47 protein-coding genes and 1 tRNA gene are annotated in these 50,525 nt (G+C 73.0%); 29 read left to right on the top strand and 19 right to left on the bottom strand.

The genetic code is table 11. From position 1 onward, the window contains the following. Nucleotides 1-228, bottom strand: a 228-nt coding sequence (locus ACE3Q3_RS05605; protein ID WP_374443201.1) for a hypothetical protein, incomplete at its 3' end; no start/stop codon positions are given. 88 nt (nt 229-316) lie between these two features. On the opposite strand from ACE3Q3_RS05605, the gene ACE3Q3_RS05600 reads away from it, so the two are divergent. From ACE3Q3_RS05600 to ACE3Q3_RS05590, 3 genes are all read left to right on the top strand, one after another. After that, nucleotides 317-1,138, top strand: coding sequence for an NAD-dependent epimerase/dehydratase family protein (locus ACE3Q3_RS05600; protein ID WP_374443198.1), 822 nt, complete (start codon nt 317-319; stop codon nt 1,136-1,138). A gap of 8 nt (nt 1,139-1,146) precedes the next feature. Next, nucleotides 1,147-1,968, top strand: a complete 822-nt coding sequence (locus ACE3Q3_RS05595; RefSeq protein WP_374443193.1) for a 23S rRNA (adenine(2030)-N(6))-methyltransferase RlmJ — start codon at nt 1,147-1,149, stop codon at nt 1,966-1,968. Between the two features lie 122 nt (nt 1,969-2,090). Then, nucleotides 2,091-3,158, top strand: coding sequence for an alkene reductase (locus tag ACE3Q3_RS05590; RefSeq protein WP_374443190.1), 1,068 nt, complete (start codon nt 2,091-2,093; stop codon nt 3,156-3,158). 19 nt (nt 3,159-3,177) lie between these two features. Here ACE3Q3_RS05590 and ACE3Q3_RS05585 read toward each other — a convergent pair whose 3' ends face one another. After that, a complete protein-coding gene (locus tag ACE3Q3_RS05585) occupies nt 3,178-3,579 on the bottom strand; it encodes a GNAT family N-acetyltransferase (RefSeq protein ID WP_374443187.1) in 402 nt (133 codons plus the stop codon). 187 nt (nt 3,580-3,766) lie between these two features. Here ACE3Q3_RS05585 and ACE3Q3_RS05580 point away from each other — a divergent pair, with 187 nt between their 5' ends. The 5 genes from ACE3Q3_RS05580 to ACE3Q3_RS05560 all read left to right on the top strand — a co-directional run bounded on the left by ACE3Q3_RS05580 (nt 3,767) and on the right by ACE3Q3_RS05560 (nt 8,409). Further along, the gene (locus ACE3Q3_RS05580) at nt 3,767-4,927 is read left to right on the top strand and encodes an ABC transporter substrate-binding protein (protein WP_374443184.1); all 1,161 of its coding nucleotides are present in this window, start codon (nt 3,767-3,769) and stop codon (nt 4,925-4,927) included. An 80-nt stretch (nt 4,928-5,007) separates the two neighbouring features. Further along, complete coding sequence (locus ACE3Q3_RS05575; RefSeq protein WP_374443181.1) at nt 5,008-5,793, top strand: ABC transporter ATP-binding protein; 786 nt, start codon at nt 5,008-5,010, stop codon at nt 5,791-5,793. Continuing rightward, nucleotides 5,768-6,490, top strand: coding sequence for an ABC transporter ATP-binding protein (locus tag ACE3Q3_RS05570; protein WP_374443177.1), 723 nt, complete (start codon nt 5,768-5,770; stop codon nt 6,488-6,490). The genes ACE3Q3_RS05575 and ACE3Q3_RS05570 overlap by 26 nt, the downstream gene beginning before the upstream one ends. A 9-nt stretch (nt 6,491-6,499) precedes the next feature. Then, nucleotides 6,500-7,375: a branched-chain amino acid ABC transporter permease gene (locus ACE3Q3_RS05565; protein ID WP_374443174.1), complete on the top strand. Its 876-nt coding sequence runs from the start codon at nt 6,500-6,502 to the stop codon at nt 7,373-7,375. A gap of 5 nt (nt 7,376-7,380) precedes the next feature. Beyond that, nucleotides 7,381-8,409 (top strand): branched-chain amino acid ABC transporter permease, encoded by a 1,029-nt coding sequence (locus ACE3Q3_RS05560; RefSeq protein WP_374443171.1) that lies wholly within the window; start codon nt 7,381-7,383, stop codon nt 8,407-8,409. Nucleotides 8,410-8,413: 4 nt separating this feature from the next. Here the strand turns inward: ACE3Q3_RS05560 and ACE3Q3_RS05555 are convergent, their stop codons facing one another. Together ACE3Q3_RS05555 and ACE3Q3_RS05550 are read right to left on the bottom strand one after the other, a co-directional pair. After that, the gene (locus ACE3Q3_RS05555) at nt 8,414-9,691 is read right to left on the bottom strand and encodes a lipopolysaccharide biosynthesis protein (protein ID WP_374443168.1); all 1,278 of its coding nucleotides are present in this window, start codon (nt 9,689-9,691) and stop codon (nt 8,414-8,416) included. A gap of 23 nt (nt 9,692-9,714) precedes the next feature. Then, nucleotides 9,715-11,280: an alkaline phosphatase family protein gene (locus ACE3Q3_RS05550; RefSeq protein WP_374443165.1), complete on the bottom strand. Its 1,566-nt coding sequence runs from the start codon at nt 11,278-11,280 to the stop codon at nt 9,715-9,717. A gap of 167 nt (nt 11,281-11,447) precedes the next feature. Between ACE3Q3_RS05550 and ACE3Q3_RS05545 the strand changes: the two genes are divergently transcribed. Beyond that, a complete protein-coding gene (locus ACE3Q3_RS05545; protein WP_374443162.1) occupies nt 11,448-12,185 on the top strand; it encodes a sulfite exporter TauE/SafE family protein in 738 nt (245 codons plus the stop codon). A 21-nt stretch (nt 12,186-12,206) separates the two neighbouring features. Here the strand turns inward: ACE3Q3_RS05545 and ACE3Q3_RS05540 are convergent, their stop codons facing one another. Next, nucleotides 12,207-12,980, bottom strand: coding sequence for a DUF2189 domain-containing protein (locus ACE3Q3_RS05540; RefSeq protein WP_374443159.1), 774 nt, complete (start codon nt 12,978-12,980; stop codon nt 12,207-12,209). A 178-nt stretch (nt 12,981-13,158) separates the two neighbouring features. On the opposite strand from ACE3Q3_RS05540, the gene ccoN reads away from it, so the two are divergent. The 10 genes from ccoN (at nt 13,159) to ACE3Q3_RS05490 (ending at nt 22,342) form a co-directional block, all read left to right on the top strand. Further along, the gene (ccoN, locus tag ACE3Q3_RS05535) at nt 13,159-14,613 is read left to right on the top strand and encodes a cytochrome-c oxidase, cbb3-type subunit I (protein ID WP_374443208.1); all 1,455 of its coding nucleotides are present in this window, start codon (nt 13,159-13,161) and stop codon (nt 14,611-14,613) included. A gap of 14 nt (nt 14,614-14,627) precedes the next feature. Beyond that, nucleotides 14,628-15,353 carry a cytochrome-c oxidase, cbb3-type subunit II gene (gene ccoO, locus ACE3Q3_RS05530; protein ID WP_374443156.1) on the top strand — a complete coding sequence of 242 codons (726 nt, stop codon included), beginning with the start codon at nt 14,628-14,630 and terminating at the stop codon, nt 15,351-15,353. Nucleotides 15,354-15,362: 9 nt separating this feature from the next. Next, on the top strand, nt 15,363-15,515 hold the full coding sequence (locus ACE3Q3_RS05525; RefSeq protein ID WP_374443153.1) for a cbb3-type cytochrome oxidase subunit 3: 153 nt from the start codon (nt 15,363-15,365) through the stop codon (nt 15,513-15,515). A 28-nt stretch (nt 15,516-15,543) separates the two neighbouring features. Beyond that, nucleotides 15,544-16,404, top strand: a complete 861-nt coding sequence (ccoP, locus tag ACE3Q3_RS05520) for a cytochrome-c oxidase, cbb3-type subunit III (protein WP_374443149.1) — start codon at nt 15,544-15,546, stop codon at nt 16,402-16,404. A gap of 15 nt (nt 16,405-16,419) precedes the next feature. Beyond that, nucleotides 16,420-17,919, top strand: a complete 1,500-nt coding sequence (gene ccoG, locus ACE3Q3_RS05515) for a cytochrome c oxidase accessory protein CcoG (protein ID WP_374443146.1) — start codon at nt 16,420-16,422, stop codon at nt 17,917-17,919. Between the two features lie 18 nt (nt 17,920-17,937). Then, entirely contained in the window at nt 17,938-18,429 is a 492-nt protein-coding gene (locus tag ACE3Q3_RS05510; protein WP_374443139.1) for a FixH family protein, read from the top strand. Continuing rightward, nucleotides 18,426-20,819 carry a heavy metal translocating P-type ATPase metal-binding domain-containing protein gene (locus ACE3Q3_RS05505; protein WP_374443136.1) on the top strand — a complete coding sequence of 798 codons (2,394 nt, stop codon included), beginning with the start codon at nt 18,426-18,428 and terminating at the stop codon, nt 20,817-20,819. The genes ACE3Q3_RS05510 and ACE3Q3_RS05505 overlap by 4 nt, the downstream gene beginning before the upstream one ends. Continuing rightward, nucleotides 20,816-21,055: a cbb3-type cytochrome oxidase assembly protein CcoS gene (gene ccoS / locus ACE3Q3_RS05500; RefSeq protein ID WP_374443131.1), complete on the top strand. Its 240-nt coding sequence runs from the start codon at nt 20,816-20,818 to the stop codon at nt 21,053-21,055. Before ACE3Q3_RS05505 ends, ccoS begins: the two co-directional genes overlap by 4 nt. After that, nucleotides 21,019-21,204, top strand: a complete 186-nt coding sequence (locus ACE3Q3_RS05495) for a hypothetical protein (RefSeq protein ID WP_374443128.1) — start codon at nt 21,019-21,021, stop codon at nt 21,202-21,204. Before ccoS ends, ACE3Q3_RS05495 begins: the two co-directional genes overlap by 37 nt. A 70-nt stretch (nt 21,205-21,274) precedes the next feature. Further along, the gene (locus ACE3Q3_RS05490; protein WP_374443126.1) at nt 21,275-22,342 is read left to right on the top strand and encodes a low specificity L-threonine aldolase; all 1,068 of its coding nucleotides are present in this window, start codon (nt 21,275-21,277) and stop codon (nt 22,340-22,342) included. Between the two features lie 16 nt (nt 22,343-22,358). Here ACE3Q3_RS05490 and ACE3Q3_RS05485 read toward each other — a convergent pair. From ACE3Q3_RS05485 to ACE3Q3_RS05475, 3 genes are all read right to left on the bottom strand, one after another. After that, nucleotides 22,359-22,430: transfer RNA gene (locus ACE3Q3_RS05485), tRNA-Thr, on the bottom strand. Between the two features lie 15 nt (nt 22,431-22,445). Further along, complete coding sequence (locus ACE3Q3_RS05480) at nt 22,446-23,324, bottom strand: prenyltransferase/squalene oxidase repeat-containing protein (RefSeq protein WP_374443123.1); 879 nt, start codon at nt 23,322-23,324, stop codon at nt 22,446-22,448. Next, on the bottom strand, nt 23,321-25,525 hold the full coding sequence (locus ACE3Q3_RS05475) for a cytochrome P450 (RefSeq protein WP_374443119.1): 2,205 nt from the start codon (nt 25,523-25,525) through the stop codon (nt 23,321-23,323). The genes ACE3Q3_RS05480 and ACE3Q3_RS05475 overlap by 4 nt, the downstream gene beginning before the upstream one ends. A gap of 155 nt (nt 25,526-25,680) precedes the next feature. Between ACE3Q3_RS05475 and ACE3Q3_RS05470 the strand changes: the two genes are divergently transcribed. The 5 genes from ACE3Q3_RS05470 (at nt 25,681) to ACE3Q3_RS05450 (ending at nt 34,074) form a co-directional block, all read left to right on the top strand. Next, nucleotides 25,681-26,841, top strand: coding sequence for a phosphoserine transaminase (locus ACE3Q3_RS05470; protein WP_374443116.1), 1,161 nt, complete (start codon nt 25,681-25,683; stop codon nt 26,839-26,841). Nucleotides 26,842-26,924: 83 nt separating this feature from the next. Beyond that, nucleotides 26,925-28,502, top strand: coding sequence for a phosphoglycerate dehydrogenase (gene serA, locus ACE3Q3_RS05465; RefSeq protein WP_374443113.1), 1,578 nt, complete (start codon nt 26,925-26,927; stop codon nt 28,500-28,502). A gap of 75 nt (nt 28,503-28,577) precedes the next feature. Further along, nucleotides 28,578-30,416: an acetate--CoA ligase family protein gene (locus ACE3Q3_RS05460; RefSeq protein ID WP_374443110.1), complete on the top strand. Its 1,839-nt coding sequence runs from the start codon at nt 28,578-28,580 to the stop codon at nt 30,414-30,416. After that, on the top strand, nt 30,413-32,236 hold the full coding sequence (locus ACE3Q3_RS05455) for a hypothetical protein (protein ID WP_374443107.1): 1,824 nt from the start codon (nt 30,413-30,415) through the stop codon (nt 32,234-32,236). The genes ACE3Q3_RS05460 and ACE3Q3_RS05455 overlap by 4 nt, the downstream gene beginning before the upstream one ends. Continuing rightward, nucleotides 32,233-34,074, top strand: coding sequence for an acetate--CoA ligase family protein (locus ACE3Q3_RS05450; RefSeq protein ID WP_374443104.1), 1,842 nt, complete (start codon nt 32,233-32,235; stop codon nt 34,072-34,074). Before ACE3Q3_RS05455 ends, ACE3Q3_RS05450 begins: the two co-directional genes overlap by 4 nt. Nucleotides 34,075-34,080: 6 nt before the next feature. On the opposite strand, the gene pheT is transcribed toward ACE3Q3_RS05450, so the two are convergent. From pheT to ACE3Q3_RS05415, 7 genes are all read right to left on the bottom strand, one after another. Next, on the bottom strand, nt 34,081-36,483 hold the full coding sequence (pheT, locus tag ACE3Q3_RS05445; RefSeq protein WP_374443101.1) for a phenylalanine--tRNA ligase subunit beta: 2,403 nt from the start codon (nt 36,481-36,483) through the stop codon (nt 34,081-34,083). Further along, complete coding sequence (gene pheS, locus ACE3Q3_RS05440) at nt 36,480-37,556, bottom strand: phenylalanine--tRNA ligase subunit alpha (protein WP_374443099.1); 1,077 nt, start codon at nt 37,554-37,556, stop codon at nt 36,480-36,482. Before pheS ends, pheT begins: the two co-directional genes overlap by 4 nt. A 205-nt stretch (nt 37,557-37,761) precedes the next feature. Beyond that, the gene (gene rplT / locus ACE3Q3_RS05435) at nt 37,762-38,127 is read right to left on the bottom strand and encodes a 50S ribosomal protein L20 (RefSeq protein WP_374443097.1); all 366 of its coding nucleotides are present in this window, start codon (nt 38,125-38,127) and stop codon (nt 37,762-37,764) included. A gap of 6 nt (nt 38,128-38,133) precedes the next feature. After that, a complete protein-coding gene (rpmI, locus tag ACE3Q3_RS05430) occupies nt 38,134-38,337 on the bottom strand; it encodes a 50S ribosomal protein L35 (RefSeq protein ID WP_374443094.1) in 204 nt (67 codons plus the stop codon). A gap of 163 nt (nt 38,338-38,500) precedes the next feature. Continuing rightward, nucleotides 38,501-39,037: a translation initiation factor IF-3 gene (infC, locus tag ACE3Q3_RS05425; protein ID WP_374443204.1), complete on the bottom strand. Its 537-nt coding sequence runs from the start codon at nt 39,035-39,037 to the stop codon at nt 38,501-38,503. A 97-nt stretch (nt 39,038-39,134) separates the two neighbouring features. Next, entirely contained in the window at nt 39,135-40,088 is a 954-nt protein-coding gene (locus tag ACE3Q3_RS05420; RefSeq protein WP_374443091.1) for a glycosyltransferase family 9 protein, read from the bottom strand. Between the two features lies 1 nt (nt 40,089). Beyond that, a complete protein-coding gene (locus ACE3Q3_RS05415; RefSeq protein ID WP_374443088.1) occupies nt 40,090-41,289 on the bottom strand; it encodes a glycosyltransferase family 4 protein in 1,200 nt (399 codons plus the stop codon). 48 nt (nt 41,290-41,337) lie between these two features. Between ACE3Q3_RS05415 and ACE3Q3_RS05410 the strand changes: the two genes are divergently transcribed. Then, complete coding sequence (locus tag ACE3Q3_RS05410) at nt 41,338-42,114, top strand: alpha/beta fold hydrolase (RefSeq protein ID WP_374443085.1); 777 nt, start codon at nt 41,338-41,340, stop codon at nt 42,112-42,114. Here ACE3Q3_RS05410 and ACE3Q3_RS05405 read toward each other — a convergent pair. After that, nucleotides 42,078-42,944 carry an SDR family oxidoreductase gene (locus ACE3Q3_RS05405; RefSeq protein ID WP_374443082.1) on the bottom strand — a complete coding sequence of 289 codons (867 nt, stop codon included), beginning with the start codon at nt 42,942-42,944 and terminating at the stop codon, nt 42,078-42,080. The two genes, ACE3Q3_RS05410 and ACE3Q3_RS05405, sit on opposite strands and share 37 nt — an antisense overlap. 114 nt (nt 42,945-43,058) lie before the next feature. On the opposite strand from ACE3Q3_RS05405, the gene ACE3Q3_RS05400 reads away from it, so the two are divergent. After that, nucleotides 43,059-44,135 (top strand): NAD(P)-dependent alcohol dehydrogenase, encoded by a 1,077-nt coding sequence (locus tag ACE3Q3_RS05400; protein ID WP_374443080.1) that lies wholly within the window; start codon nt 43,059-43,061, stop codon nt 44,133-44,135. A 40-nt stretch (nt 44,136-44,175) separates the two neighbouring features. Further along, nucleotides 44,176-44,949 carry a tetratricopeptide repeat protein gene (locus ACE3Q3_RS05395; protein ID WP_374443076.1) on the top strand — a complete coding sequence of 258 codons (774 nt, stop codon included), beginning with the start codon at nt 44,176-44,178 and terminating at the stop codon, nt 44,947-44,949. A 14-nt stretch (nt 44,950-44,963) separates the two neighbouring features. Here ACE3Q3_RS05395 and ACE3Q3_RS05390 read toward each other — a convergent pair whose 3' ends face one another. Next, nucleotides 44,964-45,632, bottom strand: a complete 669-nt coding sequence (locus tag ACE3Q3_RS05390; RefSeq protein WP_374443073.1) for a glutathione S-transferase family protein — start codon at nt 45,630-45,632, stop codon at nt 44,964-44,966. 113 nt (nt 45,633-45,745) lie between these two features. On the opposite strand from ACE3Q3_RS05390, the gene ACE3Q3_RS05385 reads away from it, so the two are divergent. Beyond that, nucleotides 45,746-47,176, top strand: a complete 1,431-nt coding sequence (locus tag ACE3Q3_RS05385; protein ID WP_374443071.1) for an amidase — start codon at nt 45,746-45,748, stop codon at nt 47,174-47,176. Between the two features lie 21 nt (nt 47,177-47,197). Here ACE3Q3_RS05385 and ACE3Q3_RS05380 read toward each other — a convergent pair whose 3' ends face one another. Further along, nucleotides 47,198-48,310 (bottom strand): aspartate-semialdehyde dehydrogenase, encoded by a 1,113-nt coding sequence (locus ACE3Q3_RS05380; protein ID WP_374443068.1) that lies wholly within the window; start codon nt 48,308-48,310, stop codon nt 47,198-47,200. A 308-nt stretch (nt 48,311-48,618) separates the two neighbouring features. Here ACE3Q3_RS05380 and ACE3Q3_RS05375 point away from each other — a divergent pair, with 308 nt between their 5' ends. Next, nucleotides 48,619-48,810 carry a hypothetical protein gene (locus ACE3Q3_RS05375; RefSeq protein WP_374443063.1) on the top strand — a complete coding sequence of 64 codons (192 nt, stop codon included), beginning with the start codon at nt 48,619-48,621 and terminating at the stop codon, nt 48,808-48,810. A 24-nt stretch (nt 48,811-48,834) separates the two neighbouring features. Here the strand turns inward: ACE3Q3_RS05375 and ACE3Q3_RS05370 are convergent. After that, nucleotides 48,835-50,525: glutamate synthase-related protein (locus tag ACE3Q3_RS05370; protein WP_374443060.1), on the bottom strand; the 1,691-nt coding region annotated here is incomplete at its 5' end.

Raw genomic sequence — 50,525 nt, 5'->3', positions numbered from 1 at the left:
GCCGACGAGGTTGCCGCCGGCGACGTCGAGCAGGACGAAGATGAACTCCTTGGTCCGGAGATCGAGCGCGGCGCCCTCGTGGCGGTCGCGCATGACGAAGGCGCGCATGGTGGTGTAGCCGGCGAAGGCGTCGGGCGCGTGCTCCAGCATCACCCGGAAGGTGTCGGGCACCCGCCCGAACGTCTTGGTCAGATTGTCGATGCCGCGCTGGATCGCTTCGTCGGTCATGGAGGACTCCGCTTGCACCTTCCTGGAAGGGACCCGGACTATCGCATAGTGTGGCCGGCCTTCGAGACCTGCCCGGAAGGAACCTGCGATGCCCCACCCCAACGCGACCCTCCGCGTTCTCGTCACCGGCGCCGCCGGGCGCATCGGCCGCACGCTGCGCGACGGGCTGGCGGGGCGCTATGCGGTGCTGCGGCTGGCGGACATCGCCGCCCAGGACGAGGTGGACCGCGGCGAGGAGGTGGTGGTCTGCGACGTCGCCGACATGGCGTCGGTCGAGCGCGCCGTCGCCGGGATCGACGTCATCGTCCATCTCGCCGCCGTGCCGGACGAGGACGCATGGGACCGCCTGCTGCCCGCCAACATCTCCGGCACCTACAACGTCTTCGAGGCGGCGCGGCGCGCCGGCGTCCGCCGGGTGATCTTCGCCAGTTCGAACCACGCCGTCGGCTTCCATCGCCGCGCCCGCCCGCTCGACGAGCACGACGTGCCGCGGCCCGACAGCCGCTACGGCGTGACCAAGGTCTTCGGCGAGGCGGTCGGCCGGCTCTATGCCGACAAGCACGGGATGCAGGTGGCGAGCCTGCGCATCGGTTCCTTCCAGGAACGCCCGCGCGACCGCCGCCAGCTGATGACCTGGATCTCGCCGGGCGACATGGTGCGGCTGGTCGCGGCCGCGATCGAGGCCCCCGACTTCCACTACATCACCCTCTACGGGGTCTCCGCCAACACCCGGGCGACCTGGTGGACGCACGCCGCCGACCTCGTCGGCTACCGGCCGGAGGACGACGCCGAGGCCTGGGCCGACGACCTGATGACCAACGCCCCGCCCGAGCATCCCGTGGCGCTCCTCTTCCACGGCGGGCCGACCTGCGTCGTCGAGTTCGACGGCGATCCCGGCCGCATCGACTGACGGCCCGCATGAACTATCGCCACGCCTACCACGCCGGGAACCATATCGACGTCTTCAAGCACGCCGCGCTGGTCCTGCTGCTGGAGCACCTGCGCCGCAAGGCCAAGCCCTTCTTCGTCCTCGACACCCATGGCGGCACCGGCCTCTACGATCTGGCCGCGCCGGAGGCGGAACGGACCGGCGAGGCCGCCGACGGGATCGGGCGGGTGCTGGCGGCGGCGCCCGAGCCGGACCTGGCACCCTATCTCGACCGGGTGCGGCCGCTTGTCGACAGCGGCCGCTACCCTGGCTCGCCGGCGATCGCAGCCGGGCTGCTGCGCGACGGCGACCGGCTCGCCGTCTGCGAACTGCACCCGGAGGACGCCGGCGCCCTCGCCGCCAACTTCCGCCGCGACGGCCGCGTCGCCGTTCACCGCCGCGACGGCTACGAGGCGCTGCCGGCCCTGGTGCCGCCGCCCGAGCGGCGCGGGCTGGTGCTGGTCGACCCGCCCTACGAGGAGCGCGACGAGGCCGATCGCGTCGGCCGCGCCGTCGCCGCCGGCTGGCGCAAGTGGGCGACCGGCATCTATGCCGTCTGGTATCCGGTCAAGGCGGACGGCACCGGCCGCGCGATCCTGCACCATCTCCAGGCGGCCGGGATCGACGACTGCCTCCAGGCCGAGTTCCTGCGCCATCCGCCGGACGGGCTGCGGCTGGCCGGCGGCGGCCTCCTCGTCGTCAACCCGCCCTGGCAGTTCGACCAGGAGATCGGCCGCGTCGGCGCCGCCCTCGCCCGCATCTTCGGCCCGCCCGCCTCCTGCGCCGTCCGCCGGCCGCCGCCTCCGGCCTGACGGCCCTTTCGGGCCAGCGTCCCGCGCGACGCATGGCAGCCATGCCGTCCGGCTCCGCTTGCTGCACCGCAGCAGCGGCCCCAGGTCACCGCGGAACCTTCCCTTTCCGCAGGGTCCGATCCATGCCGCATCTCCTCGATCCGATCACGGTCGGCGACCTCCGCCTCGCCAACCGCGTCGTCATGGCGCCGCTCACCCGCACCCGGGCGAGCGAACCCGGCCGGGTGCCGAACGACCTGATGCGCGACTACTACGTCCAGCGCGCGTCCGCCGGGATGATCCTGAGCGAGGCGACCTCGGTGACGCCGATGGGCGTAGGCTATCCGCGCACCCCCGGCATCTGGTCCGACGCCCAGGTCGCGGGCTGGCGCCGGATCACCGACGCCGTCCATGCCGCCGGCGGCACCATGCTGCTGCAGCTCTGGCATGTCGGGCGCATCTCCGACCCGAGCCACCTCGACGGCGCCCTGCCGGTGGCGCCGAGCGCCATCGCAGCCAAGGGACATGTCAGCCTGCTGCGGCCGCAGCGGCCCTACGTCACGCCGCGGGCGCTGGAGACGGACGAGATCCCGGGGGTCGTGGCCGCCTTCCGCCACGGCGCGGAGAACGCGCTCCGGGCGGGCTTCGACGGCGTCGAGATCCACGGCGCCAACGGCTACCTCCTCGACCAGTTCCTGCAGGACGGCACCAACCGGCGCACCGACGCCTATGGCGGCGCGGTCGAGAACCGCGCGCGCCTGATGCTGGAGGTGACGGACGCCGTCGTCTCCGTCTGGGGCGCCGGGCGGGTCGGCATGCATCTCGCGCCGCGCGCCGACTCCCACGACATGGGCGACAGCGACCTCGGCGCCACCTTCGGCTACGTCGCCCGCGAACTCGGCCGGCGGCAGATCGCCTTCCTCTGCGCCCGCGAGAAGCTGGCGGCGCCGCGCCTGGGGCCGGCCCTCAAGGCCGCGTTCGGCGGCGTCTACATCGCCAACGAGGGCTTCACCGGCGACAGCGCCGAGGCCGTGCTGGCGGCCGGCGAGGCCGACGCCGTCGCCTTCGGCAAGCTCTTCATCGCCAACCCCGACCTGCCGCGGCGACTGGCACTCGGCGCGCCCCTCAACGAGTGGGACACCGGCACCTTCTACGCTCCGGGTCCGGCCGGCTACACCGACTATCCGGCCCTCGCCGAGGCGGCCGAATAGCCGCGCGGACCGGGCGGCCTCAGCGCCGCCCGGTCGCCAGCCGCATCCGCGGCAACCGCCGCCCCGGCTCGCCCGGCCAGGGCGAGCGGCTCCAGCCGACCACCCGCGCGCCGCAACGGCGATAGAAGCCCGCGGCAAAGGGGTCCGCCTCGAGGGTCAGCGTCCGCTGCCCGGCGGCCCGCGCGTGGCGGCGCAGGCGGGCGAGCAGCGCCCCGCCGACGCCGCGCCCCATCGCCTCGGGCGCGACGAAGAGATCCGCGAGCCGCGCCCGACGGCGCATGGCATAGCCGTAAAGGTGCCGGCCGCGGGCTGCGACCACGCAGTCGCCGTGCGCCAGCACGGCGGGCCGCACCACCAGCCCGGGCGCGAAATGCGCCAGGAAGGCCGGCGAATAGCCCCAATGTGCCTTCGATCGCAGCACCAGGTCCGAGAGCCGGCGCCACTCCGCCGGTCGCGGCCGGCGGATGCGCCAGGACCCTTGCACCGGAGGTGCGCGTCGTGCGCAAATCGGCCCGGGAGTTTTCGCATCGGGGGTCCGCGTCATGCGTCTCGTCGCATCCATCGCCGCCGCGGCGGCGGTCTTGTCCGTAGGGGTCGCCACGCCGTCGGTGGCCCAGAATACCATCAAGATCGGCGCCATCGGGCCGCTGTCGGGGCCGGCGGCGGCCTCCGGCGTGGCGATGCGCAAGTCCTGGGAGTTCGCCGCCAAGGAGGTCAACGACGCCGGTGGCATCACCGTCGACGGCAAGGCCAAGAAGGTCGAGCTGATCTTCGAGGATTCGCAGTCCCGGCCGGAGGTCGGGGTCAGCGCCGCGCAGAAGCTGCTGACCCGCGACAATGTCGACATCCTGGTCGGCGAGCTGTTCCACAGCCACGTCACGCTGGCGATCATGGAGCTGGCGCCGGCCTTCCCCAAGATCTTCTTCACCGGCCAGCCGGTCAGCCAGGAGATCGCCAAGAAGATCGCTTCCGACCCGAAGAAGTACGGGAACTACTGGAAATTCTCCTTCAACAGCGACGCCTACGCCGACACCACCTTCCAGACGACCGAATGGCTCATCAAGGAAGGCAAGGTGAAGGCGCCGAACAAGACGTTCGGCTTCATCGCCGAGGAGACCGACTACTCGAAGTCCAACATCGAGTTCATGCGCAAGCTGTTCGAGCCGGCGGGCTGGAAGATGACCGGCCAGGAGCTGGTGCCGATCGGCAATGCCGACTTCTTCCCGCAGCTCTCCAAGCTGCGCGCCAGCCCGCCCGACGTCCTCATCAGCATCTTCACCTCGCCGAACGCCGGCGCGGCGCTGGTCAAGCAGATGAAGGAACAGGGGGTGAAGCCCTTCCACTTCGCCATCTTCTACCCGACGCTGCGCGAGTTCGTGGCCGGCGCGGGGGCCGCGGCCGAGAACATCGTCTACTCGCCGCTGCTCTTCGACCCCGAGAACAACAAGGACCACAAGACGCTGTCGGACAAGATGCAGCCCTTCCTCGGCGTCGCCCCGTCGGGCGACCACGCCTTCGGCTACTGCAACGGCGCCGTTCTCTTCGACGTCATCAAGCGCGCCGGGTCGACCGAGGTGAAGAAGATGAACGAGGCCTTCGCCAAGACCGACTACAAGTGCACGCTCGGGCGCTGGGTCTTCAATCTCGACAACCACTCGCCCAAGGTCGGAGCGGACTATTTCGCGGTGCCGGCGGCGCAGATCCAGGGCGGCACGCAGCGCGCCATCTGGCCGTCCTCGGTCGCCACCACCCAGTACAAGCCGCAGTAGCACCCACCATGCACCGCCACCCCCCGGGGACCCGAACCGCCCCGGGGGTGGCCTCCATCTTGCTCCAATCCGACAGGATCATGACGACAGGCGAGGACATCCTGGCGGTCGAGGGGCTCGGCATCCGCTTCGGCGGACTGGTCGCGGTCAACGACGTCAGCTTCCGCGTGCGCCGCGGCGAGGTGTTCGGGCTGCTCGGCCCCAACGGGGCCGGCAAGACGACGCTCTTCAACCTGATCGCGGGCGCGCTGCGGCCGACCAGCGGCCGCATCCGCTTCGAGGGTCGCGACGTCACCGGGCTCCGGCCCGACCAGCGCTCGCGCCTCGGGATCGCCCGCACCTTCCAGATCACCCAGCCCTTCGCCGAACTGACGGTCGAGGAGAACGTGATGGCCGCCGGCATCGTCCGCCATCGCACCCTGGCCGAGATGCGCGAGGCCGCAGGACCGTTCGTCGACATGGTCGGGCTCGCCCACAAGCGCCACGCGCTCGCCAAGGAACTGTCGACCGGCCAGCGCAAGCGCCTGGAACTGGCGCGCGCGATGGCGACGCGGCCGCGCCTGCTGCTGCTCGACGAGGTCACGGGCGGCGTCGACCAGGCGAGCATCCCGGGTCTGATCGACCTCGTGGCGAAGCTGCGCGAGACCGGCGTCACGCTGGTCCTGGTCGAGCACAACATGCGCGTCATCATGCGCCTCTCGGACCGCATGATGTTCCTCAACCGCGGCGAGAAGCTGGCCGAGGGCGCGCCCGAGGCGATCGCCAGCCATCCCGACGTCGTCAACCTCTATCTCGGTTCCGCCCATGCCGGAGGCCCCACCCGTGCCGGAGGCACCGTCCATGCCCGAGGCCCCGGCCATGCTTGAGGTGCGCGGGCTCGACGTGAAGTACGGCGACGTCCAGGTGCTGTGGGACGTGTCGCTGACGGTCGGCGCTGGCGAGGTCGTCGCCGTGATGGGCCCGAACGGTTCGGGAAAGAGCACGATCCTGAAGGCGATCATCGGGCTGGTGCGCTCGGCCGGCGGCACGATCACGCTCGACGGGCGGCCGATCGGCGGCCTGCCGGCCCATGCCATGGCCGGCTTCGGCGTGTCGCTGGTGCTGGAGCGCCGCCGCCTCTTCCCGCAGATGACGGTGCTGGAGAACGTCCGCATGGGCGCCTTCCATCCGGCCGTGCGCAGCCGCGAGAAGGAGCGGCTGGAGTGGGTCGAGCAGCTGTTCCCGATCCTGCGCGAGCGCCGCGGGCAGCTCGCCGGCCGGATGAGCGGCGGCGAGCAGCAGATGGTGGCGATCGCCCGCGGCCTGATGTCGGGCCCGCGCCTCCTCATGATGGACGAGCCGTTCCTCGGGCTCGCGCCGCGCATCGTCGACCAGATCATCGAGATCATCCGGCGCATCAACGGCGAAGGGATCGCCGTGCTCTTCAACGAGCAGAACGTCCACCTCTCCTTCTCCAACGCGCACCGCGGCTACCTGCTGGAAAGCGGCCGCATCGTCCTCGAAGGCTCGGGCCTCGCCATGCTCGAGCACGAGATGGTCAAGCGCGTCTATCTCGGCACCTGAGGGCCCGCCATGACGCTCACCCTCTTCCTCGAGCAGCTGGTCAACGGGATCATCCTCGGGTCCATGTACGCGATCATGGGGGCCGGCCTCGCCCTCATCTACGGCACCATGCGCATCCTCAACTTCGCGCATGGCGAGTTCTACATGCTGGGCGGCTTCTTCGTGTTCTTCCTCTTCGCCCAGCAGGGGCTGCACCCGGTGGCCGCGGTGGCGATCGCGGTCGCCGGCGTCGCGCTGATCGCGGCCGTCGTCCAGCGCCTGACGGTCAGCGTGCTGCTGAAGCGCGAGGGCTGGGCCTTCAGCACCATCGCCGCGACGCTCGGCGTCTCGATCTTCCTGCAGAACCTGGCGCTGGCCTTGTGGGGCGAGCGCTTCCAGTCCGTGCCCTATTTCGTCGAGGGGCTGCTGCAGGTCGGCGACTTCCGCCTGCCCTGGCAGCGGGTGCTGATCTTCGCCGTCGCGGTCGCCGTCATGGCGGTGATGGCCTATGTCCTGCGCTACACCCGCTTCGGCTGGGCGGTGCGCGCCACCGCCCAGGACCCGGAGGCCGCCGCCGTCGTCGGCGTGCCGGCCGCCCGCATCCACACCATGACCTTCGCGCTGGGCGCGGCGCTGGCCGCCGTCGCCGCGGCGCTGCTGGCCCCGGTCTTCGCGGTCAATCCCTGGATGGGCCTGCCGCTCATCATCAAGGCCTTCGTCGTGGTCGTCCTCGGCGGGCTCGGCAGCTTCCCCGGCGCGATCGCCGGCGGCTTCCTGCTCGGCATCGTCGAGGCGGTCGGCATCACGCTGACCTCCTCGGAATGGCGCGACGTCATCGCCTTCGGGATGATGATCGCCTTCCTCTGGGTCCGGCCATGGGGCCTCTTCGGGGTCAAGGAGCGCTGACCGGCATGTTCGCCCCCCTCGCCCCGCAGGGCCGGATCGCCGTCGCCGTCCTGGTCCTGGCGCTGCTCGGCCTGCCGCTGGTCTGGCGCGACACCTACGTCCTGCACCTCGTCATCCTGTCGATGGTGTTCGGCGCCTTCGCCGTCGCCTGGAACCTGACCACCGGCTTCGCCGGCCTCAAGACCTTCGGCCACCACGCCTTCTTCGGCATCGGGGCCTATTTCTCGGCCCTCGTCGCCAAGGACTTCGCCATCTCGCCGTGGCTGACGGCGCCGGTGGCGGGGCTGGTCGCCGCCTGCGCCGGCCTCGTCGTCGCCCTGCCGGTGCTGCGCATCCGCTCGGTGCCGCACGTCGCCATGGTGACGCTCGGCTTCGCCGAGATCGTGCGCGTGCTGCTGACCGTGTTCCGCGAGACGACGCGGGGCGAGATGGGCCTCTGGGGCATTCCCGCCTTCGACGGCTTCACCATCCCCGGCCTCGGCGAGGTCGTCTTCAACGCCGCCGAGAAGGTGCCCTACTACTACCTCGCGGCGCTGCTCTTCCTCGGCACCGTCTATGGCACGGTGCGGCTGGTCAAGTCGCCGATCGGACTGGCGCTGGTCGCCATCCGCGACTCCCAGGACGCGGCCGAGAGCCTCGGCATCAACCTCACCCGCTACAAGCTGCTCGCCTTTTCGGCCAGCGCCTTCGCGGTCGGGTTGCTCGGCGCCTTCTACGCCCACTACATCCTGCTGCTGACGCCGAGTTCGGTGCTCGGCCTCGACCTGATGATCCTGATCATCGGCATGACGCTGATCGGCGGCGTCGGCACGCTCGCCGGACCGATCATCGGCGCCTTCGTGATGACCATCGGCGTCGAGGCGATGCGGGGGATCGGCGAGTACCGGATGCTGATCTACGGCGCGCTCATCGTCGTCGTGGTGATGTTCATGCCGCGCGGGCTGGTGGCGCTGCTCGACCGGCTCGGCCCGCGCTTCGGCTTCGGCCGCGGCGTCCGGCTCGCGACCTCCGACGACGCGCCGCGGCCGGGCTGACCGATCAGCATCCGACCAGGCGCCGCGCCTGGTCGGCGACCTCGCGCGGGGTGTCGCGCAGGAGGCGCAGCGGCCGGAAGCCCGCGACGCGGACGGCGGCCACCGCCAGCACGCCGAGTGCCGTCCCCTGCATCCCGGCATAGGCGACCGCCGCGCCGACGACGCCGATCCTGGGCAGCAGCAGCAGCAGCAGGACGACGTTGACGGCGAGCCCGGCCAGTTCGGCCGCGGTCGCCAGCGCCGGCCGGCCGGCCGCCTTCACCGCCTGCGCCAGCACGGCACGGGCGGCGAGCGCCACCGCGCCGGCGGCGTACCATTCGAGGATCGGCACCGCCGCCGCGAAGGCGGGACCGTAGAGCGCCGTCACCAGCGGCTGCCCGAGCGCCAGCAGCGCCAGGGCGACGAGGCCGGCCAGCGCCACTGCCAGCCGGAGGTAGCGCTCGACCACCGGGCCGCGGTCGGCCGCCTCGGCGACCCCGGCGATCCGCGGGTAGGCGACGTTGGCGAGCGTCGCCGCCGGGATCGCCGGGATGGCGGCGATCGCCATGGCGGCGACATAGAGGCCGAGGTCGGTCGGCGTCAGCAGGCGGGCGATCAGGAGCTGGTCGAGCCGCTCGTTGACGAGCTGCACGACCACCCCCGCCTGCAGCGGCAGGGCGAAGCGCAGGAGCTGGCCCAGCTCGTGCCGGTCGACCGGCGCCGGCAGCCAGCCGCGGCGGCGCGCCAGCGCCAGGGCCAGTGCCGCGGAGGCGCAGAAGCCGCCGAGATAGGCGAGCGTCACGGCCTCGACCTCGGCCAGCCCGAGGAGGGCCAGCCCGGCGACGCCCGCTACCGTCGCCAGGGTCGTCGCGCCGCGCACGGCGTTCCAGACGCCGTATTCGAGCCGCCCCTGGAAGACCGCGCCGAGATGGAGCGCGACCAAGCCGGCCGGCACCATCAGGAAATAGAGCGCGCCCGACCGGCGGACGCCGTCGGCATGGCCGGCGAGCAGCAGCGGCGCGGCCAGCGCCCCTGCCGCCGCCACCGCCGCGCCGATCCCCAGCGCCAGCAGGAGGGCCGGCGGCGCGAGCCGCCGCGGCGGCAGCGCGCGGGCGGCGCGGTAGACGACGGCGTCGTTGAGGGCGAGCCCGGCCAGCCCCAGCGCCAGCACCGGGTAGAGCAGGACGAGCGCCAGCTCGCCGCGCCCCTCGGGCCCGAGAAGACGGGCGAGCAGCACGGCATTGACCAGCCCGAGGAGCTGGATGGCGCCCGTGGTGGCGAAGGACAGCAGGACGTGGCGCAAGGCGGCGCGGCCTCCCGGACGCCCTACCAGACGCCGAAGAAGATGCCGTGCTCCTTGTGGCGCGCGGTGCGGCGCCGGACCTCGGCGTCGGCAAGGGTGGTGCGCAGCTTGCGCTCGCGGACCCATTCCCAGAGGCGGTCGCGCATCTCGGCGCGGACGCCGCGATGGGCGCCCGAGGTGCCGAGATCGACCCGCTCCTGCGGGTCCTCGGCGAGGTCGAAGAGCTGTGGCCGGAAGCCCAGCCAGTCGACGTATTTCCAGCGCTCGGTGCGCACCATCCAGGCCCGGCACTGGCCCGGCTCGCGGCCGAGGGTGATCCGGGCCTGGCGGAAGGAGTAGTCGAGCTCGCTGACGGCCGCCTCGCGCCAGGTCGCGGGCGACGGCCCGCGCAGGAGCGGCGTCAGCGACCGCCCTTCGACGAGGTGGGTGGCGGGGTCGAGGCCGAGGACGTCGAGGAAGGTCGGCAGGAGGTCGATCGCCTCGACCAGCCGCCGCTCGACCCGGCCGCGCGTCGCGTCCGCCCGGGGATCGGGGTCGACGACGAGCAGCGGCACCCGCACCGCCTCCTCGTGGAAGATCTCCTTCTCGCCGAGCCAGTGGTCGCCGAGGAAGTCGCCATGGTCGGCGGTGAAGACGATCAGCGTGTCCTCGAGCCGGCCGGCGGCCCGGAGCGCCGCCAGCAGCCGCCCGACATGGGCGTCGATCTGGGAGACGAGGCCCATGTAGGTCGGCCGCACGGTCCGCGCCACCTCCTCGCGGGCGAAGTTCCGGCTCTCCTCGTGGCCGCGGTAGGCGGCGATGACCGGATGCGGCTCGACGAACTCGGACGCGGCGCGGTTGAGCGGCAGGCAGTCCTCCGGCCCGTACATCGCGTGGTAGGGAGCGGGCGCCATGTAGGGCCAGTGCGGCTTGACGTAGCTGAGATGGAGGAACCAGGGCCGCTCGCCCTGCTCGGCGACGAAGCGGATCGCCTGGTCCGTCATGTAGGCGGTCTCGGAATGCTCCTCGGCGACGCGCGCCGCCAGGCGGGCATTGCGCATCTGCCAGCCGCTGACGATGCGGCCGTCCGGCGCCTCGGCCGAGATCACCCAGTCGTTCCAGGGATCGTCGCCGCCATAGCCATGGGCGGCGAGGAAGGCGGGATAGCCGCTCTCCCGGCCCGGCCGGCTGTGCCCGTCGTAGCGGTCGAGCGATTCGAAGCCGCCCTCGCGCAGAAGCGCGTCCAGGGCCGACCCGGCCTCGATGCCGTAGCGCTGCAGCCCGTCGGCGTCCGGCAGGACATGGGTCTTGCCGGCGAGCGCGACGCGCATGCCGGACGGGCGGAGATGGTCGCCGATGGTGCGCTCGCGCACCGACAGCGGCACCCGGTTCCAGGTGGCACCGTGGGAGAACATGTAGCGGCCGGTATAGAAGGACATGCGCGACGGGCCGCAGACGCCGGACTGCACGTAGGCGCGCTCGAAGCGCACGCCCCGGCGGGCGAGCGCATCGAGGTTGGGCGTCTCGAGGTGCGGATGCCCGGCCACGCCCAGATGGTCGGCCCGCAGCTGATCGCACATGACGAACAGGATGTTCCGCACGGCTGCCATGACGCTTCTCCCCCCTCGGCGCTCGGGTCTGCCGGCGCCAGGGGTCGAGCTTTCCTCCCGCGGGCCGCCCGGCGTCAAGCGCCGCCGGGCTTGACCTGGATCATGGGCACCGCGGTCCCCGTCAGGGCAGGATGCGGGCCGCCTTCCCATCCCCCGCGACGGACGCCATGCATCACCCGGGACCGGACTTCCAGGCCGCGCTCGCGGCCGGCGACCTGCTGGGCATCGCGCTGGCGATGCTGCTGGCCGGGCTGGTCGGCGGGATCGGCCACTGCGTCGGCATGTGCGGCCCCTTCGTCCTGGCGCAGGTCGCCGCCAACCTGCCGGGCGAGGGCCGCCGCTACGGCATGCTGCAGCGATTGGCGGGTGCCGCGCTCGTTCCCTACCATCTCGGCCGCGGCACGACCTACGTCCTCCTCGGCACCCTCGGCGGCGCACTCGCCGGGCGCGCGGCGCTCGCCGCCGAGACGCGCCTGCTGACCACGGGGCTGCTGCTGGTGGCGGCGGTGCTGATGCTGCTGTGGGCGGTCGAGCGGGTGGTCCGGCTGCTGCCGGCCGCGGCGTCGGGGCCGGCCGCCGGCTGGATCGTCGCCCGCGTCGCGCCCTTCCTCGGCGAGCCGCGCGGCATGCGCGGCTACGCGCTCGGCCTCGCGCTCGGGTTCCTGCCCTGCGGGCTGCTCTATGGCGCGCTGGCGGCGGCCGCGGGAACCGGCAGCGCCGGCGGCGGGGCGCTGGCGATGGCGGCCTTCCTCGCCGGCACGACGGTCCCCCTCGTCGGGCTCGGCTGGCTCGGCAGCTTCTTCGGACGGCGCTGGTCCGGGGCGATGCGCCGCATCGCCCCGCTCCTCTTCCTCGCCAACGCCCTCTTCCTGGCCTGGATCGCCTGGCGGCAGCTCGCCTTCTAGGGCCGCCGCCCGCCGCCGCGTTCAGCGCACGAGGTCGCGGTAGGCGTGCCAGCTCGCGTGGCCGAGGAGCGGCAGGACGATCGCCAGTCCGAGCGTCAGGGTCGCGATCCCGAAGACGGTGCAGGCGGCGATGATCGCGGCCCAGAGCGCCATCGTCGCCAGGTTCTCCCGGACCGCGACGAAGCTGGTGGCGATGGCGGTGAAGACGTTGACGTCGCGGTCGAGGAGCATCGGGATCGAGACCGCCGAGAGGACGAAGGTCAGGGCGGCGAGCACGCCGCCGACGGCGGTGCCGACGACGAGCAGCGGCAGGCCGCGCCGGGTCAGCAGCACCTCGGTCACGAGGCGATCGAGATCGGCCGGCGAATCCCCGACCAGCAGCGCGAAGAGGAGGAAGGCGATCCGCAGCCAGGCGAGGTGGAGCAGCAGCAGCAGCACGCCCATCAGCCCGATCTGCGAGGCATTCGCCCGGCATCCGGCGAGCGCCGCGGCGAGCGAGACCGGCAGACCGGCGGCGAGGCGCCGGCTCGTCTCGTACAGTCCCGCCGCCAGGATCGGCGCCACCAGCAGGAAGCCGCCCGAAAGCGGCAGGATCAACGCCGTCTGGCCACCGGCGACCAGCACCAGCAGCAGCACGGCGCTGGCCAGGATGACGGCGAGGCCATAGGCGAGCGAGACGCCGCCGGCCGACCGCAGGTCGCGCCAGCCGGCCGCGAGCCAGGTCCAGGGTCGATCGATCGGCACGCGCCGGACCAGGGGGCTGGGCTGGGCGAAGACCGGCACCGCGTCGGTCATGGTGTCTGTTCCTCCCTTGCCGGACACCGCGACTTTCCGTCGCGTCCGCCATGGCACGGTCGCCGGAAGGCCCGGCCCGCGTCCTTGACGTACATCAATGTCCGCTTGCGCATGTCGCCGAGAATGCCACGGTCTCGAGCCGGGGCGGAGGGAGTTCGACATGAGTGCGATCGCGACCATGGACGGCGTGGCGGAGCCGGAGGATCTGCCGGCGCGGGCGGCCTTCCGCCCGGTCGAAGACGTCGTCCGGGCCTTCGTGGTGGCGACGATGTTCTGGGGCGTGGCGGCCTTCGCCGCCGGGGTGTTCATCGCGCTTCAGCTCGCCTTCCCGATCCTGAACCTCGACCTCGAATGGACGACGTTCGGACGGCTGCGCCCGCTCCACACCTCGGCCGCGATCTTCGCCTTCGGCGGCAACGCGCTGCTCGGCACCTCGATCCACGTCGTCCAGCGGACCTGCCGGGCACGCCTCTTCGGCGGCGACCTGATGGGCTGGTTCCTGTTCTGGGGCTACCAGCTCTTCATCGTGCTGGCGGCCACCGGCTACCTGATGGGGATCACCCAGTCGAAGGAGTATGCCGAGCCGGAATGGTACGTCGACCTGTGGCTGACCATCGTCTGGGTCGCCTACCTCGTCGCCTTCCTCGGCACGGTGATGCGGCGCGAGGAGCCGCACATCTACGTCGCCAACTGGTTCTACCTCGCCTTCATCGTCACCATCGCGATGCTGCACATCGTCAACAACCTGGCGGTGCCGGTCTCCTTCACCGGGACGAAGAGCTACATCGTCTTCTCGGGCGTCCAGGACGCGATGGTGCAGTGGTGGTACGGCCACAACGCCGTCGGCTTCTTCCTGACCGCCGGCTTCCTCGGGATGATGTACTACTTCATCCCGAAGCAGGCCGACCGGCCGGTCTATTCCTACCGGCTGTCGATCGTCCATTTCTGGTCGCTGATCTTCCTCTACATCTGGGCCGGTCCGCACCACCTGCACTACACCGCCCTGCCCGACTGGGCGCAGACGCTCGGCATGACCTTCTCGGTGATGCTGTGGATGCCGTCCTGGGGCGGCATGATCAACGGCCTGATGACGCTGTCGGGCGCCTGGGACAAGCTGCGCACCGACCCGGCGCTGCGCTTCTCGGTCACCGCCGTCGCCTTCTACGGCATGAGCACGTTCGAGGGCCCGGTCATGTCGATCAAGCCGGTCAACGCCCTCAGCCACTACACCGACTGGACCATCGGCCACGTCCATTCGGGCGCCCTCGGCTGGGTCGCCTTCATCGTCTTCGGCGCCGTCTACTACCTGGTGCCGGTGCTGTGGAAGCGGCCGCAGCTCCATTCCGTCCGGCTCGTCTCCTGGCACTACTGGATCGCGACCATCGGCATCGTCCTCTACATCACCGCGATGTGGGTGTCGGGGATCATGCAGGGTCTGATGTGGCGCGCCTATGACGAGCTGGGCTTCCTGCAATACGCGTTCGTCGAAACCGTGGCGGCCATGCACCCCTTCTACCTGATCCGGGCGCTGGGCGGCCTCTGCTTCCTCGTGGGGTCCCTCATCATGGTCTACAACCTCTGGATGACCGCGCGCGCGCCGGTCGCGGCGGCCCATCCCGCCGCCGCCGAGTGAGGGAGGACGCCGCCATGGCCTTCCGTCACGCGACGATCGAGAAGAACGTCATCCTGCTGATGGTGCTGACGCTGATCACGGTGTCCATCGGCGGGCTCGTGCAGATCATCCCGTTGTTCGCCGTCGAGTCGACGATCGAGCGCGTCGAGGGGGTCCGCCCCTACTCGCCGCTCGAGCTCGCCGGCCGCAACATCTACATCCGCGAGGGCTGCTACGTCTGCCACAGCCAGCAGATCCGCTCCTTCCGCGACGAGGCGGAGCGGTACGGGCACTACAGCCTCGCGGCCGAGAGCATGTACGACCATCCGTTCCAGTGGGGCTCGAAGCGCACCGGGCCGGACCTGGCGCGCGTCGGCGGCAAGTACTCGAACGAGTGGCACGTCGCCCATCTCGCCGACCCGCGCAGCGTCGTGCCGGAATCGATCATGCCGCCCTACGGATTCCTGCTGAACCGGACGCTGCGGGCGGGCGACATCGCCCAGCACCTGGCGACCAACCGGGCGGTCGGCGTGCCCTACAGCGACGACATGATCGCCGCCGCCACCCAGGACCTGCGCGCCCAGGCCGACCCCGAGGCGGACACGGCGGCGCTGCTGAAGCGCTATCCCAAGGCGGTCGTCGGCGATTTCGACGGCGACCCCAAGCGCCTGACCGAGATGGACGCGCTCGTCGCCTATCTCCAGATGCTGGGCACCCTGGTCAAGTTCAGCGACTACACCCTCAAGGATCTGCAGCAGTAGGAGCCGGCGATGGACCCGACCGAACTTCTCGCCGTCCTGCGGCCGCTCTGGAGCGTGTGGTTCATGCTTCTCTTCGTCGGCATCGTCGCCTGGGCGCTGTGGCCCGGCAACCGCCGGCGGCTGGAAGAGCACGGCCGCATCCCGTTCCGCGACGAGCGCTGATCCCCCTCTCCCGAAAGGCTTCCGAGCCATGCCGACCAAGATCGAGAAGGATGCCGTCTCCGGCACCATGACGACCGGCCACGAGTGGGACGGTATCCGCGAGCTCAACACGCCCCTGCCGAAATGGTGGCTCTGGGTCTTCTACGCCTGCATCGTCTGGTCCTTCGGCTACTATGTGTTCTACCCGAGCCTGCCCGGGGTGACCGGCTGGCTCGGCTGGTCGCAGCGGGCGGAGCTGGAGGAGCGGATGGCGGCCGAACATGCGCGGGTGAAGCCGATGCTGGACCGCATCCGCGCGACCCCGGTCGCCGAGATCGCCCGGCAGCCCGAGCTGGCGTCCTTTGCGGTCGCCGGCGGCCGCGCCGCCTTCGCCGACAATTGCGCGCCCTGCCACGGCGCCGGCGGCGCCGGCGCCAAGGGCGGCTTCCCGTCGCTGGCCGACGACGAATGGATCTGGGGCGGCGATCTCGACGCGATCCAGCGCACCGTGGCCTTCGGCGTCCGCAGCGCGCACGCGGACACCCGCCAGTCGCAGATGCCGCGCTTCGGCCTCGACGGGCTGCTGACCCCGGCGCAGATCTCCGACACGGCGGAGTACGTCCTCTCCCTCTCCGGCCGGTCGACGGTGCCGGCGGCGGCCGAGCGCGGCCGCGCCGTCTACGCCGAGCAGTGCGTCGCCTGCCATGGCGAGGGCGGCCGCGGCAACCAGGAGCTGGGCGCCCCCAGCCTCGCCGACCGCATCTGGCTCTATGGCGGCGACAAGGCCGCGATCGAGCGCAGCATCCAGGCCGCGCGCGGCGGCGTCATGCCGGCCTGGACGGGACGGCTGGACGAGGCGACGATCCGCATGCTGACGCTCTACGTCCACCAGCTCGGCGGCGGGCGCTAGGCCCGCTTCGTCGCCATGAACCACCTCCCCAAGGCCAAGCCCGTCCCGTCCGCCGCCGCGGACGGGACGACGGTCGGCGAGCCGGAGGTCGCGTCGGTCGCATCCCAGCGCGCCGAGGCGCCGCTCTACGCGCATCGGATCAAGGTCTACCCGAAGTCGGTCGCGGGTCCGTTCCGCCGCATCAAGTGGGTGCTGCTGACGGTGTTCCTGGCGATCTACTACCTCGTGCCGTGGCTGCGCTGGGACCGCGGCCCGGGCGCCCCCGACCAGGCGGTGCTGATCGACCTGCCCGGCCGCCGGGCCTATTTCCTGTGGATCGAGATCTGGCCGCAGGAGGTCTACTACATCACCGGCCTCCTGGTGCTGGCGGCGCTCGCGCTCTTCCTGGTGACCAGCCTGCTCGGCCGCGTCTGGTGCGGCTATGCCTGCCCGCAGACCGTGTGGACCGACCTCTACCTGCTGGTCGAGCGCCTGATCGAGGGCGACCGCAACGCCCGGATGCGCCTCGACCGCCAGCCCTGGAGCGCCGGCAAGCTCGCCCGCAAGGCCGCCAAGCACGCCATCTGGCTGCTGATCGCGCTGGCGACGGGCGGCGCCTGGATCCTCTATTTCGTCGATGCGCCGAGCTCGATCGGGCCGATCCTGATGGGCCAGGGCGACGCCGGCGTCTACGTCTTCGTGGCGCTCTTCACCACCACCACCTACCTCCTCGCCGGCTGGGCGCGCGAGCAGGTGTGCACGTACATGTGCCCATGGCCGCGCTTCCAGGCGGCGATGCTGGACGAGCACAGCGTCATCGTCACCTACCAGAAGTGGCGCGGCGACCCGCGCGGCAAGCACAAGGCCGGCACCTCCTGGGAGGGACGCGGCGACTGCATCGACTGCGGCCAGTGCATCGCCGTCTGCCCGACCGGCATCGACATCCGCGACGGGCAGCAGCTCGAATGCATCGGCTGCGGACTCTGCGTCGATGCCTGCGACGGGGTCATGGCCAAGGTCGACCGGCCGCCGCAGCTCATCACCTGGGACACGCTGGCCCGCCAGGACGCCAAGGCCGCCGGCCGCACCGCCGGCTTCCGCTGGTGGCGGCCGCGCGTGGTCATCTACCTCGCCCTGATCGCGGTCGTCGGCAGCGTCATGGTCGCGGCGCTCGCCCTCCGGCCGACGGTCGAACTGTCGGCGCTCCGCGACCGCAGCCCGCTCTGGGTCGTGCTCGCCGACGGGTCGATCCGCAACGCCTACACCCTCAAGATCCTGAACAAGAGCCGCGACGAGGAACGCTACCGGCTGGCCTTCGACGGGCTGCCGCAGGCCCGGCTGACGATCGCCGGCAGCGACGAATCCGATCACACGGTGGCCGCCCATCCCGACGCGGTCGCGACCTATCGCATCTTCCTGTCGGTCCCGGCCGGCGTCCGGCTGCCGGAATCGACCCCGGTGACGCTGACCGCGACCCGGCTGTCGACCGGCGAGACGGCGCGCCGCGACTCCGTCTTCCTCGCCCCGCGGCCCTGACGACCGAGGCCCCCGACCATGACCACCCTTCGCGTTTCCTCCACCGCGCGCCGCGGGTCCTGGATTCCGTGGATCTTCGTCGGCGGCATGCTGCTGGTGGTCGCGGTCAACGCGGTCATGATCCGGCTCGCCGTCGGCACCTTCTCGGGGGTCACGGTCGAGCGGCCGTACGAGCGCGGGATCGCCTACAACACGATCCTGGCGGCGCAGGCGCGGCAGGACCGCCTGGGATGGACCGCCGAGGTCCGCCTGCAGACGACCGGCGGCGGCAGCATCCTGCACCTCGCGCTCCGCGACGCCGACGGCCAGCCGCTGGAGGCCAGCCCGACGCTGCGGCTGGAGCGGCCGCTGGAGCCGGAGTCGCGCATCGAGACGATCCCGGACGGCGACGGGTCGGGCCGCTGGATCGCCCGCCTGGAACGGCTGCGGCCGGGACAGTGGGACGTGACGGTCGACGCCCGGCGCGCCGACGGCCGGCTGCATCTCCGCCGGCGGGTGATGGCCGAGTGATTCCCGAACCGGCCCGCGAGGCGGCTCCGGCCGCCGGCGCCGCGGCGGCGTGCCGCCATTGCGGCCAGCCGCTGCCGGCGGGTGCGGCCGGCGAGTTCTGCTGCACCGGCTGCGCCGCCGCCCGGCAGACGATCGAAGGGCTCGGCCTCGATCGCTTCTACGACCGCTTCGTGCTCGACCCCGCGATGGCGCCGCTCAAGCCGGCCGCCGATGCGACGCTCGACGCCACCGCCTATGCCGAGGCGATCGAGGGCGGCCGCTCGCGCGTCCACCTGATGGTCGACGGGCTGCACTGCGCGGCCTGCGTCTGGCTGATCGAGGGCACCCTGGCGCGCGACCCGCGCGTCCTGCGCGCCCGGGTCAACATGACGACCCGGCGCCTGGTGGTCGAATGGCGGGGACCGCCGGCGCTCGCCGACGCCGTGCTGGCGCCGCTGGTGCGGCTCGGCTTCACGCTGGCGCCCTACGATCCCGGCCGCATGGCCGACGCCGCCGCCCAGACCGAGCGGCGGCTCCTGCAGAGCATGGCGGTGGCGGGCTTCGCCGCCGCCAACGTGATGCTGCTCTCCGTCGCCGTCTGGTCCGGCCTCGTCGGCCGCGAGGCCGGCGGTGGCATGGGCGTCGCCACCCGCGACCTGCTGCACTGGATCTCGGCGGCGATCGCGCTGCCGGCCATCGCCTATGCCGGCCTGACCTTCTTCGAGGGTGCGTGGCGGGCGCTGCGGGCCGGGCGCTCGGCGATGGACGTGCCGATCGCGGTCGGCGTCACCCTGGCGGCGGCGGCCAGCCTCTACGAGACCATCCATTCCGGCACCCACGCCTATTTCGATTCGGCAGTGACGCTGCTGTTCTTCCTGCTGATCGGGCGCTGGCTCGACCAGCGCGCCCGCGGCCGGGCGCGGTCGGCGGCACAGCACCTGCTCGGCCTCGGCGCCCGCGCCGTCAGCCTGCTGCGGCCGGACGGCACGACGGAGCGCCGCGTGCCCGAGGCGGTCAGGCCGGGCGATCGCGTCCTGGTCGCCGCCGGCGAGCGCATCGGCGTCGACGGCCGGGTCGCCGCCGGCCAGTCCGACGTCGACACGGCGCTCGTCTCCGGCGAATCGGTGCCGGTGGCGGTGCGGCCCGGCAGCCTCGTCCATGCCGGCACCGTCAATCTCACCGCGCCGCTGACGCTGGTGACGACGGCGTCGGGCGAGGGCACGCTGCTGGCCGAGATCGTCCGGCTGATGGAAGCCGCCGAGCAGGGCCGCGCCCGGCTGGTCGCGCTCGCCGACCGCGTCGCCCGGATCTACGCCCCGGTCGTGCATGTCGCGGCGCTCGCCACCTTCCTCGGCTGGTGGCTCCTGCTGGCGGCACCCTGGCAGACGGCGATGATGCACGCGGTCGCCGTCCTCATCATCACCTGCCCGTGCGCGCTGGGCCTCGCGGTTCCGGTCGTGCAGGTGGTGACCGGCGGCCGGCTGATGCGGCGCGGCGTGCTGCTGAAGTCGGCGACGGCGCTGGAGCGCCTGGCCCAGGTCGACACCGTGGTCTTCGACAAGACCGGCACCCTGACGGAGGGGCGCCCCGCCCTGCTGCCCGATGCCGGCCGCAGCCCGGCGGACCTCGAGGCGGCGGCCGGGCTCGCGGCATCGAGCCGCCACCCGCTCGCCCAGGCGCTGGTCGCCGCGGTCGGGCGGCCGGTCGCCGCCGCCGCCGACGTTGTCGAGCATCCGAGCCGGGGCCTCTCCTGGGCCGGCCCCGCCGGCGAATGGCGCCTCGGCAGCCGCGCCTTCTGCGGCGTCGGCGAGGCGGTGCTCGAGACCGACCCAGAACTCTTCCTCGTCCGCCCGGGCCGGGCCCCGGTGCGCTTCGCCTTCCGGGACGCGCTGCGCCCCGACGCCGCCAACACCGTCCGCCGCCTGCGCGAGCGCGGGCTGGCGGTGCGCCTGCTGTCGGGCGACCGCGCCCCCGCCGTCGCGCGGGCGGCGGCCGAGGCCGGCATCGGCGAATGGCAGTCGGGTCTCGATCCGGCGGGCAAGGTCGCCGCGCTGGCCGCGCTGGCGGCGGCCGGGCAGCGGGTGCTGATGGTCGGCGACGGGCTCAACGACGCGCCGGCGCTCGCCGCCGCCCATGTCTCGATGGCACCGGCGGCGGCGGCCGACGTCAGCCAGAGCGCGGCCGACCTCGTCTTCCAGGGCGGTCGCCTAGCGCCGGTCGCCGACGCGCTCGATGCGGCCGCCACCGCCGGCGTCCGCATCCGCGAGAACCTGGTGCTGGCGATCGGCTACAACGCGCTCGCCGTGCCGCTCGCCGTCCTCGGCCACGTCACCCCGCTCGTCGCCGCCGTCGCCATGTCGAGTTCGTCGATCCTGGTGATCGGCAACGCCCTCCGGCGGGGCCGCCGATGACCAGCCTCCTCTTCCTGGTGCCGGTCGCGCTCGGCCTCGGCGGCCTCGGCCTCGCCGCCTTCCTCTGGGCGCTGCGCAGCGGCCAGTTCGACGATCTCGACGGCGAGGGGGCCCGCATCCTCTTCGACGACGACCGGTCCAGTCCCCACCCCCACCCCCGTGCCGGCCGCGCCGGCATGGCCAACCCGGGAGAACCCGCATGTCCCCCGTCGCCTCCTTCGCCCTCGGCGCCGTGATCGGCCTCCTCGGCCTCGTCGGCCTCGTCCTCGCCTCGCGCGCCCACGATCCGGAGATGTACGTGGTCGGCCTCGTCTTCGCCGCCTTCGCCGTCGCCTTCGACTTCTGGCTGCTGAAGCGCTGGTACGACCGCGCGACCGGCGATTGAGGCGGGTTGCCGCGGGGCGGCGGGCGCAATATCGTCCCGGCTTCCCTTCCGCCTTCCGGAGCGACCGCCGATGACGACGCAGCCCGTCGACTTCCGCAGCGACAACACCGCCTCCGTGGCGCCCGCGATCATGGAGGCGATCGTCGCGGCCAACCGCGGCACCGCCCCGTCCTACGGCAACGACGAGATGACGCGGTCGGTCGACCGGCGCCTGTCCGACCTCTTCGAGACCGAGGTCCGGGTCTTCCCGGTCGCCACCGGCACGGCGGCCAACGCCATCGCGCTCGCCTCGATGACGCGGCCCTGGGGCGGCATCTACTGCCACGAGACGGCGCACATCCAGACCTCCGAGTGCGGCGCCTTCGAGGCCCAGTCGGGCGGCGCCAAGCTGCAGCTGCTGCCGGGCGCGCAGTACCGCATCTCGGCCGACCGGCTGGCGCGCGCCATCGCCGAGGCCGGCGTCGGCCAGCCGCACAAGCCGCAGCCGGCCGGCGTCTCGATCACCCAGGCGACCGACTTCGGCACCGTCTACCGGCTGGAGGAGCTGGCGGCGATCGGCGAGGTCGCGCGCGCCAACCGCCTGAAGATGCACATGGACGGCGCCCGCTTCGCCAACGCGCTCGACACGCTGGGTTGCACGCCGGCCGAGATGACGTGGAAGATCGGCGTCGACGTGCTGTCCTTCGGCGCCACCAAGAACGGCTGCATGTCCTGCGACGCGATCGTCGCCTTCGATCCCGCGATCGCCCACGAGCTGGTCTTCCGGCTGCGCCGGGCGGGCCATGTCTGGTCGAAGATGCGCTTCGCCTCGGCCCAGCTTCTCGCCTATGTCGAGGGTGGCCTCTACCTCGAGCTCGCCGCCCGCGCCAACGGCCTCGCCCGCCGCCTCGCCGACGGGCTCGCCGCCCTGCCGGGCGTCAAGCTGCACGTTCCGGTCGAGGCCAACGAGGTCTTCGTCGAGATGCCGGAGGCGGCGATCACCCGGCTGGAGGCCGAGCGCTTCCTCTTCGCCCGCCGCGGGCCGAAGCTGATCCGCCTCGTCTGCCGCCACGACGGAACCGAGGCCGAGGTCGACCAGCTGGTCGCCGCCACCCGCCGCCTGCTGCCGCGCGCCGCCGACGTCGCCGCGCTGCCGTAGCGGGCGGCCCGACCGGTGCCGGATGCAGGATTCGAACCCGCGACCTTCGGTTTACAAAACCGCTGCACTACCCCTGTGCTAATCCGGCGGCCGGGAGGAGCGGTCACTTCATAGCAACGGCGGGGCCGGCTGTCCAAGGCGCCGCCCCCGCGTGGCGGGCGAGCGCCTCGATCGCGAAGGCGGTGGTGACGGCCGACGAGCCCCAGTAGGGCGTTCCGACGCCGAAGACCCATGGCCCCCCCGGCCATGCCCCGTCCGGACGCTGCGCCGGGGGGTGGGCCGCGCCGCCCCGGCGGCCCGGCCGGCCCCCCCCCCCCCCCCTTGGCGCGCGGGCCCGCGCGCCGCCGGCGGCCGGCGGCGCGGCCGCCACGTCCGGCAGCGCCGACGCCGGAAAGCCGGCCCGCGCGGCGGCGTGGGCGATCGCGGCCGGGGCGCAGTAGTAGCGCGAGCCGGACGTGCTGCGACGCAGCAGGCCGGCCACCGCCTCGCGCTCGACCGGCGTCGCGGGCTGCCGGAGAAGGTCGAGCGCCAGGACGAGGTTGCAGTTGACCACCGGGTCGTCGCGGGCCGGGTCGGCCCAGGGGCCCGCCGCCCGCCAGGTGCGGAACGGGCCCTCCGGCGGCCGCCAGAACCCCCGCAAGAGCTCGGCATCGGCCGGCTCGGCCGACCCCTCGTGCAGGGCCAGCGCCGCCAGGGCGCAGGAGGTGCTGTCGGAATCCGGCGGCAGGCCGAGCGCCGGGTCGAATTCCCAGAGGCCGTCCGCCCGCCGCTGCGCGCGGACGAAAGCCACGGCGCGCGCGATCCGCGCCGGCGGCAGCAGACGGCCCGCCCCCAGGAGGACATAGGCGGTCGAGAACAGCCCGCTGCTCGGCCGCCAGCCCTGGCGCCGGGTGCCGGTCAGCAGCGGGAAGCTGCCGTCGTCCCGCTGACGGCGCGCCAGGGCGACGAGCCCGCGCGCGATCGCGTCCCCGACCTCGGTCATGCGAAGCGCAGCGGCAGCCGGCGCAACCCGCGCAGCACCGGATGCGGCAGCCATTGCAGGGGCTCGCCCTCGTCGAGGCGAAGGTCGGGCAGGCGCTCTGCCAGGAGCCGGAACATGATCCGCGCCTCCAGCCGCGCGAGCGGGGCACCCAGGCAGTAGTGGATGCCCTGCCCGAACGAGAGGTGCGGGCAGGGCGTGCGGCGGAGATCGAGCCGGTCGGGGTCGGCGAAGACGTCGGGATCGCGGTTGGCGGCGGGAATGAGGATCCGCACCGGCGCGCCCAGCGGCAGGCGGCGCCCGTGCAGCTCCATGTCCGCGGCAGCGAGATGGACCGAGGACAGTTCGAGCGGGCTGTCGTAGCGCAGCAGTTCCTCGACCGCGCCCTCGGCGAGATCCGGGTGCCGACGCAGGAGATCGAACTGCTCCGGATGGCGGAGGAGCGCCATCGTGCCGTTGCCGACGAGATTGACCGTGGTGATGAACCCGCCCAGCAGCAGCAGGTAGACCATTCCGAGCAGTTCGTCCGGCGACAAGCGGTCGCCGTCCTGCTCGGCCTGGACCAGCGCCGTCACCAGATCGTCCCGCGGCTGGCGCCGCCGCTCCTCGAAGATCGCGTGGAGGTGATCGGTGAAGCGCGCCTTCGCCTGCTCCAGGCGCTCGTTCCTGCGGCCGAGGGCCTGGCTCGTCGACAGGGCATGGACGAAGGTGCGGAACCGCCCGATGTCGCCGACCGGGACGCCGAGAAGCTCGGTGATGACGGTGATCGGCACGACCGCCGCGAAATCGCCGATCAGCTCGATCCGGCCGTCCGGGCGGGCGCGGTCGAGGAGCTCGCCCGCCAGCGCCTCGACCCGGCCGTCGAGCCGCTCGACGGTCCGGGGCGTGAAGGCCTTGCTGACCAGGCGCCGCAGCCGCGTGTGGTCGGGCGGGTCGAGTTCGACCAAGTCCGGCCCGAACCCGCGAGCCGGCCGGGCCGGCGGCGGGGCGCGGCCGTTCGCCCGCGCGAGCCCGGCGGGGCCGCTGACGAAGCGCGGGTCCTTGAGGACGGCCGTGGCCGCGGCGTGCCGCGTGACCAGCCAGGTCGTGCCGAGCCCGGGCCATTCGAACCGGACGACGGGGCCGACCTTCCTCAGCCGCGCATAGAAGGGATAGGGATCGGCCTTGGAGAGGACGGCAGGCCGGGGCTCCGCCTCCGGCGGGGCCGGGGGCGGGGACGGCGGGCGGGGTGGCGGAGCCGACAGATGGAACGCCATGATCTCCAGGGCCTTGGCCTCGACCAGCCACACCGCGCCCAGGACGGCCGCGAGCAGGAGAGGATTCTGGACCGCGAGCGCCAGGGCAAGCGCGATCGGCCAGGCCACGCAGTAGAACTCGTAGAGCGTGGCGTAGGAGAGCGGGTCGAGCCGATGCCCGCGGCGGCGCGACAGCGCCAGGAGGGGCAGGACGGCGAGCGGCGCCAGGACGACGGCGGGACTGGCGACCGCCATCAGCATGACCGCCGCCGCCGCGGTCGCGAGTTCGGCCGGAAAGACGGCGCGCCGCACCAGGTCGCGGAGCCGGTCCGCCCCTTCCACCGTGGCGACCGTCCGGACGCCGGCCCGGCGGTCGTTGCGCCGGTCGAGGATCTGGTGGATCGCGATGAAGCGGAGCCCGAGCAGGGAACCATGCAGGACGAGCAGGACCGCGACCCAGTCCCAGGCGCCCAGCGCCTGGAATATGGCGGCGAACGGCAGCGTGCGCTGGGCGAGGGTGGCGGCGAGCCAGCCCCAGTAGCCCCGCTCCTTCAGGCGGCCGGGCGGCAGCGAGTAGACGGTCGCGATCGCCAGCGCCGCCGCCGTCAGCGCGGCCGTGCCGAGGTCGAAGACCAGGAGGGCGAGGAGACCGGCTCCGGCGGCGGGCAGCGCCACCGCCGTCAGCGCGGCCCCCTCGCCCAGGCTCGCGATCAGCCGCTGCTTGCCGGCGGCCCGGTCCGCCTCCCGGTCGGCGTAGTCGTTCACGATGTGGCCGAATGCCGCATAGAGGCAGAGGAGCAGGACCAGCGCCGCCGCCTCCGCGAGGTCGGCGGCATCCGGCGGACCGCGCTCGCCGAGCCCGTAGAAGACGGCGACGAGATAGGTCGGCAGCTTGGACTGGGCCCAATCCCGCCATCGCACGAGATGGAGCAGGTCGGACCAGGGGCCGGACAGGGCGAGGACGGGCAACCGCGATCCGAGGGTTGAGGGCGATGCCTCAACTCTAGCCACGCGCGGCCGGCATGAGAAATCGCCATTGACGGCCGCTTCCCCGAAGGCGTAGCCACCGCGGCGGGACACGCCCCCCCACCGGGGCGCAGCCATTCTGGAAGGGATCGGCCGACATGACGACGCCCGCAGTCCGACCTGCGAACCCCTGCTTTTCTTCCGGCCCCTGTGCCAAGCGCCCGGGCTGGAACCTCTCCGAACTGAACGACGCCTTCCTCGGCCGCTCGCACCGGGCCAAGACCGGCAAGGCGAAGCTGAAGGAAGTGATCGACCGCAGCCGCGCCCTCCTGCGCATGCCGGCCGATTGGCGGCTGGCGGTCGTGCCCGCCTCCGACACCGGCGCCGTCGAGATGGCCCTGTGGTCGCTGCTCGGCCCCCGCGGCGTCGACGTGCTGTCCTGGGAGAATTTCGGCGAGACCTGGGAAGCCGACATCCTGAAGCAGCTGCGCCTGACCGACGTGCGGACGTTCCGCGCCCCCTATGGCAGCCTGCCGGACCTGACCCAGGTCGACTGCGACCGCGACCTCGTCTTCACCTGGAACGGCACGACCTCCGGCGTCTGCCTGCCGGACGCCGACTGGATCCGGCCGGACCGGGCCGGCCTCGCGATCTGCGACGCGACCTCGGCCGCCTATGCCATGGAGCTGCCCTGGGACCGGCTCGACGTCGTCACCTGGTCCTGGCAGAAGGCGCTGGGCGGCGAGGCCGCGCACGGCATGCTGGCGATCTCGCCGCGCGCCGCCCGGCGCCTCGAGCAGCACAAGCCCGCCTGGCCGATGCCGAAGCTCTTCCGCCTGACCTCGGGCGGCAAGGTCAACGAGGGCATCTTCCAGGGCGAGACCATCAACACCCCCTCCATGCTCTGCGTCGAGGACGCGATCGACTCCCTGAAATGGGCCGAGCGGGCGGGCGGGCTCGACGGGCTCGTCGCCCGCTCCAAGGCGAACTTCGCGGCACTCGCCGCCTGGGTCGAGCGCACGCCCTGGATCGACTTCCTCGCCCGCGACCCGGCCAGCCGCTCCTGGACGTCGGTGTGCCTCGCCATCGTCGACCCGTGGTTCGCGGCCCAGCCCGACGCCGCCCAGCAGGCCGTCGTCAAGGACCTCGCCCGGCGCCTCGAGCAGGCCGGCGTCGCCTACGACATCGCCGGCCACCGTGCGGCGCCGGCGGGGCTGCGCATCTGGTGCGGCGCCACCGTCGAGACGGCCGACGTCGAAGCGCTCTGCCCGTGGCTCGACTGGGCCTGGGCGAGCCTGCCGCGCGCCGCCGCCGCCTGAGCACCCCCTTCCCCGCTCCCACGGCCCGGCCGACCGGCCGGGCCGCCGCTTCCCATTCCCCCGAGAGATGACGGACGACCACCATGCCCAAGGTGCTGATCGCCGATTCCCTGTCCCCGCGCGCGGTCGAGATCTTCCGCCGCCGCGGCATCACGGTCGACGTGAAGACCGGCCTCAAGCCGCCGGAACTGCGCGCCATCATCGGCCAATATGACGGCCTCGCCGTGCGTTCGGCGACCAAGGCGACGCGCGAACTGCTGGCCGAGGCCGACCGGCTCAAGATCGTCGGCCGGGCCGGCATCGGCGTCGACAACATCGACGTCGGCGCCGCCACCGCCCGCGGCATCGTCGTGATGAACACGCCCTTCGGCAATTCCATCACGACCGCCGAGCACGCGATCGCGCTGATGCTGTCGCTCGCCCGCCAGATCCCCGCCGCCGACCGCTCGACCCAGGCCGGCAAGTGGGAGAAGAACCGCTTCCTCGGCGTCGAGGTCACCGGCAAGACCCTGGGCGTCGTCGGCTGCGGCAACATCGGCGCCATCGTCGCCGAGCGCGCGCTCGGCCTGAAGATGAAGGTCGTCGCCTACGACCCGTTCCTGTCGGAGGAGCGCGCCCGGACGCTGGGGGTGGAGAAGGTCGACCTCGACCAGCTCTTCGCCCGCGCCGATTTCGTGACCCTGCACACGCCCCTGACCGAAGCCACCCGCAACATCATCGACGCCGAGGCCATCGGGAAGATGCGGCCCGGCGTGCGCATCATCAACTGCGCCCGCGGCGGCCTGATCGACGAGGCGGCCCTGGTGGCGGCGCTCGACTCCGGCCGCGTGGCGGGCGCCGCGATCGACGTCTTCGCCGTCGAGCCGGCGACGACGAGCCCGCTCTTCGGCCGCGACGACGTCATCGTCACCCCGCATCTCGGCGCCTCGACCGGCGAGGCGCAGGAGAACGTCGCCCTCCAGGTGGCCGAGCAGATGTCGGACTTCCTGCTGACGGGGGCCGTCGTCAACGCCATCAACATGCCGTCCGTCTCGGCCGAGGAGGCGGCGACCCTGCGCCCGTACATGCGCCTGGCCGAGCTGCTCGGCAGCTTCGCCGGCCAGCTCACCGAGGAGCCGATCGACGCCGTCGAGATCAGCTTCGAGGGCGAGGCCGCGGCCATCAACACCAAGCCGGTGACGGCGGCGATGTTGACCGGGCTGCTGGCGCCGCAGCTCGAGAGCGTCAACATGGTGTCGGCCCCGGTCATCGCGCGCGAGCGCAACATGAAGGTGACCGAGGTGACGGGGGCCCGGACGCCCGACTACCAGACGCTGGTCCGCGTCTCGGTCACCTGTGGCGAGCGCCTCCGCACCGTCGCCGGCTCGCTCTTCGGCGGCGCCAAGCCGCGCGTGGTCGAGGTCCAGGGCATGGTCTTCGAGGCCGAGCTGGACGGCCCGATGCTGTTCGTCCGCAACCGCGACAAGCCGGGCTTCATCGGCGCGCTGGGGCGGACGCTGGGCGATGCCGGGGTCAACATCGCGAGCTTCCACCTCGGCCGCACCGCGCCCGGCGAGGACGCGATCTGCCTCGTCCAGGTCGACCAGCCGATCGAGGAGGCGCTGCTCGCCGCCGTCCGCGCCCTGCCGCACGTCGTCCAGGCCAAGACCATCCGCTTCTAGCCCGCCCCCCGATCCCGCTATAACCGGGGTGACCGTCGGGTGCCCGACCCGGCGGATGGGGGGCAGGCCGGGCGAATGGGAACCATCGCGATCTCCGTACGGCGCGTCCATGCGCCGAACCTGGAAGCCGACCGGACGGTGACCGTGGTGACGGTCGCGGCCGGCCGGCCGCCGGATTCGGCGTGGCGGAGCCGGCTGCGATCCCTGACCGAACGGCTCGGCATTCCGACGCCGCCGGGCGGCGGGGCGGACGACGTCGGCACCGCCGCGGCAGAGACGGCGGCAGCCCTGGCCGCAGCGGCCCTCGGTGGCGCGCCGGCCGAGGTCTGCCCGGCGACGGGAGCGGGCGAGTATCTGCTGCCCGACCTGCCGCCGCCCGTCGCCGGCCGCGCCGCCGACATCGCCGGCCGGATGGTGGCCTGGAGCCTCGACGGCGAGGACGACGCGGTCGCGGCCGAACAGCTGCGCGCGCCGGTCGCGCGGCTCCATGCCGTCGCCCGGTCGCAGCCGGGACCGCCGGACCGGCCGATGGCGATGGTCGTCGTCGAGGCGGCGGCCCGGCTCGGCATTCCGTGGCACTGGTCGACGACCTTCCCCGGCTTTCCCGCCCTCGGCGAGGGCCGCCGGCTGACCCTGCTCGACGGCCCGACGCCGCTGCGGCACGAGGTACTGGGACCGCAGATCGCCGCCACCAAGCCGGCGATGAAGCGCTGCCTCGCCGCCTTCGGCCTCCCGGTCCTGCGCGACCGCGTCGTGACACGGCCCGAGGATGCCGTGCGGGCGGCGATCGACCTCGGCTTCCCGATCGCCGCCAAGCCCACCGACGCCTCGCGCGCGCGGGGGGTGACCCTCGACGTGCGCCGCCCGGACGAAGTGCCGGCGGCCTACTGGCGGGCCCGCGCGCAGGGGTCGGCGGTGATGTTCGAGCCCTTCCTCGACATTCCCGATTTCCGCGCGGTCATGGTCGGGCCGCGCCTCCTCTACGCCATGCGCCGCAACCCGCCCTACGTGACGGGCGACGGGCAGCGGACAATCGCCGAACTGATCGCCGAGCACGACCGCGCCGTCGCCGAAGGCCGGGCGGCCTTTCCCGCCCGGCGCCCGGTCAAGATGGACGCCGACGTCGATCAGACCCTCGCCCGGGCCGGACTGGGCCTGGACGCGGTGCCCGCCGCCGGCGCGCGGGTCGTCCTGCGCGCGAATCCCATGCGCTCGCTGGGCGGCTATGCGATCGAAGTCACCGACTCGGTGCATCCCGAGACGGCGGCCCTCTTCCGGCGCCTCGTCGCGCTGGTCGCGCTGTCGTGCTGCGCCATCGACTTCCGGGCCGAGGCGATCGAACGGCCATGGGCCGACCAGCGCTTCGCCATCCTGGAGTTCAACGCCCGCCCCGACCTCCGCAACTTCGCCGGGCACCCGCTGCTCGACGAACTGGTCCGGTCGATCGCACCCAGCGCCGAGGCGGTGCGCCTGCCGACCGTGATGGTGGTCGGCCCGGAGCCCGGAGACGGTCCCGCCCGGCTGCGCCGCGAACTCGACCGCCGCGGCCTGGCGGCCGCGGTCGCCGGGCCGGACGGGCTCGTCCTCGGCGGCCTTCCGGTCGCGACGGCGCCCGGCGAGGCGCACGCGCGCATGGTGCAGGACCCCACGCTCGCCGTCGCCGTCCATTGGACGACGCCCGAGCGCCTCGTCCGCCACGGCATGGGCGTGGCGGTGATCGACATCGCCCATATCCACCCTCCCGCCGTGGGGGTACCGGCACCCGATCGACGCCACGCGGCGGCCGTGGCCATGGTGCGCGACCGCTCGCGGTGCGTGCGCGACACCGGCGGGACCGACATCGCCGCCCTCGCCAACGACATCGCGGGGCTTGCCGCACCGCGTCCGGGCCGCAACGGGGAACCGCTTCGATGACCGCAGACATCCAGATCACCGTCCGCCGCCTCGTCGGCCCCAGCGTCGAAGCCGACGACACCGTGACGATCGTCGGCATCCACGGGCTGGGCGGCGGCGAGTGGGCGGAAGACGCCGCCTGGCGGGCGTCGTGGCGGACGCTCTGCGCGTCCCTGGGATTGTCCGTCGCCGACGCCGGGGGAGCCGCGGAAGCCGCGGCGGCCGCCACGGAGGGGCTGGCGGCCTGGGCATCGGGGCGCCCCCCGGTTCCCGTCCGACCGGCCCGGACGGCGGGCGAGTTCGTGCTGCCGGACATGGATCGCGCCGTCGCGCGGGCTGCCGCCCGGCTCGGGGTCGCGACCGTCGACCTGTCGCGCGCGGGCGCGGCCCGACCGGATGCGCAGGATTCGATTCGCCAGCACGCCGACCGGCTGCGCGCGCTGGCCGAAGCGCTGCCCGGGGAGCCGAATCGGCCGATGGCGCTGGTGCTGACCGAGGCCTTGGACCGTCTCGGCGTGCCGTGGCACTGGTCGACCGCCTATCTCGGGCTGGCCGCCGTCGGCGAGGGGCGCCGTCAGACGCTCTTCGACGGCCTGAAGTCCCTGCGCGAGCCGCTGCTCGGCGGCATGCTGGGCGGCAACAAGCTCGCCATCAAACGCTACCTCTCCAGCTTCGGCGTGCCCGTGCTTCCCGACCGCGTCGTCACCGACGCCGAAGCCGCCGGACCGGCCGCGGCGTCCCTCGGCTTCCCGGTCGCGATCAAGCCGATCGACGGCTCGCTCGGCCGCGGCCTCTCGCTCGACATCCGCACCCCGGAGGAGGCGCAGGCGGCCTGCGAGCGAGCCCGGCCGCAGGCGAGCGCGGTCATGATCGAACCCTATCTCGACCTGCCGGACTTCCGCGCCGTGGTCATCAAGGGCGAGGTCATGATGACCTTCCGGCGCAACCCGCCCTGGATCGTCGGCGACGGGCGTTCGACCGTGGCCGCCCTGATGGCCGAGCACAATCGCCGCGTCGCCGAGAACCGTGCCGCCTTTCCGGCCAAGCACCCGATCGCCGACGACGAGGATCTGGCCCGCACCCTGACCCGCCAGGGGCTCGGCCCCGGGTCGGTCCTGGAGGCGGGGCGCCGCGTCGTCCTTCACACCAGCCCGCTCCTGCACAGCGGCGGCTATGCCGAGGAGGTGACGGACCGGCTCCATGCCGCGACCCGGGCGCTCTTCCGACGGCTGGCGACGCTGGTCCAGCTTACCGTCACCGCGATCGACTTCCGTGCCGAGGCCGTGGAGCGCCCCTGGGACACGCAGCGCTTCGCGATCCTGGAGTTCAACTCCCGTCCCAACCTCGGCGACTTCCGCGGCCACCCGATGATCGACGCCATCGTCCGCCTGGCCGCGCCGGACGCCGACTCGGTGCGGCTGCCGACCCTCCTGGTCGTCGACCCGGACCCGGACGAGGGTCCGGCCCGCCTGCGCGCACGGATCGAGGCCGCCGAGCTGCCCTATGGCGTCCGCGGGCCGGACGGCCTGCGCCTCGGCGGGCTCGCCGTCGGCATCGCCGCCGGCGAGGCGCACCGCCGCATGACCGAGGACCCGACGCTGGCCGTCGCCATCCACTGGGCGACGCCCGAGTCGCTCTGCCGCGACGGCATCGGCGCCGCCACGCTCGACCTCGCCTGGATGCCGTCCGAAGGCGCCGTTCCCGATCCTCTCGACGCCCTGGTTCGCCGGCTGGCCCGGCGGATCGAGCGCCATCCCGAAGGCGGTGCCGACGGGCTCGTCGCCGCCGTCCTCGCAGCCGCGGAGCGCCTGGCGGCGGCCCCGGCAAGCGCCGCGCCGTGAGCGTTGCCGGCGCCCACATCGCCTTCGTCCTGCGCCGGATCGACGGCCCGTCGCTGGAGAGCGACGACAGTGTGACCCTGCTGCGGTTCGACGGCGCCGGGCCGCTCGCCACCCCGGTCGATGCCGCGCGGGTCGTCGCCTGGATCCGCGCCTGCGGCCGGTCCGGTTTCGGCGAGCAGCCCCCGGCGGCGGCCGCGCCGACCGCCCTCGACCTGGTGGTCGAGACCGCCGAGCGGCTCCTCGCATATCTTCATGGCCGCGCCCCGTCGCCGGTGCGCCCCGCGCGCGCGGCCGCGGGCGGATACCTGCTCTCGGCGGCGGCGGAAGCCGTCGGTCGCCGCGCCACCCAGATCGCGATCGCCTTCGTCGCCGGCATCGCCGGCATCGCCGGCCACGCGGCGCCGCTCGCGCCGGAACGGCTGGAGCGGGAGATCGGCCAGCTGCGCGGCCGGATCCCCGACCTGGCCGGAAACGCCGACCCCGTCACGCCGCTGATCGTCGCCGCCGCGCGCGAACTCGCGATCCCCTGCCGGCGATCGCGCATCCATCCCGGCACGCTGGTCCTGGGCGAAGGGAAGCGGCAGATCCGCTTCGACCGCTCGGCGCCGCTGTCCGCCCCGACGCTGGGCGCGGTCGTCTCGCCCGACAAGCTGACGACCAAGCGATTCCTGGCCGGGCTCGGCATTCCGGTCCTCCCCGTCCGCGTCCCGGTCGACGCGGCGGAAGCGGTCCGCGTCGCCTCCGACCTGGGTTTCCCGGTCGCCGTCAAGCCGGTGGACGGGACCCTCTCCGAGGGCGTCACGCTCGATGTCCGGACGCCGGACGACGTCGCCGCCGCATTCGCGGTCGCGGCCGCCGCCGGCACGGCGGTGATGATCGAGCCCTATCTCGACACCCCGGATTTCCGCGCCACCGTCATCGCCGGGCGGGTCGCCATCGTCATGCGCCGCAACCGGCCCTATGTCGTGGGCGACGGGCAGCGGACGATCGCCGCCCTGATCGCCGCCCACAACGACGACCTGCGCCATGGCCGCGCCCGCTTCCCCGCCGCCTACCCGATCGCGATCGACGCCGAGGTCCGCCGAACGCTGGCCGGCGCCGGGCTCGACCCGGAGACGGTGCCGGAAGCCGGCCGGCAGGTCCATGTGCGGACCTCGCCCGTGCGGGCGCTGGGCGGCTTCCCGACCGACGAGACCCGGGGGACGCATCCCGACCTGATCCGCCTGTTCGAGCGGATCGCCCAGGTGCTGGCGATGCCGATCGTCGCGATCGACTTCCGCGCCGAGGCGATCGCGCGGTCGTGGCGCGATCAGCGCATGGCCGTGCTCGAGGTCAACGCCCGGCCCGGCATCGGCGATCTCGACGGCGACCGGCTGGCGCGCACCCTGCTGCGGGCGCATTTCCCGGAGCCGGCGGCCGTGCGCCTGCCGACCGTGCTGGTGGTCGACCCCGACGCCGGGCGCGGCTTCGCCGCCGCCCGCGCGGCGCTGCAGGACGTCGCCGGCCTCGGGCTGAGCGGCCCGGGCGGCATCGTCCTCGACGGCTTCCCGGCCGGAACCGGCACGCTGGCACTGGCGGCGGCCCACGACCGGATCGCCGAGGACCCCGCGGTCGGCGTCGCCCTGCACTGGACGACGCCCGAGGGCATCGCCGAGCGCGGCCTCGGCCTCGCCCGCATCGACCTTGCCTTCCTGGCACCGGCCGGCGACGGCGGGAGGGCGGCGGTCGCGGCCCTCGTCCGCCGCCGCGCGGACCGGGTCGAGCCCCTGCCCGAAGGCCCGCCCGAGGCGCGCGTCGCCGCCGTGGCCGCGGCTCTCGGGCGGTTCCTCGCCGGCTGACCGTCCTCAGCCGCGCAGCGTGCCGCCCGTCGCCTTGGCGACCTGGGCCACGATGCGCGCGGCGACGGCGTCGATCTCCTCTTCGGTCAGGGTCGCGCTCGCCGGCTGCAGCACCACCTCGACCGCGACCGACTTCCGCCCGTCGGGGACGCCCGGCCCGCGATAGACGTCGAACACCCGGACGCCGGCGAGCAGCTTGCGCTCCGCCGCGCGCACCGCGCGCATGATCGCCTCGGCCGTCACCGCGTCCTCGACCAGGAAGGCGAAGTCGCGCGTCACCGGCTGGAAGGGCGAGAGGGCGAGCGCCGGGCGGGCATGGCCGCCCTTGCCGCGCGGCAGCGGCACGGCGTCCAGCATCACCTCGAAGGCGACCATCGGCCCCTTGACCGACATCGCCTGGAGGACGGCCGGGTGCAGTTCGCCGAAGCGCGCGACCGCGATCGGCCCCAGCCGCAGCACGCCCGAGCGGCCGGGATGGTACCAGGCCGGGGCGTCGGTCGTGGTCTGGAGATTGTCCACCGGGGCGGCCAGTGCCGCCAGCGCCGCCAGGGCGTCGGCCTTGGCGTCGTAGGTGTCGACCGGCCGGGCCGCGGCCGTCCAGTGGCGGGGCACGGCGACGCCGGCGCGGACGCCGGCCGCCACCAGGGACTGGCCCTCCGGGGTGTCGTCGGCATATTGCGGGCCGATCTCGAACAGGGCCGCATCGGCGAAGCCGCGGTCGGCGTTGCGGCCGGCGGCGGCGATGAGGTTCGGCAGGACCGAGGGCCGCATCACGTCGAGGTCGGCGCTGATCGGGTTGACGAGGCGCAGCGCGTCCCCGACCCCGCCGAAATGCGCCGCGTCGCCGGCCGGCATGAAGGAGAAGGTCACCGCCTCGACCATGCCGCGGGCGGCCAGCGCCCGCCGGGCATGGCCGACCCGGCGCTGGGCCGGCGTCAGTGCCGGCCGCGTCACCGCGTGCTCGCGCGGCAGCGGCACCACCGGGATGGCGTCGTAGCCGTGGACCCGCAGCACCTCCTCGACGAGATCCGCCTCGCCCTCGATGTCCGGGCGCCAGGACGGCACGTCGACCTCGAGCGCGTCGCCGCGGGGCCGGACGGTCGCGCCCAGCGTCTCCAGGATGCGCCGCGATTCCTCGGGCGGCACCGGCAGCCCGCCCAGCGTCGCCACCCGGCTGTCGCGCAGCACGAAGGTGCGGGCATGGGCGGGTTCGGCACCGGTCACCACGACATGGCTCGCCTCGCCGCCGCAGAGGTCGAGGATCATCCGCGTCGCCGCCTCGATCCCGGCCACCGCCGAGGCCGGGTCGACGCCGCGCTCGAAGCGGTAGCGGGCATCGGTCTGCAAGCCGAGCCGCCGCCCGGTGGCGGCCGTCCGCACCGGGTCGAACAGCGCCGATTCGACGAAGATGTTGACCGTCTCCGCCGTGCAGCCCGTGCTCTCGCCGCCGATCACGCCGCCGAGGCCGACGACCCCGTCCTGGTCGGCGATCGCGGTCATCTCGTCGTCGAGTTCGTAGATCTTGCCGTTCAGCGCCTCCAGCGACTCGCCGCCGCGGCACATGCGGACGACGACGTCGCCCGCCAGCGCGTCGGCGTCGAAGACGTGCAAGGGCCGCGCGACGTCGAGGGTGAAGAGGTTCGTGATGTCGACCAGCACCGAGATCGGCCGCAGCCCGACCGCCAGCAGCCGCTTCTGCAGCCAGTCGGGGCTGGGCCCGTTGCGGACGCCGCGGATGTAGCGGCCGGCATAGAGCGGACAGGCCGCCGCCAGTTCGCCCGGCAGGTCGAAGCGGACGCCGATCGGGCTGGCGAAGGTGCCCGGCACCGTCACCGGCGGGCGCGGCTTCAGCCGCCCAACGCCGGCCGCGGCGAGGTCGCGGGCGAGGCCGCGGATGCCGAGGCAGTCCGCCCGGTTGGGCGTGATCTTGATGTCGAGGACGGGATCGTCGAGCCCCATCACCGGCGCGAACGGCTGGCCCACCGGCGCGTCGGCCGGCAGGTCGATGATGCCCTCGTGGTCGTCCGACAGCCCCATCTCGTAGGCCGAGCAGAGCATGCCGTTCGAGGCCTCGCCGCGGATCTGGCCGGCCTTCAGCAGCAGGCCGGTGCGCGGGATGACGGTGCCGGAGCGGGCGAAGACGCCCTTCATGCCGGCGCGCGCGTTGGGGGCGCCGCAGACCACCTGGACGCGGTCGCTGCCGGTGTCGACGACGCAGACGCGCAGCCGGTCGGCGTTCGGGTGCTGCACCGCCGAGACGACATGGCCGACGACGAACGGCGCCAGGCGCTGCGCCGGATCGTCGATCGCATCGACCTCGTGCCCGAGCATGGTGAGCCGGGCGGCGATGGTGGCGAGGTCGGCGTCGGTCTCGAGATGGTCCTTGAGCCAGGACAGGGTGATCTTCATCGCGCGAGGCCCCCGGAGAGCGTCGGCACGTCGAGCGGCACGAAGCCGTAATGGCGCAGCCAGCGCAGGTCGGATTCGTAGAAGGTGCGCAGGTCGGGGATGCCGTACTTCAGCATCGCGATGCGCTCGATGCCCATGCCGAAGGCGAAGCCCTGGTACTCGGTCGGGTCGACGCCGGCATTGGCCAGGACCTTGGGATGGACCATGCCGCAGCCCAGGATCTCCAGCCAGTCGGCGCCGTGGCCGATCTTGAGCTGGCCGCCCTGGCGCGAGCAGCCGATATCGACCTCGGCCGAGGGTTCCGTGAACGGGAAGTAGCTCGGCCGGAAGCGCACCGGCAGGTCGTCGATGTCGAAGAAGGCGCGGCAGAACTCGATGAGGCAGCCCTTGAGGTGGCCCATGTGCGTCGTGCGGTCGACCACCAGCCCCTCGACCTGGTGGAACATCGGCGAATGGGTGGCGTCGTCGTCGCAGCGGAAGGTGCGGCCGGGCACGATGATGCGGATCGGCGGACGCTGCCGCATCATGGTGCGGATCTGCACGGGCGAGGTGTGGGTGCGGAGCACCAGCCGCGTGCCGTCGGCCCGCGGCGGCAGGTAGAAGGTGTCGTGCTCCTGCCGGGCGGGATGCTCGGGCGGGATGTTGAGGGCCGTGAAGTTGTAGAAATCCTCCTCGATGTGCGGTCCCTCGGCGACGGTGAAGCCCATGTCGGCGAAGATCGCCGTCAGCTCGTCGACGGTCTGGCTGATCGGGTGGATGCGGCCCTCGGCCTCCGGCCGGGGCGAGAGCGTGACGTCGATGCGGTCGGCCGCCAGCCGCTGCTCGAGCGCCGCCGCCTGGAGCGCGGCGCGCCGCGCCTCCAGGACCTCGGCAATGGCGTCCTTCAGTTCGTTGAGCTGCTGGCCGGCGGCGCGACGGGCGTCGGGCGCCAGTCCGCCCAGGGTCTTCATGCGCTCGGTGATCTCGCCCTTGCGGCCCAGCGCCTGGAGGCGCACCGCCTCCAGCTGGTCGAGGTCGGCCGCCTCGGCGACCGCCGCCATCAGGCGGTCGCGCAGCGGTTCGAGGTCGGTCATCGCCGGCATTCCCCAATCTGTCCGGCCCGGGAGCTCCCGGCCGGGACGAAGCCAAAGAAAAAGGGGCCGTTTCCGGCCCCTTGGTGCTGGCTGGCCCGGATGGGCGGCAGACGCCGCCCGGCCCGGGCCCGCGCGGTCGACCGCGGGGCTAGGAGGCGCCCGTAAATCGACCGGTCGGCAACATGGACGCGCCTCGCGACCCGGCTCAGGCGGCCTGGTCGAGCGCCGACTGCGCCTGGGCGGCGAGCGCCTTGAACGCGTCCGGCTCGCGGGCGGCGAGATCGGCCAGGACCTTGCGGTCGACCACGATCCCGGCCTTCTTGATGCCGTTCATGAACTGCGAGTAGGTCAGGCCGTGCTCGCGGGCGCCGGCGTTGATGCGCTGGATCCACAGTCCGCGGAAGTCGCGCTTCTTGCGGCGGCGGTCGCGATAGGCGTACTGGAGGCCCTTCTCGACCTTCTCGATGGCGATGCGGAAGCTCGACTTGGCGCGGCCACGGTAGCCCGTGGCCATGTCGAGGACCTTCTTGTGGCGGGCGTGCGCGGTGACGCCCCTCTTGACGCGGGCCATGGTCTCTTACCCCCTCGCGTAGGGCATGTACTTCAGCACCTGGCGGGCATCGCCCTCGGCGAGCACCATGGTGCCGCGCGCCTTGCGCTTCATCTTCTGCGGCTTGCTGACGAGGCGATGCCGCTTGTGCGCGACGTTCGCCACCACCTTGCCGGTGCCGGTCGTGCGGAAGCGCTTCTTCGCCCCGCTCTTGGTCTTCATCTTGGGCATTTCGGTCCTTCTCGAGTGTCACGCGCCGCAGCGAAGGCATGCCCGTTCGTGCGCAAAAAACCGCGCACCAGCCCGGCCGCCGGCGGGAGCCGGGCTTATAGCGACGCATCGGACGGAAGGCAAGGGCGGCCTCGAAGCCGCCCGCTCGCCCCCGTCCCGCCGCCTATTTCGGCGACATCACCATGACCATCTGGCGGCCTTCCAGGCGGGGCATCTGCTCCACCTTGGCAACCGCCTCGAGGTCGTCGCGCACCCGGATCAACACCTGGAGGCCGAGGTCCTGGTGCGCCATCTCGCGCCCGCGGAACCGCAAGGTGACCTTCACCTTGTCGCCCTCCTCGATGAATTTCTGCATGCTGCGCATCTTCACGTCGTAGTCGTGATCGTCGATGCCCGGGCGCAGCTTGATCTCCTTGACCTCGATGATCTTCTGTCGCTTGCGCGCTTCGTTCTTCTTCTTCTGTTCCTCGTACTTGAACTTGCCGAAGTCGAGGATCTTGCAGACGGGCGGATCGGCGTTCGGCGCCACCTCGACGAGGTCGAGACCGGCCTCTTCGGCCATCTGCATCGCCTCGGGGGTCGACACGACGCCGACCATCTCGCCGTTCTCGTCGACCAGGCGCACACGCGGCACGCGGATCTCGTTGTTGACGCGCGGTCCGTCGCGGGACGGTGCCGGCTCGAATGGGGGTCTGGCTATGAATCGTCTCCTCTGGTCACGACAATGCGGGCGGCATTCCCCATGCCGGCCGCATTCCTCAATCTAACGATGGGCGTCCGCCTTGCAAGAGGGTCGGTCACCGGAAGCCCGACAAGGCCGCCAGCACGGGCTCGACCGGCAGGTCCGCGAGGTCGTCGCGGCGCAGCACGGCGACCCTTCCCGTCCGCGGCGCACAGAGTGCCGGGTCGGACGCCCGGGAGAAGAGCACGACCGTCGGCGCGCCGGCGACCGCCAGCAGATGGACCGGGCCGGTGTCGTTGCCGACGGCGGCGACGGCGGCGCGGCCGAGGCGGACGAGGTCGAAGAGGTCGGTCGCCCCGGTGAGGTCGAGGGCCTCGGCGGCCCGGGCCCGGATCGCCGCGGCGAGCGGGCGCTCGCCGGCGCCCCCGACGACGACGGGCTGCAGCCCCTCTGCCGCGAGCCGCGCGGCCAGCGCGGCGAAACGGTCGACGGGCCAGCGCTTCTCCGGCCGGTGCGCCGAACCGCCGGGCACCAGGACGACGAAGGCGCCCGGCCGCAGCCCCGCCGGCAGGGGGGCGTCCGGGACCCAGTCGAGGCTCGGTGGCGGTACCGAGGCGATGCCGGCGGCCGCCAGCTGGGCGCGCTGCCGGTCGAGCGTGTGCATGGCGTCGCGCCGCGGATCGGCATGCGGGTGGGAGGCGCCCGGCGCGATGCCGGACCATTCCGGCCGCCGGCGGCCGAAGAGCGCGAGATACCGGCTCGACCGGCGCGAGGTCTGCAGGTCGTAGACCCGGGTGAAGCCGCCCCGGCGCAGGCGGCGCGCCAGCGCCAGGATGGCGGGCAGGTTCCAGACCGGCGGCCGCGTGTCCGTCCACACTTCGTCGACATCGGGACAGGCTGCGAGGAAGTCGCGGAATGGCGGCGTCGTCAGCAGCGTGACCCGGGCCCCGGGATGGTGGCGGCGGATCGCCGCCAGCGGCCCCATCGCCTGGACGAGGTCGCCCAGCGCACCGTGCTTGATGACGAGGATGCGCCCGGCCGCGCCGACGGCCGGCCCGGCCGCGGCCATCTCAGGCGGCGATGCTGTGCTCGCCGGCGGCCCCGATGCCGAGGAGCTCGGAATAGACGCCGAGCGTCTCGGCGCACATGCGGTTGACGTCGAAATTGGCTCGCACATGGGCGATCGCGTGCTCGGCCAGCGCCTGCCGGTCGGCCGCCGAGAGGTCGAGCGCATCGACGATGGCGGCCGCCAGCGCCGCCGGGTCGCCGGGCGGGATCAGGAGGCCGGTCTCGCCCGGGATCACCGTCTCCCGCGCCCCGCCATGGTCGGTCGCGATCACCGGCCGGCCCATCGCCTGGGCTTCGACGGGAACGCGGCCGAACGCCTCGGGTTCGGTCGACGGCACCACCACGACGTCGGCCAGCATGTAGGCGGCCGGCATGTCGCGGCACTCGGGCACCATCTGCACGCGCGCGCCCAGGCCGAGCGCGAGAATGCGCTGCTCCAGCTCCGCCCGGTAGGCATCACGCTCCTCGGTCGCGCCGACCAGCACGCAGACGAGATCGCGCCCGTCGAGCCGCGCGATCGCGTCGATCAGCACCTCGTGCCCCTTCCAGCGGCTGAAGCGCCCCGGCAGCATGACGATCGGCACGCCGTCCGGCACGCGCCACTGGCTGGCGACGCGGATCATCCGCTCGCCGGTCACCGCGGCCGGGTCGAAGCGGCGGAAGTCGATGCCGCGCGGGATGATGCGGATGCGCTCGGGCGGCACGCCGTAGACGCCGTAGGCGTGCTCGGCGATGAAGTGGGAGATCGCGATCACCCGCTCGCCCCGGCCCATGATCGCGTTGTAGCGGCGCTTGGCCCAGTTGCCGTGGCTGTGGGTGCCGTGGAACGTCGTCACGAAATGGCGGCCGGTCGCGCGCGCCGCCATCCAGCCGGCCCAGGCCGGGGCCCGGCTGCGGGCATGGACGATGTCGACGTCGTAGCGGTCGATCACCTCGACCAGCCGCTTGACGTTGGCGCGGATGGTGAAGGGGTTCTTGCGGTCGAGCGGCAGGGTGACGTGCACCGCGCCCGCGCGCTCGAGTTCCGCCACCATGGGTCCGCCGGCCGAGGCGACGATGGCGCGCCAGCCGGCGGCGCGCAGCGCCAGCGCGACATCGACCGTACCGCGCTCGACCCCGCCGACATGGAGGGCGGGCAGGAGCTGCAGCACCGTGCGCGCTGCCGGCGGCGCCGGCGCCACCATGCCCAGGCGGGGCTCCATGCTATGTTCGATGTGCAAATCCACGACTCGGGCCAGAGATTACTCCAGGTGAACGGCGAAGGCTTCATCGAAGCGGGGGGCGGCCAGCTCGCCTACGCGCGGATCCCGGGCGACGGCCCGGGCGTCGTCTTCCTCGGCGGCTTCATGTCGGACATGACCGGGACCAAGGCGCTGGCGCTGGAAGCCCACTGCCGGGCGGCCGGCCGGGCCTTCCTGCGCTTCGACTACCGCGGCCACGGCGCCTCCGACGGGCGCTTCGAGGACGGCACGATCGGCGGCTGGGCGGAAGACGCCGTGGCCGCCGTCGACCGACTGACCGCGGGGCCGCAGATCCTCGTCGGTTCCAGCATGGGCGGCTGGCTGATGCTGCTGACCGCCCGCCTCCGGCCGGAGCGGGTGGCGGGCCTGGTCGGCATCGCCGCCGCGCCGGACTTCACCGAGGACCTGATGTGGGAGCAGTTCCCCGAGCCGGTGCGCCGGGTCCTGGCGCGCGACGGCGTCTGGCACGAACCGAGCGAGTATGGCGACCGGCCCTACCCCATCACCCTGCGCCTGATCGAGGAAGGACGGATCCACCTGGTGCTGCGCCGGCCGCTGCCGCTCACCTGCCCGATCCGCCTGATCCACGGCATGTGCGACCGCGACGTGCCGTGGCAGGTCTCGCAGCGGCTGCTCGAGCATGTCGGGACCGCGGACGCCACCCTGACGCTGGTCAAGGACGGCGATCATCGCCTGTCGCGGCCGCAGGACATCGCGCGGATGCTGGACGCCGTCGACGCACTGGCCGCTCATCCGGCGGCGATCGCCGCCAGCCCCTCGCGATAGGTCGGGTAGAGAAGCCGGACCCCGAGTTCGCGCTTGATCCGTCCGTTCGCGATGCGGCGGTTGTCGGCATAGAAGGACCGGGCCATCGGCGACAGGCTCTCCGCCACCGCCGCGAACGGCTCGGCCGGCGGAGGGGCGACGCCCAGCAGCCGGGCGGCATGGGCGACGACCGCTTCGGGGGCGGCCGGCAGGTCGTCGGCGAGGTTGTAGACCGCCCCCGGCCGCGGGTGGGCCATCGAGGCGCGCAGGACCGCCACGATGTCGTCGCGGTGGATGCGGGAGAAGTACTGGCCGGGCTTGACGATGCGGCGGGCGGTGCCGGCGCGGACGAGGTCGACGGCGCTGCGCCCGGGCCCATAGATGCCGGCGACCCGGAAGACATGGACCGGCAGCCCGTGATGGCGCCAGAGGTCGCGCCAGGCTTCCTCCGCCATCAGCCGGTGGCGCCCGCGCGCGCCGCTCGGGCGGGGCGGCGTCTCCTCGTCGACCCAGCCGCCGTCATGATCGCCATAGACCCCGGTCGACGACAGGTAGCCGACCCAGCGCAGCCCCGGCAGGGCGCGGATCGGGGCGGCGAGCGCGGCCAGGACGGGATCGCGGCCGCCTTCGGGCGCAACGGTCGACAGGAGGTGCGTCGTGCCCGCAAGCGCCGCCGGATCGAGCGGCATGTCGGCGGAGAAGCGAAGCACGGCGACCGCGCCCGGCAGCGCCGGCGCCGACGCGCGCACGGTCCCGGCCGCGGCCCAGCCGGCGGCGGCCAGTGCGCTCGCCACGGCGGCGCCGACATAGCCGAGGCCGAAGCAGAAAAAGCGCGGAGTCATGTCTGTCATGACCTCGATCCTGCCCTTCGATTGCGGCGCGGTGACGGCGCTTGACCCACGTCAAGGCGCCCGCGACCGGGACGTGGTGCTTTCGCGTCTCCATCAAGCGAGGGGAGCCGAGCCATGGCCAGTCGGATGAAGGCCGCCATCTTCGTCGAGCCCGGGCGCATCGTGCTGGACGAGAAGCCGATCCCGGAACCGGGCCCGCTCGACGCGGTGATCCGGGTCACCACCACCACCATCTGCGGCACGGACGTCCACATCCTGAAGGGCGAGTACCCGGTCGCGGCCGGCCTCACGGTCGGCCACGAGCCGGTGGGCGTGGTGTGGAAGCTGGGATCGGAGGTCCAGGGCTTCCGCGAGGGCGACCGCGTGATCGCCGGCGCGATCACGCCGTCGGGCCATTCCTACGCCTGCCTCTGCGGCTGCCATTCCCAGGACGGCGCCGGCACCCGGCACGGGTTCAAGGCGATGGGCGGCTGGCGCTTCGGCAACACCATCGACGGCGCCCAGGCGGAGTATCTGCTCGTTCCCGACGCCATGGCCAACCTGGCGCCGGTACCGGACGGCCTGACCGACGAACAGGTGCTGATGTGCCCGGACATCCTGTCGACCGGGCTGAGCGGCGCCGAATCGGGCGGGACCCGGATCGGCGACACGGTGGCGGTCTTCGCCCAGGGGCCGATCGGGCTCTGTGCCACCGCCGGCGCCCGGCTCATGGGCGCGACCACCATCATCGCCGTCGACCGGGTTCCCGAGCGTCTCGCCATGGCCCGCGCGATGGGCGCCGACCACACGGTCGACTTCTCCCGGGTCGACCCGGTCGCCGAGATCATGCGCCTGACCGACGGCCGCGGCTGCGACGTCGCGATCGAGGCGCTGGGCCGGCAGGAGACCTTCGAGGCGGCGCTGCGCGCGCTGCGGCCCGGCGGCACGCTGTCCTCGCTCGGCGTCTATTCCGGCGACCTGACGATCCCGCTGGGCGCCTTCGCCGCCGGCCTCGGCGACTTCCGGATCGTCTCCACCCTTTGCCCCGGCGGCAAGGAGCGGATGCGGCGCCTGATGTCGGTGGTGGCGAGCGGCCGCATCGACGCCAAGCCGCTGGTGACGCACCGCTTCAAGCTCGACGACATCGAGGCCGCCTACGACCTCTTCTCGCACCAGCGCGACGGGGTGCTGAAGGTGGCGATCACGCCGTAACTTGCGCGGCGGCGCGGCGGGAGCGAGTGTGCGCCGCATCATGGCCCATCGCCCGCTCCTCCCGCCGCTCCTCCTCGCCCTCGTCCTCGGCGCGCTGCCCGCCGCCGGCCAGCAGCCGCGCCCCGGCAACGACGAATACGCGCGCTGCATGCGCCTCGCGCGGACCAATGCGACCGAAGCCTTCGAGACCGCGTCGGCCTGGGACGGCCGCGGCGGCGGGCTGCCGGCCCGCCACTGTGCCGCGGTCGCCCTGCTGACGCTGGGCCAGCCGGCGGAGGCCGCCGTCCGCCTGGAGCGGCTGGCGACGGACGGGCGGGGCGACGCCGTGCGCGTGCGCGTCGAACTGCTGCAGCAGGCGGCGCAGGCCTGGCTCGCCGCCCGCATGCCCGAACGGGCGCACGCCGTGCTGTCCCAGGCGGTGAAGATCGCGCCCGACGACGCCGACCTGTGGATCGACCGCAGCGTCGTGCTGGCGACGGCGAAGAACTACTGGGAGGCGATCGACGACCTCAACCGGGCGATCGAACTGGCGCCGCGCCGCGCCGAGCCCCTGGTGCTGCGCGCCACCGCCTATCGCTGGGTGGGCAGCCTGGAGCTGGCCGAGGACGACCTGGCGCGCGCGCTGTCCCTCGACCCGCGCTCGGCCGACGCCCTGCTGGAGCGCGGCATCGTCCGCCGGCTGCGCAACGACCCCGCCGGCGCGCGGGCGGACTGGATCGCCGTGCTGCGGCTCGCCCCCGACGGTCCGGCCGGCGACGCCGCGCGCGCCAACCTGGAGAAGCTCGACGTCCGCGTGGAGCCACCGCGCCGGTGATCCGGCGCACCCGCTCAGAAATCGAGATCGGCGTAGTGGGCCGGCGGCGGGGCGCCCGGCACATGGTCGGCCAGGATCGGCCGGAAGCTCGGGCGCGACTTGATGCGCGCGTACCAATCCTTGGCCGGCTCGCAGTCGGCCCACGGGACGTCGCCGATATAGTCGACCGCCGACAGGTGGGCGGCCGCCGTGATGTCGGCCAGCGAGAACTCGTCGCCGCCCAGCCAGCGCCGCCGTTCCGCCAGTTCGCCGATATAGGCGAGGTGGAAGCGGATCTGCGACAGGCCGAGCCGGATCAGCGCCGAATTCGGCGTCTCGCGCCGGGTCATCCGCTTGATGAGCTTCTCGCCGACCAGCGCGTCGGTCACCTCGCGACCGAACTTGCCGTCGAACCAGCCGACCAGGCGGCGCACCTCGGCGCGGGACCGGGGATCGCGCGGCAGCAGCGGGCGCTGGGGATAGACCTCCTCCAGGAACTCGCAGATCGCCTGGCCGTCGGAGAGCACGATGCCCTGGGGCTCGACCAGCACCGGCACCTCGCCCGAGGGGTTGAGGGCGAGCAGCTCCGGCCGCCGCTCCCACGGCTTCTCGAGCGTCGTCTCGAACGGGATATCCTTCTCGCGCAGGGCGATTCGCACCTTGCGCGAGGCGGCCGAGAGCCAGAAATGGTGCAGCATCCGCATCGTGCCGGCGATTCTAGAGAAAGCCGCCGAGCCGGGCCAAGTCGGACCTTTCGGCGGCGGGTACCCGTGCTAGCCTCCGCCCTCGCGGCGATCGCGGAAGGAGGCGACGGACCATGGCGTTCCAGGAATACGACCGATACGACGCGCTCGGGCTGGCAGCCCTGATCCGCGACCGCCAGGTGTCCGCGGCCGAGGTGCTGGAGGCGGCCATCGCCCGCATCGAGGCGCTCGACGGCCGGCTCAACGCCGTCTCCCACCGGCAGTTCGACCGCGCCCGCCGCGAGGTCTCGCTGGGGCTGCCGCAGGGGCCGTTCCACGGCGTCCCCTTCCTCCTGAAGGACCTCTACGCGCTCGACGCGGGCGAGCCCAGCGGCAATGGCAGCCGCTTCTATGACGGCTTCCTGGCCGACCACAATTCCGAGATCGTGACCCGCTTCCGCAATGCCGGGCTCGCCGTCCTCGGCCGCAGCAACTCGCCGGAATTCGGGCTGGTGCCGACGACCGAGCCCACCCGCTTCGGCCCCACCCGCAACCCGTGGAATCCCGATCGGTCGGCCGGCGGCTCCAGCGGCGGCGGGGCGGCGGCCGTGGCCGCGCGCATGGTACCGATCGCGCACGCGACCGACGGCGGCGGCTCGATCCGCATCCCGGCATCGGCATGCGGGCTGGTCGGGCTGAAGCCGACGCGCGCCCGCTGCCCGATGGGCCCCGACGTCGGCGAGGGCTGGAACGGCCTGTCGGCCGGGCTCGTGGTCAGCCGCAGCGTGCGCGACACCGCTGCCGCCCTCGACGCCGTCGAAGGCCCGGCGGTCGGCGACCCCTACGCCTGCCCGCCGAAGGCCCGCCCCTTCCTGTCGGAGGTGGCGGCGAGCCCGGGCCGGCTGCGCATCGCGCTGTCGACGGCGGTGCCGCCGGGCGTGACGGTCGATCCGGACTGCATGGCCGCCGTCCAGGATGCGGCGAAGCTCTGCGCCGAACTGGGCCACGTCGTCGAGGACGCGGACCCGCCGGTCGACCACGAGGCGCTGTGGCACGCCTTCGAGGTCCTCGTCTGCTCGCACGTCGCCAATACCGTGAACCTGCGCGAGGCAGCACTCGGCCGCGCCGTGCGGCCCGACGAGCTGGAACGGTCGACGCTCGCCTTCCTCGAGATCGGCCGCCACCGGGTGTCGGGGGCGGACTACGCGCGGGCGATCCTGACCATCCACGGGCTCGGCCGGCGTCTCGGCGCCTTCATGGAGCGCTACGACCTGATGCTGACGCCGACCCTGGCCAAGCCGCCGGTGCGTCTCGGCGAGATCGACATGGGGGCGATGGACGCCGAGACCTACCGCGAGCGCCTGCGCGCCTACATTCCCTTCACCCCGATCGAGAACGCAGCCGGGCTGCCGGCGATCTCCCTCCCCCTCGCCTGGAACGGCGAAGGGCTGCCGATCGGCGTCCATTTCGTCGGCCGCTATGCCGACGAGGCGACGCTGCTGCGGCTGGCGGCGCAGCTCGAGCAGGCCCGCCCCTGGGCCGGGCGGCGGCCGCCGATCTCCTGACCGGCGGCGGCCCCGGACGCGCTACGGCAGCAGGCGCTCGGCGATCTGCACGGCGTTCAGCGCCGCGCCCTTGAGGAGTTGGTCGCCGGCGACGAACAGCATGACCGAGCGGCCCGAGGGGTCGCTGGCGTCGTGGCGGATGCGGCCGACCAGGACGTCGCCCTGGCCCGAGGCTTCCCGCGGCATCGGGAAGTGGTTGCGGGCGACGTCGTCGACGAGCCGCACCCCGGGTGCCGCCGCCAGTGCCGCACGGACCTCGTCGAGCCCGACCGGCCGGCCGAACTCGACCGTCATCGCGATCGAGTGGGCGCGCAGGACCGGCACGCGGACGCAGGTGATGCCGACGCGCAGTCCGGGCTCGCCCAGGATCTTGCGCAGTTCCTGCATCACCTTCGCCTCCTCGCCGTTGCTGCCGGTCACCGGATCGACCGCGGTGTCGTGGCTGAAGAGGTTGAAGGCGTAGGGATGCGCCAGCACCGTGTTGGCGTAGTGGCGCCCCTCGAGATAGGCGGCCGTCGACGCCCGCAGCTCCTCCATCGCCGCCGCGCCGGCGCCCGAGGCCGCCTGGTAGGTGGCCGCGACGACGCGGGCGATCGGGCTCACCTGGTGCAGCGGCCACAGCGGCACCGCGGCGATGATCGCGACGCAGTTGGGGTTGGCGATGATGCCGCGATGGCCCTCGGCGGCCGCCTGGTTGACCTCCGGCACGACCAGCGGCACGTCGGCGTCCATGCGGAAGGCCGAGGAATTGTCGACGACGATCGCCCCGGCCGCGGCGGCGAGCGGCGCATAGCGCTTCGAGATGCCGCTGCCGGCGGAGAAGAGCGCGAGGTCGATGCCGGCGAAGCTGTCCTCGCCGAGCGCCTCGACCGCCAGCGTCTGGTCGCGGAAGAGCACCGTCCTGCCGGCCGAGCGCGGCGAGGCGAGGAGCCGCAGCCGGGACAGCGGAAAGCCGCGGTCCTCGAGACAGGCGATCAGCTCGACGCCGACCGCGCCGGTGGCGCCGACGACGGCGACGGCGGGCTGGGCGGGAAGGCGCCGGCGCGCCGCATGATCGGCGGCGGCGGCGAAATGCGGGTCGGCCAAATGCGGGTCGGCCAAATGCGGGTCGGCCAAATGCTGGTCGGGGCTCATGCTCGTCATCCTCTCGTTCGGTCATGAACCCGGCGGAGGAAGGACCCGGAAAAGCGAAGGGCCCCACCAGTCCGGCGGGGCCCTTCGGTTCTTCGCTCTGTCGCCTTTCGTCAGCGCACGCGCAACCGGAGCCGCCCCGCGGAGGGCTTCTTGGTGGTGGTGGTGCGCTTGAGCATCTGGGCGAACATGCGGGCCGGGACCATAAGGAGGCGCTGTCGGAGCTGTCAACGGCGGAGTTCCCACGGCCTTGTCAGCCGTCGGCGAAGGGCGCCTACTGCGAGGGCAACGAGAACAGGGGAAGGAGCCCCATGGCCTATCGCATTTCCGCTGCCGACGCGACCGGCGCGATCGCCCTCGAGCGCACGACCGCCGCCGGCGCCCTCAAGAAGGCGCGCGAACTGGAAGCCGCCGGCTTCCGCAACGTCCGCATCGTCGACCCGGACGACCGCGAGCACGAGGTGGCGACCTTCGCCGAACAGCTGGCCGCGCAGCCCGCCTAGGGGCGGCCGGCGGCGGCCGGGGGGTCAGTCGTCCCCGGTCGCCGCCGCCGCCACCGGCCGCTGGAACGGCTGGGGCAGCTTCGACACCACTTCCTTCGGCACCACCTGCCAGAAGTGGGCGATCTCGGTCTCCCAGTCGTTGAGGAGCTGGGCCGCAAAGCGCGACTGGGTCTCGCGGACATGCTCGGCCACGAGGTCGCGCAGCACGCCGTCCCAGTACGGCATCTCGACCCGGCCCCAGAGCAGGGTGTCCGGATTGACCCGCACCGGGAAGCGCTCGTTCCGGTCGTAGACGAAGGCCATGCCGCCCGTCATGCCGGCGCCGAAATTGTCGCCGACGTCGCCGAGGACGACGCAGGTGCCGGCGGTCATGTACTCGCAGCCGTTCGAGCCGCAGCCCTCGACGACGGCCACCGCGCCCGAGTTGCGGACGGCGAACCGCTCGCCCGCCTGGCCGGCGGCGAACAGCCGGCCGGCGGTGGCCCCGTAGAGGACGGTGTTGCCGATGATCGTGTTCTCGTTGGTGGCGAGCGGGCTCGCCGTCATCGGCCGCAGCACGATCGTGCCGCCGGAGAGGCCCTTGCCGACATAGTCGTTGGCGTCGCCGAAGACCTCGAGCTTGAGGCCCTGGACCGCGAAGGCGCCGAGCGACTGGCCGGCCGAGCCGCGCAGCCGGACGGTGATGTGCCCCGGCTGCAGCCCGGTCATCCCGAAGCGCCGCGTCACCATCGAGGACAGGCGCGTGCCGACGGCGCGCTGCGTGTTCCGGATGTTGTAGGTGAGCTGCATCTTCTCGCCGGCGTCGAATAGCGCCCTTGCGTCGTCGAGCATCTGGGCGTCGAGGGTGTCCGGCACCTCGTTGCGGCCCTCCAGCGTGCAGTAGCGCGCGTTCCCGCCCGGATCGGGCTCGACCAGGATCGGGTTGAGATCGAGATCGTCGAGGTCGGCGCTGCCGCGGCTGACCTGGGCCAGCAGTTCGGTGCGCCCGATCACCTCCTCCAGCGAGCGGGCGCCGAGGCCGGCCAGGATCTCGCGGACCTCCTCGGCGACGAAGCTGAAGAGGTTGACCACCTTCTCGGGCGTGCCCTCGAACTTGGCGCGGAGCGCCTCGTCCTGCGAGCAGATGCCGACCGGGCAGGTGTTGGAGTGGCACTGGCGGACGAGGATGCAGCCCATCGCCACCAGCGAGGCCGTGCCGAGCCCGTACTCCTCCGCCCCCAGGATGGCGGCGATGACGACGTCGCGACCGGTCTTGATGCCGCCGTCGACGCGCAGCCGGACGCGGTGGCGCAGGCGGTTCAGCACCAGCACCTGGTGGGCTTCGGTCAGCCCCATCTCCCAGGGCATGCCCGCATACTTGATGCTCGACTGCGGGCTGGCGCCGGTGCCGCCGGAATGGCCCGAGATCAGGATCACGTCGGCCTTGGCCTTGGCGACGCCCGCGGCGATGGTGCCGATGCCCGAGCGCGCCACGAGCTTCACGCAGACCTTGGCGTCGGGGTTGATCTGCTTCAGGTCGTAGATGAGCTGCGCCAGGTCCTCGATCGAGTAGATGTCGTGGTGCGGCGGCGGTGAGATCAGCATGACGCCGGGCGTCGAATGGCGCAGGCGGGCGATCATCTCCGAGACCTTGAAGCCGGGAAGCTGGCCGCCCTCGCCCGGCTTGGCGCCCTGCGCCACCTTGATCTCGATCTCGCGGCAGTTGTTGAGGTACT

This window comes from Allostella sp. (assembly GCF_041913585.1).
Classification (GTDB): Bacteria; Pseudomonadota; Alphaproteobacteria; order ATCC43930; family Allostellaceae; genus Allostella.
This window is presented reverse-complemented; position numbering and strand designations above follow the sequence as displayed.

Coding starts and splice junctions, on each gene's coding strand:
- ACE3Q3_RS05600 (WP_374443198.1), top strand. CDS start 317: ATGCCCCACCCCAACGCGACCCTCCGCGTTCTCGTCACCGGCGCCGCC.
- ACE3Q3_RS05595 (WP_374443193.1), top strand. CDS start 1,147: ATGAACTATCGCCACGCCTACCACGCCGGGAACCATATCGACGTCTTC.
- ACE3Q3_RS05590 (WP_374443190.1), top strand. CDS start 2,091: ATGCCGCATCTCCTCGATCCGATCACGGTCGGCGACCTCCGCCTCGCC.
- ACE3Q3_RS05575 (WP_374443181.1), top strand. CDS start 5,008: ATGACGACAGGCGAGGACATCCTGGCGGTCGAGGGGCTCGGCATCCGC.
- ACE3Q3_RS05570 (WP_374443177.1), top strand. CDS start 5,768: ATGCCCGAGGCCCCGGCCATGCTTGAGGTGCGCGGGCTCGACGTGAAG.
- ACE3Q3_RS05565 (WP_374443174.1), top strand. CDS start 6,500: ATGACGCTCACCCTCTTCCTCGAGCAGCTGGTCAACGGGATCATCCTC.
- ACE3Q3_RS05560 (WP_374443171.1), top strand. CDS start 7,381: ATGTTCGCCCCCCTCGCCCCGCAGGGCCGGATCGCCGTCGCCGTCCTG.
- ACE3Q3_RS05550 (WP_374443165.1), bottom strand. CDS start 11,280: ATGGCAGCCGTGCGGAACATCCTGTTCGTCATGTGCGATCAGCTGCGG.
- ACE3Q3_RS05545 (WP_374443162.1), top strand. CDS start 11,448: ATGCATCACCCGGGACCGGACTTCCAGGCCGCGCTCGCGGCCGGCGAC.
- ACE3Q3_RS05540 (WP_374443159.1), bottom strand. CDS start 12,980: ATGACCGACGCGGTGCCGGTCTTCGCCCAGCCCAGCCCCCTGGTCCGG.
- ccoN (WP_374443208.1), top strand. CDS start 13,159: ATGGACGGCGTGGCGGAGCCGGAGGATCTGCCGGCGCGGGCGGCCTTC.
- ccoO (WP_374443156.1), top strand. CDS start 14,628: ATGGCCTTCCGTCACGCGACGATCGAGAAGAACGTCATCCTGCTGATG.
- ACE3Q3_RS05525 (WP_374443153.1), top strand. CDS start 15,363: ATGGACCCGACCGAACTTCTCGCCGTCCTGCGGCCGCTCTGGAGCGTG.
- ccoP (WP_374443149.1), top strand. CDS start 15,544: ATGCCGACCAAGATCGAGAAGGATGCCGTCTCCGGCACCATGACGACC.
- ccoG (WP_374443146.1), top strand. CDS start 16,420: ATGAACCACCTCCCCAAGGCCAAGCCCGTCCCGTCCGCCGCCGCGGAC.
- ACE3Q3_RS05510 (WP_374443139.1), top strand. CDS start 17,938: ATGACCACCCTTCGCGTTTCCTCCACCGCGCGCCGCGGGTCCTGGATT.
- ccoS (WP_374443131.1), top strand. CDS start 20,816: ATGACCAGCCTCCTCTTCCTGGTGCCGGTCGCGCTCGGCCTCGGCGGC.
- ACE3Q3_RS05495 (WP_374443128.1), top strand. CDS start 21,019: ATGTCCCCCGTCGCCTCCTTCGCCCTCGGCGCCGTGATCGGCCTCCTC.
- ACE3Q3_RS05490 (WP_374443126.1), top strand. CDS start 21,275: ATGACGACGCAGCCCGTCGACTTCCGCAGCGACAACACCGCCTCCGTG.
- ACE3Q3_RS05480 (WP_374443123.1), bottom strand. CDS start 23,324: ATGACCGAGGTCGGGGACGCGATCGCGCGCGGGCTCGTCGCCCTGGCG.
- ACE3Q3_RS05470 (WP_374443116.1), top strand. CDS start 25,681: ATGACGACGCCCGCAGTCCGACCTGCGAACCCCTGCTTTTCTTCCGGC.
- serA (WP_374443113.1), top strand. CDS start 26,925: ATGCCCAAGGTGCTGATCGCCGATTCCCTGTCCCCGCGCGCGGTCGAG.
- ACE3Q3_RS05460 (WP_374443110.1), top strand. CDS start 28,578: ATGGGAACCATCGCGATCTCCGTACGGCGCGTCCATGCGCCGAACCTG.
- ACE3Q3_RS05455 (WP_374443107.1), top strand. CDS start 30,413: ATGACCGCAGACATCCAGATCACCGTCCGCCGCCTCGTCGGCCCCAGC.
- pheT (WP_374443101.1), bottom strand. CDS start 36,483: ATGAAGATCACCCTGTCCTGGCTCAAGGACCATCTCGAGACCGACGCC.
- pheS (WP_374443099.1), bottom strand. CDS start 37,556: ATGACCGACCTCGAACCGCTGCGCGACCGCCTGATGGCGGCGGTCGCC.
- rplT (WP_374443097.1), bottom strand. CDS start 38,127: ATGGCCCGCGTCAAGAGGGGCGTCACCGCGCACGCCCGCCACAAGAAG.
- rpmI (WP_374443094.1), bottom strand. CDS start 38,337: ATGCCCAAGATGAAGACCAAGAGCGGGGCGAAGAAGCGCTTCCGCACG.
- ACE3Q3_RS05420 (WP_374443091.1), bottom strand. CDS start 40,088: ATGGCCGCGGCCGGGCCGGCCGTCGGCGCGGCCGGGCGCATCCTCGTC.
- ACE3Q3_RS05415 (WP_374443088.1), bottom strand. CDS start 41,289: ATGGAGCCCCGCCTGGGCATGGTGGCGCCGGCGCCGCCGGCAGCGCGC.
- ACE3Q3_RS05405 (WP_374443082.1), bottom strand. CDS start 42,944: ATGACAGACATGACTCCGCGCTTTTTCTGCTTCGGCCTCGGCTATGTC.
- ACE3Q3_RS05400 (WP_374443080.1), top strand. CDS start 43,059: ATGGCCAGTCGGATGAAGGCCGCCATCTTCGTCGAGCCCGGGCGCATC.
- ACE3Q3_RS05395 (WP_374443076.1), top strand. CDS start 44,176: ATGGCCCATCGCCCGCTCCTCCCGCCGCTCCTCCTCGCCCTCGTCCTC.
- ACE3Q3_RS05390 (WP_374443073.1), bottom strand. CDS start 45,632: ATGCGGATGCTGCACCATTTCTGGCTCTCGGCCGCCTCGCGCAAGGTG.
- ACE3Q3_RS05385 (WP_374443071.1), top strand. CDS start 45,746: ATGGCGTTCCAGGAATACGACCGATACGACGCGCTCGGGCTGGCAGCC.
- ACE3Q3_RS05380 (WP_374443068.1), bottom strand. CDS start 48,310: ATGAGCCCCGACCAGCATTTGGCCGACCCGCATTTGGCCGACCCGCAT.
- ACE3Q3_RS05375 (WP_374443063.1), top strand. CDS start 48,619: ATGGCCTATCGCATTTCCGCTGCCGACGCGACCGGCGCGATCGCCCTC.